The 43,633-nt window shown below is 71.3% G+C and carries 39 protein-coding genes, 1 tRNA gene, 1 pseudogene and 1 riboswitch; of the genes and pseudogenes, 16 read left to right on the forward strand and 25 right to left on the reverse strand.

Annotated elements, in window-relative coordinates:
* Window positions 1-349 precede the first annotated feature (349 nt).
* Window positions 350-1,300, forward strand: a complete 951-nt coding sequence (locus ABD747_RS24915; RefSeq protein ID WP_344809825.1) for a DUF559 domain-containing protein — start codon at window positions 350-352, stop codon at window positions 1,298-1,300.
* A 316-nt stretch (window positions 1,301-1,616) separates the two neighbouring features.
* Here the strand turns inward: ABD747_RS24915 and ABD747_RS24920 are convergent, their stop codons facing one another.
* Complete coding sequence (locus ABD747_RS24920) at window positions 1,617-2,183, reverse strand: NUDIX hydrolase (protein WP_344809827.1); 567 nt, start codon at window positions 2,181-2,183, stop codon at window positions 1,617-1,619.
* 47 nt (window positions 2,184-2,230) lie between these two features.
* Window positions 2,231-3,130, reverse strand: coding sequence for a universal stress protein (locus tag ABD747_RS24925; RefSeq protein ID WP_344809829.1), 900 nt, complete (start codon window positions 3,128-3,130; stop codon window positions 2,231-2,233).
* Between the two features lie 129 nt (window positions 3,131-3,259).
* Here ABD747_RS24925 and ABD747_RS24930 point away from each other — a divergent pair, with 129 nt between their 5' ends.
* On the forward strand, window positions 3,260-5,299 hold the full coding sequence (locus ABD747_RS24930) for a HelD family protein (protein WP_344809831.1): 2,040 nt from the start codon (window positions 3,260-3,262) through the stop codon (window positions 5,297-5,299).
* A 129-nt stretch (window positions 5,300-5,428) separates the two neighbouring features.
* Here ABD747_RS24930 and ABD747_RS24935 read toward each other — a convergent pair whose 3' ends face one another.
* The 8 genes from ABD747_RS24935 to ABD747_RS24970 form a co-directional block, all read right to left on the reverse strand.
* Window positions 5,429-6,319, reverse strand: a complete 891-nt coding sequence (locus ABD747_RS24935; protein WP_344809833.1) for a S66 peptidase family protein — start codon at window positions 6,317-6,319, stop codon at window positions 5,429-5,431.
* A 161-nt stretch (window positions 6,320-6,480) separates the two neighbouring features.
* Entirely contained in the window at window positions 6,481-7,926 is a 1,446-nt protein-coding gene (locus tag ABD747_RS24940; protein ID WP_344809835.1) for an ATP-binding protein, read from the reverse strand.
* A gap of 14 nt (window positions 7,927-7,940) precedes the next feature.
* Window positions 7,941-9,641 (reverse strand): NAD(P)/FAD-dependent oxidoreductase, encoded by a 1,701-nt coding sequence (locus ABD747_RS24945; RefSeq protein ID WP_344809837.1) that lies wholly within the window; start codon window positions 9,639-9,641, stop codon window positions 7,941-7,943.
* Window positions 9,642-9,699: 58 nt separating this feature from the next.
* A complete protein-coding gene (locus ABD747_RS24950) occupies window positions 9,700-9,963 on the reverse strand; it encodes a UBP-type zinc finger domain-containing protein (protein WP_344809839.1) in 264 nt (87 codons plus the stop codon).
* A gap of 371 nt (window positions 9,964-10,334) precedes the next feature.
* A complete protein-coding gene (locus ABD747_RS24955) occupies window positions 10,335-10,655 on the reverse strand; it encodes a DUF4031 domain-containing protein (protein WP_344809841.1) in 321 nt (106 codons plus the stop codon).
* Window position 10,656: 1 nt separating this feature from the next.
* The gene (locus ABD747_RS24960; protein WP_344809843.1) at window positions 10,657-11,382 is read right to left on the reverse strand and encodes a copper homeostasis protein CutC; all 726 of its coding nucleotides are present in this window, start codon (window positions 11,380-11,382) and stop codon (window positions 10,657-10,659) included.
* Between the two features lie 72 nt (window positions 11,383-11,454).
* Entirely contained in the window at window positions 11,455-12,168 is a 714-nt protein-coding gene (locus tag ABD747_RS24965; protein ID WP_344809845.1) for a permease prefix domain 1-containing protein, read from the reverse strand.
* A complete protein-coding gene (locus ABD747_RS24970) occupies window positions 12,165-12,488 on the reverse strand; it encodes a helix-turn-helix transcriptional regulator (RefSeq protein WP_344809847.1) in 324 nt (107 codons plus the stop codon). Before ABD747_RS24970 ends, ABD747_RS24965 begins: the two co-directional genes overlap by 4 nt.
* Window positions 12,489-12,603: 115 nt before the next feature.
* Here ABD747_RS24970 and ABD747_RS24975 point away from each other — a divergent pair, with 115 nt between their 5' ends.
* From ABD747_RS24975 to ABD747_RS24985, 3 genes are read left to right on the forward strand one after another with little or no spacing between them, the layout of a single operon-like run.
* Complete coding sequence (locus tag ABD747_RS24975; RefSeq protein ID WP_344809849.1) at window positions 12,604-13,056, forward strand: hypothetical protein; 453 nt, start codon at window positions 12,604-12,606, stop codon at window positions 13,054-13,056.
* Window positions 13,053-14,630, forward strand: a complete 1,578-nt coding sequence (locus ABD747_RS24980; protein ID WP_344809851.1) for a multicopper oxidase family protein — start codon at window positions 13,053-13,055, stop codon at window positions 14,628-14,630. The genes ABD747_RS24975 and ABD747_RS24980 overlap by 4 nt, the downstream gene beginning before the upstream one ends.
* 44 nt (window positions 14,631-14,674) lie before the next feature.
* Entirely contained in the window at window positions 14,675-15,451 is a 777-nt protein-coding gene (locus ABD747_RS24985) for a DUF427 domain-containing protein (RefSeq protein WP_344809853.1), read from the forward strand.
* A gap of 9 nt (window positions 15,452-15,460) precedes the next feature.
* Here ABD747_RS24985 and ABD747_RS24990 read toward each other — a convergent pair whose 3' ends face one another.
* Window positions 15,461-15,922: a hypothetical protein gene (locus ABD747_RS24990; protein WP_344809854.1), complete on the reverse strand. Its 462-nt coding sequence runs from the start codon at window positions 15,920-15,922 to the stop codon at window positions 15,461-15,463.
* 113 nt (window positions 15,923-16,035) lie between these two features.
* Between ABD747_RS24990 and ABD747_RS24995 the strand changes: the two genes are divergently transcribed.
* Window positions 16,036-17,391 carry a hypothetical protein gene (locus tag ABD747_RS24995; protein ID WP_344809856.1) on the forward strand — a complete coding sequence of 452 codons (1,356 nt, stop codon included), beginning with the start codon at window positions 16,036-16,038 and terminating at the stop codon, window positions 17,389-17,391.
* A 138-nt stretch (window positions 17,392-17,529) separates the two neighbouring features.
* Here ABD747_RS24995 and groL read toward each other — a convergent pair whose 3' ends face one another.
* On the reverse strand, window positions 17,530-19,158 hold the full coding sequence (groL, locus tag ABD747_RS25000; protein WP_344809857.1) for a chaperonin GroEL: 1,629 nt from the start codon (window positions 19,156-19,158) through the stop codon (window positions 17,530-17,532).
* A gap of 303 nt (window positions 19,159-19,461) precedes the next feature.
* Between groL and ABD747_RS25005 the strand changes: the two genes are divergently transcribed.
* Window positions 19,462-22,002, forward strand: coding sequence for a glycogen/starch/alpha-glucan phosphorylase (locus ABD747_RS25005; protein WP_344809859.1), 2,541 nt, complete (start codon window positions 19,462-19,464; stop codon window positions 22,000-22,002).
* 579 nt (window positions 22,003-22,581) lie between these two features.
* The gene (locus ABD747_RS25010; RefSeq protein ID WP_344809861.1) at window positions 22,582-24,018 is read left to right on the forward strand and encodes an MDR family MFS transporter; all 1,437 of its coding nucleotides are present in this window, start codon (window positions 22,582-22,584) and stop codon (window positions 24,016-24,018) included.
* 247 nt (window positions 24,019-24,265) lie between these two features.
* Here ABD747_RS25010 and ABD747_RS25015 read toward each other — a convergent pair whose 3' ends face one another.
* A complete protein-coding gene (locus ABD747_RS25015; RefSeq protein ID WP_344809863.1) occupies window positions 24,266-25,075 on the reverse strand; it encodes an HAD-IIA family hydrolase in 810 nt (269 codons plus the stop codon).
* A 30-nt stretch (window positions 25,076-25,105) separates the two neighbouring features.
* Here ABD747_RS25015 and ABD747_RS25020 point away from each other — a divergent pair, with 30 nt between their 5' ends.
* Window positions 25,106-25,345, forward strand: a complete 240-nt coding sequence (locus ABD747_RS25020) for a hypothetical protein (protein WP_344809865.1) — start codon at window positions 25,106-25,108, stop codon at window positions 25,343-25,345.
* 34 nt (window positions 25,346-25,379) lie between these two features.
* On the opposite strand, the gene ABD747_RS25025 is transcribed toward ABD747_RS25020, so the two are convergent.
* Complete coding sequence (locus ABD747_RS25025; protein WP_344809867.1) at window positions 25,380-26,135, reverse strand: DUF5995 family protein; 756 nt, start codon at window positions 26,133-26,135, stop codon at window positions 25,380-25,382.
* 100 nt (window positions 26,136-26,235) lie between these two features.
* On the opposite strand from ABD747_RS25025, the gene ABD747_RS25030 reads away from it, so the two are divergent.
* Both ABD747_RS25030 and ABD747_RS25035 read left to right on the forward strand, forming a co-directional pair.
* Window positions 26,236-27,090: a hypothetical protein gene (locus ABD747_RS25030; protein WP_344809868.1), complete on the forward strand. Its 855-nt coding sequence runs from the start codon at window positions 26,236-26,238 to the stop codon at window positions 27,088-27,090.
* 23 nt (window positions 27,091-27,113) lie between these two features.
* A complete protein-coding gene (locus tag ABD747_RS25035; protein ID WP_344809870.1) occupies window positions 27,114-28,571 on the forward strand; it encodes an LLM class flavin-dependent oxidoreductase in 1,458 nt (485 codons plus the stop codon).
* A gap of 69 nt (window positions 28,572-28,640) precedes the next feature.
* Here the strand turns inward: ABD747_RS25035 and ABD747_RS25040 are convergent, their stop codons facing one another.
* The 4 genes and pseudogenes from ABD747_RS25040 to ABD747_RS25055 all read right to left on the reverse strand — a co-directional run bounded on the left by ABD747_RS25040 (window position 28,641) and on the right by ABD747_RS25055 (window position 33,197).
* Window positions 28,641-30,482, reverse strand: coding sequence for a hypothetical protein (locus ABD747_RS25040; RefSeq protein WP_344809872.1), 1,842 nt, complete (start codon window positions 30,480-30,482; stop codon window positions 28,641-28,643).
* Between the two features lie 15 nt (window positions 30,483-30,497).
* The gene (locus ABD747_RS25045) at window positions 30,498-30,926 is read right to left on the reverse strand and encodes a hypothetical protein (RefSeq protein ID WP_344809874.1); all 429 of its coding nucleotides are present in this window, start codon (window positions 30,924-30,926) and stop codon (window positions 30,498-30,500) included.
* Window positions 30,923-31,306, reverse strand: a complete 384-nt coding sequence (locus ABD747_RS25050; protein ID WP_344809876.1) for a cupin domain-containing protein — start codon at window positions 31,304-31,306, stop codon at window positions 30,923-30,925. Before ABD747_RS25050 ends, ABD747_RS25045 begins: the two co-directional genes overlap by 4 nt.
* Window positions 31,307-31,334: 28 nt before the next feature.
* A pseudogene (locus tag ABD747_RS25055) lies at window positions 31,335-33,197 on the reverse strand (CocE/NonD family hydrolase).
* 124 nt (window positions 33,198-33,321) lie between these two features.
* Between ABD747_RS25055 and ABD747_RS25060 the strand changes: the two are divergent.
* Window positions 33,322-34,386 (forward strand): S8 family peptidase, encoded by a 1,065-nt coding sequence (locus ABD747_RS25060; RefSeq protein WP_344809878.1) that lies wholly within the window; start codon window positions 33,322-33,324, stop codon window positions 34,384-34,386.
* An 83-nt stretch (window positions 34,387-34,469) separates the two neighbouring features.
* On the opposite strand, the gene ABD747_RS25065 is transcribed toward ABD747_RS25060, so the two are convergent.
* The 6 genes from ABD747_RS25065 to thrC all read right to left on the reverse strand — a co-directional run bounded on the left by ABD747_RS25065 (window position 34,470) and on the right by thrC (window position 39,846).
* Window positions 34,470-34,868 (reverse strand): hypothetical protein, encoded by a 399-nt coding sequence (locus ABD747_RS25065; RefSeq protein ID WP_344809880.1) that lies wholly within the window; start codon window positions 34,866-34,868, stop codon window positions 34,470-34,472.
* A 135-nt stretch (window positions 34,869-35,003) separates the two neighbouring features.
* Window positions 35,004-35,480 carry a GyrI-like domain-containing protein gene (locus ABD747_RS25070; protein ID WP_344809882.1) on the reverse strand — a complete coding sequence of 159 codons (477 nt, stop codon included), beginning with the start codon at window positions 35,478-35,480 and terminating at the stop codon, window positions 35,004-35,006.
* Between the two features lie 79 nt (window positions 35,481-35,559).
* Entirely contained in the window at window positions 35,560-37,617 is a 2,058-nt protein-coding gene (locus ABD747_RS25075) for a RecQ family ATP-dependent DNA helicase (protein WP_344809884.1), read from the reverse strand.
* A 124-nt stretch (window positions 37,618-37,741) separates the two neighbouring features.
* Window positions 37,742-38,242, reverse strand: a complete 501-nt coding sequence (locus ABD747_RS25080) for a gamma carbonic anhydrase family protein (RefSeq protein WP_344809886.1) — start codon at window positions 38,240-38,242, stop codon at window positions 37,742-37,744.
* A 13-nt stretch (window positions 38,243-38,255) separates the two neighbouring features.
* Window positions 38,256-38,534 carry a MoaD/ThiS family protein gene (locus tag ABD747_RS25085; RefSeq protein WP_344809888.1) on the reverse strand — a complete coding sequence of 93 codons (279 nt, stop codon included), beginning with the start codon at window positions 38,532-38,534 and terminating at the stop codon, window positions 38,256-38,258.
* 28 nt (window positions 38,535-38,562) lie between these two features.
* The gene (gene thrC / locus ABD747_RS25090) at window positions 38,563-39,846 is read right to left on the reverse strand and encodes a threonine synthase (protein ID WP_344809890.1); all 1,284 of its coding nucleotides are present in this window, start codon (window positions 39,844-39,846) and stop codon (window positions 38,563-38,565) included.
* A gap of 12 nt (window positions 39,847-39,858) precedes the next feature.
* A riboswitch (SAM riboswitch) is annotated at window positions 39,859-39,973 on the reverse strand.
* A gap of 162 nt (window positions 39,974-40,135) precedes the next feature.
* Here thrC and ABD747_RS25095 point away from each other — a divergent pair.
* Window positions 40,136-40,669: a hypothetical protein gene (locus ABD747_RS25095; RefSeq protein WP_344809892.1), complete on the forward strand. Its 534-nt coding sequence runs from the start codon at window positions 40,136-40,138 to the stop codon at window positions 40,667-40,669.
* A 64-nt stretch (window positions 40,670-40,733) separates the two neighbouring features.
* On the opposite strand, the gene ABD747_RS25100 is transcribed toward ABD747_RS25095, so the two are convergent.
* Complete coding sequence (locus tag ABD747_RS25100; protein WP_344809893.1) at window positions 40,734-41,039, reverse strand: DUF3263 domain-containing protein; 306 nt, start codon at window positions 41,037-41,039, stop codon at window positions 40,734-40,736.
* A 118-nt stretch (window positions 41,040-41,157) separates the two neighbouring features.
* Here ABD747_RS25100 and ABD747_RS25105 point away from each other — a divergent pair, with 118 nt between their 5' ends.
* From ABD747_RS25105 to ABD747_RS25115, 3 genes are all read left to right on the forward strand, one after another.
* Window positions 41,158-42,159 carry a Gfo/Idh/MocA family protein gene (locus tag ABD747_RS25105; protein WP_344809894.1) on the forward strand — a complete coding sequence of 334 codons (1,002 nt, stop codon included), beginning with the start codon at window positions 41,158-41,160 and terminating at the stop codon, window positions 42,157-42,159.
* Window positions 42,126-43,343: a mannose-6-phosphate isomerase, class I gene (gene manA, locus ABD747_RS25110; protein ID WP_344809895.1), complete on the forward strand. Its 1,218-nt coding sequence runs from the start codon at window positions 42,126-42,128 to the stop codon at window positions 43,341-43,343. Before ABD747_RS25105 ends, manA begins: the two co-directional genes overlap by 34 nt.
* Window positions 43,344-43,391: 48 nt before the next feature.
* Window positions 43,392-43,464 (forward strand) — tRNA-Thr (locus ABD747_RS25115).
* Window positions 43,465-43,633: the final 169 nt, after the last annotated feature.

Here is a 43,633-nt window from a genome sequence, read left to right on the forward strand (position 1 = left end):
GATTCCCGCCGGGGCGGGAATCTGCGGGCCCGGACGGCCGATTCCGCCCCGAGTTTCCAGCCGCGGCCGGAGTTTGCCTAGCCGCAGTCGGCTTCCGTCCGGCGGGCCCGCGACGACACATCCCCGCCACGCGTACCGTCTCGCGACAGCACCTCGCGCCCAGCCGGACTTTCCAGCCACGGCCGGCGTATCGGGCCGCGACACACGATCTCCGCCCCGAATTTCCAGCCGCGGCCGGAGTTTGCCTTGCCGCCAGCAAGCGACGCGCAGACGTACGCGCTGTCAAGCCCGCAAAACTGCCCTGTGGATAACTCCTGGAACGAGGCGAAATGGGCCCAAGATGCGGTTCATGACAGCCCCACTGAGCGGGTCCTTCGACCCCAACCGTCCCTTTCGCCGGCGCGACGGCCTCGCCGCCGGCATCACTCCCGACGAGCTGACCGGACCGCGGTTCCAGCGGCTCTTCCACGGCCTGTACGTCAGCGCCGAGGTCCCCGCCGACACCTGGCAACGCGCGAGGGCCGCCCTGGCGGTCTGCCCGAGCGGTTCGTACGTCAGCCACGAGACTGCGGCGATCTTGCGCGGCGGCTGCGTGCCGGGCGGGCGCGAGGTCCATGTCAGCGTGCCGGACGGTGGTTACCGGCCGCAACGGCGCGGGATCGTGGCTCACCGAGCGCCCGCAGGCGTCGAACCGGTACGTCATCGGCGGCTTCCGATGTCGACGGCGACCCGGTCGTTCCTCGAGGTCGCGAGCGGGTGTCGCGACCTCGTCGAGCTCGTCGTCCTGGGTGACTCCCTGGTCCGCGCCGGCGCGACGACACCGGACGCCCTGGTCGTCGCAGCCGCCCGACACCGCGGGCCCGGCGCGCGGATCGCCCGAGCCGCCGCGCGCTGCGTCCGCCTTGGCGTCGACTCACCGACCGAGAGCCGGTTGCGGATGCTGATCGTGCTCGCCCGGCTCCCCGAGCCCGTGGTCAACCATGTGCTCCGCGACGCCGCCGGCGAATGGATCTACCGGCTCGACCTCAGCTATCCAGCTCTCCGCCTGATCATCGAGTACGACGGCCGCCAGCACCGTGACGTGCGGGCTCAATGGGTGCAGGATCTCCGCCGCCGCGAGGCGCTGGAGCGGGATGGCTGGCGGATCGTGGTGCTGACCGCCGACGACCTGTACGGCGATCCGATCGGCACGCTCGGCCGGATCCGTCAGGCGCTGACCGATCGTGGCGTCCGCTCGAGCTCGCGCCTCCCCCTGGACTGGCAGCGCGCGTTCACAGCTCCGGCCACCCGCGCCGCGTGACAGACCGGTGCCGCCTCCCGCGACCCCAGCCCACGACCCCCAGCCCACGACCCCCAGCCCACGACCCCAGCCCAGACCCCAGGCCACGACCGCAGCCCACGACCCCGACACAGATTCCGGCCGTGGCGGGATTTTCGGGCCGGGCAGCGACCGAAACGCCCCGATTTTCCCGCCGCGGCCGGAAAATGCGTTCGACGACGGCCGGAGAGTGACGGCGGGCCGCTCGAGCACGAGGAGTCGCGCGATCACAGCGCGCCAGCACGGCGCGCGAGCACGAGGAGCCGCGCGAGCACGGCGCGCGAGGGCAGGGGCCGGGTCAGTGGGTGTCGAGGACGGTCGACTCTTCCTGGACGCCCAGGTTCACCGGCCAGCGGCCGGGCTCGCCGGCCAGCGACCACAGCTCGACCAGCTCGTGCGGCCAGATCCAGTCGTCGGTGTGGCGCAGGTCGTCGTGCGACCACCACCGGTGCGACAAGATCGTGAACTGCTCGTCGGCGGTGTGGGCGGACGTGTCGACGGCGAACTGGTCGAGGAAGGCCACATAGAACGCCTCGTCCTGCTCGATCACCTGGTCGGAGTAGCCGTGCACGACGTGCCGGTTCGCGATCGGCCCGATCAGCCGGTCCGGGGCGAGCACACAGCCCGTCTCCTCGGCGACCTCCCGGACCGCCGCAGCTCGCTCCGACTCGCCGGGGTCGATCCCGCCGCCGGGGGTGACCCACCAGCGGCTGCCCTCGACGCCCGGGTCGCTGTCCTCGAACAGCAGCGTCCGGCCGGCCTTCGGATCGATCAGGATCACGCGCACCGTCGAGCGGTTCTTGCGCGGGCGATCGGCGGGATCGTCGACGGGGACGTACGTGCGCTCCAGCTCTGGATCTGACACCCGATCACCATACGAGCGCCGCCGTCGCGGCCTGCGACCACCCAGCCTCAGCCGTGGTCGGCATCCCGCTTGGCATGGACGACCGCCAGCGGCCGGGCCGTCTCCTGCATCACCGAGCGGCTGACCGAGCCGAGCAGGGCACGCGCGATGCCCCCGCGGCCGCGCGAGCCGAGCACCGTGATCAGCGCGTTCCGGCCCGCCTCCACCAGCGCGTCGGCCGGCTTCCCCTCGACCACGTGGATCTCCACCCGGGGTGCGCCATCGCCGGTCAGCCCCGCCCGTTCCAGCGAGCGCTCGACGGTCCGCCGCGCCATCGCCTTCTCCGACGCGTCGTACTGCGCGATCAGCTCCGGCTCGATCGGCTTGGAGAACCGGCCCACGTGATAGGCGATCACGGCCTTGAGCGGTGAGTCGCAGAGCCGGCACTCCTCGATCGCGAGTCGCAGCGCGGCCTCGGAGTGGTCCGAGCCGTCGACGCCGACCACCACCGGGTCACCCGCGCAGGCGACCGGGTTCCACTCCGGCGGGATGACGTACACCGGGCAGGCGGCCTTGACCGCCACCCGCACGCTGACCGAACCGAGCAGCTTGCCCGAGATCGCGCCCAGACCACGGGTGCCGACCACCAGCCCGAGCGCGCTCCGCGACTCGTCCAGCAACACCGCAGCCGGCGGGCCCTCCCGCAGCGTGGTCTCGACCGCGATGTCCGGATCGAGCCGGTGCACGACCTCGGCGGCGGCGCCGAGCAGCCCCTTCGAGTACGCGGCCAGCTCGTCCACGTCCGGCCGGGTCATCACCATTCCGTACGCGTCGGAAACGACCGGGATCAACAGCGCATAGACGAGCTTCACCGAGCAGCCGCGCCGCCGCGCCTGGTCGACCGCCCAGCGCAGCGCGACCGCACTCTCGTCCGAGCCGTCGATCCCGACGACCAGGTGATCGGTCATCGCAGTCCCTCCTGATCCTCCGCTGACCCCATCCTGCCGGAAAAACCCGGTGGTGCGGAGGTGCGGGCGGCGGTACGGTGTCCTGCCGCGTTTCGCGGATCCACCCGAACCCACCTCGGAGGATCACCGGTGCCCGCACCCAGCCAGGAGACCGACCCGACCATCGACCACGAACGTACGCACCTGCGCGAGTCCCGCGACGCGCTCCGCCGGATGCGTGAGCACACCGCCGGCCTGACCGCGATCGGCGGCGACCACGTTTCTACCGAGCACCTCAAGCAGGTGCTCTTCCGCCGGATGAAGGCGCTCGAGGACGACCCGACCGTGCCGCTGTTCTTCGGCCGGCTCGACTACGACACCGCCCTCGGTGCCGACGCCGACGAGATCCTCTACATCGGCCGCCGGCACGTCACCGGCGAGGCGGGCGGCGAGCCGCTGGTGATCGACTGGCGGGCCGGGATGTCACTGCCGTTCTACCGAGCGAGCCCTACCGACCCGATGCGGGTCCGGTTGCGCCGGCGGTTCGGGTTCTCGCACGGAAGGCTGACGGCGTACGAGGACGAGGACCTGGCCCGGGGCGAGCCGGCAGGCGCCTCGGAGATCTTGGAGTCCGAGATCGAACGGCCGCGAACTGGTCCGATGCGCGACATCGTCGCCACCATCCAGCCCGAGCAGGACGTGATCGTCCGGGCCGACCTCGGCCGATCACTCTGCATCCAGGGTGCGCCGGGCACCGGCAAGACCGCGGTCGGTCTGCACCGCGCCGCTTACCTGCTATACGCGTACCGTGATCAACTCGCCCGGTCGGGTGTGCTGGTGGTCGGGCCGAACGACAGCTTCCTGTCCTACATCGCCGACGTGCTGCCGGCGCTCGGCGAGATCGACGCGACCCAGGCGACCGTCGAATCCCTGGTGAGCAAGGCGACCGGGGCGAGCGTACGCGGTCTCGACACCGTGCCGGCCGCGTTGATCAAGGGCGACCCGCGGATGGCCCACGTGATCAAGAACGCGGTCTGGGGCCACTTGAGCATCCCGAGCGAGTCGCTGGTCGTGCCGCGCGGGTCGTACCAGTGGCGGGTCGCGGCCTATCTGGTCGAGGAGATGATCACCGAGCTCCGCGCCCGCGGGGTGCGGTACGAGGCCGGCCGGGCCATGCTGCCGCAACGGCTGGCCCATCAGGTGCTGCTGCGGATGGAGGCGTCCGGCGACTCGCCGGACGACCGGGTGCAGAACGCGGTAGCCCGGAGCAAGCCGGTGCGGACGTACGCGGAGGCCTGCTGGCCGACCCTCGACGCGGCGAAGTTGATCTTGCGCCTGCTGACCGACGCGGAGTTCCTGGCCGCTGCCGCCGACGGGATCCTCGAACCCGCGGAGCAGGCCACGATCTTGATGCCGAAGCCGGCCCGCAGTGTCGGCACCGCTCGCTGGACCCTGGCCGACGTGATCTTGATCGACGAGGCAACCGACGTCCTGTCGCGGACCCACAGCCTGGGCCACGTGATCGTGGACGAGGCCCAAGACCTCTCCCCGATGCAGCTCCGCGCGGTCGGCCGCCGCGCCAGCACGGGCTCGGTCACCGTGCTCGGCGACCTCGCCCAGGCGACCACGCCGTGGGCCACCCGCTCCTGGCAGGAGTCGCTGTCCCACCTCGGCCAGCCCACGGCGGCGATCGAGGAGCTGGTGGCCGGCTTCCGGGTGCCCGGTGCGGTGATCGACTTCGCGGCCCGGCTACTGCCGCACATCGCACCGGCGCTGACCCCGCCGCACTCGGTCCGCCGGCACCGCGGCGAGCTGGACCTGCGAACCCGCGGCGCCGAGACCGTGATCGCCGCGGTATCGGAGGCGATGCAGAACGAGGGCACGATCGGGGTGATCGTCGCCGACGCGGCGGTGCCGTCGGTGCGCAAGCAGCTGGAGCGGGCCGGCATCCGCTACGACCTGCTCGGCGAGGACGCGCAGATCTTCGACGCCCGGGTGGACCTGGTCCCCGCCACGCTGGCGAAGGGCCTGGAGTTCGACCACGTGGTGCTGCTGGAGCCGACCGAGATCGTCGCCGGCGAGCCGGACGAGACCACCGGCCTGCGCCGGCTCTATGTCTGCCTGACCCGGGCCGTCACCTCGCTGATCGTGGTGCACGGCGAGCCGCTCCCGGCCGCCCTGGCCGCCTGACCCTTCCTCGCCACCCCCCGCCCCCGCCAGATCTTCGGATCCGCCGGCACGGTTCGGATCCCGTGCAACGGATCCAATACGCTCCAGGGGATCCGGACCGCAGCAGGGGATCCGACGTCACCAGGCGGTTCAGGCCAGCGTGAGGCTGGCCTCGTCCGGCCCCGCCTCCAGGCGTACGTCGGCGCCGAGCGGGACGGCGATGTTCCGGGCCGCGTGGCCGATCGCCGCCCCGGTCAGGATCGGCACCCCGAACCCGCCCAGCCGGTCGAGTACGAGTGTGTCGTCGGGCAGTCCCAGGTCGCCGACCACCACGCCGGCGAGCCGGTCCAGCCAGCCGGACCGGATCAGCTGGGTGAGCATCCGGTCGACCCGGTACGCCGGTTCGTTCACCTCCTCCAGCACCAGGACCACGGGGACCTCGGGGGCCGGCTCGGTGCCCACGCCGGAGGCGAGCAGGCTGAGGTTGCCGCCGACGAGCATGCCGGCCGCTCGGCCGTGGACCAGCGGGCGGCCGGTCAGCAGGAGCTGTCTGGTGACGGGGCGGCCGAGCAGCAGGTTGCGCAACGCCGCGGCATTGGCCCGATCGGTGAGCTGCTGGTCACTGGCCAGGCCGGGGCCGTGAATGGTGACCGCGCCGAGCTCACGGCCGACCCGCGCGTGCAGCGCGGTGACGTCGGAGAAGCCGATCAGGTGCTTCGGGCCGGCCGCGCCCAGCACGCCGACGTCCAGCCGGTCGATGATCCGCTGGGCGCCGTACCCGCCTCGGGCCGCCCAGACCGCGCGCACTGCCGGATCGCACCATGCCTGGGTCAGGTCGTCCGCACGGTCCTCGTCGGCGGCGGCGAGGTAGGGCAGCCGGCCGTGCCCGTCGAACGCGTGCGGGGCGATCCGGACCCGCAGGCCCCAGGACTCGACCATGGTGACGCCCCGCGCCAGCCGGCCCGGGTCGACCGGCCCGCTCGGCGCGACCACGGCGACCAGGTCCCTGGCCTGCAGCGGCGCCGGCCACACTCGACCCACCTCAGCTCCTCTCCCCCACCCACTCCGGCGCCCTCACAGCCCTCCCACCCTCCCGGCCACCTCTGGGGAAACTGTGCAGCTGTTGCAGCGACACGCCGGTCGACCCTGCAACATCTGCACAGTTTCCGCGGTGGGACCGGGTGATTCGGGGGCGACCGGAGTCAGCTGCGCGGACCGGCGACCGGCAGCCGCACCTGGAAACGTGTGTCGCCCGGCTTGGACACGACCCGCAGGTCGCCACCGTGGCGCTGGGTGATCACCCGGTAGCAGATGTCCAGGCCCAGCCCGGTGCCCTCACCGACCGGCTTGGTGGTGAAGAACGGCTCGAAGATCTTGCCGGTCAGCTCGGGCGGGATGCCGACGCCGGTGTCCCCGATCTCGACCAGCACGCAGTCCCCGTCGAGCGCGGTCCTGATGCTGAGCGTGCCGCCGTCCGGCATCGCCTGCAAGGCGTTGTCGATCAGGTTGGTCCACACCTGGTTGAGCTCGGCCGGATGCGCCGGGATCAGCGGCAGGTCCTTGGCGAAGTCCTTCACCACGGTGATCCCCGGCCCGATCTTGATCTTGTGCCCGAGCATGATCAGGGTGCTGTGGATGCCTTCCTTGACGTTGATGTCCTGGAGCTCGGCGCGGTCGACCTGGGAATACGTCTTGGCCGCGCCCACCAGGGTCGAGATGCGGATGGTGGAGTCCTCGATCTCACCCATCAGCTGCTCGGTCTCCAGCGCGTACGCCACCCAGTGGATGCCGTCCGCGATCAGGTCCCGCGGCACGCGGGCCGAGACCTCGTCCAGCCAGTCCGGGTCGACCCCACCGGCCACCAGCGCGGGCGCGAGATCCCAGCTGTTCGGCACGTCGTGATCGTCCAGCCACTCCCCGATCGCGTCCTCGGCGTCGGCCACCTCCAGCGGCGACATCTCCTCGACCTTCGCCATCCGCTCCAGCGCCGCCTCCTGCACCTCGAACAGCACCATCAGCGACTCGCCGCTGACCTTGCCCGAGGCCAGGTGCGCGAGCTTGCCCCTCATCCGGCTGACCCGCTCACGCAGCGCCGCGGTGGCCCGGACGGCGGCCGCGGCCGGATTGTTCAGCTCGTGGGTGAGCCCGGCGGACAGCCGGCCGAGGGAAAGCAGCCGTTCCCGCTGACCGACGGCCGCCTGGCTGGATCGCATCCCGATCATCAGACCCTCCAGCAGGTGGGTCGCCATCGGGAACCAGGTCCGGATCTTCGGCCCGAACTCGTCGGACGCGATCACCCAGAACCGGCAGTCGGTGACAGCCATCACCGTGTTGGCGTAGAGCGGGTTGTCGCCGGGCATGAACGCCTGCGTCGCGCCCGAATAGACCCCGACCTGATCGGTCCGGTTGATCTCGACGTTCGTGCTCTCCACCCGGCGCTGCATCGAGATCGTGCCCTCCAGCAGCACGAAGAAGCACGTCGCCGGGTCCCCCTCGCTGAACACGGGTCCGCCGCGCCTGCGCTCCTCGACCCGCCCCTGCTCGCTCAGCCAATCGAGCTGGTCGGGGTCCAACGACTCGAACAAGAACAGCTCCCGGAGCTCGTCCGGGCTCAGCCGACGGACCTCGCTCGTGATCGGCTCACTCATGATCGACAGACTCCTCACTCCGCCAGATAGCGGTGCACCAACGTCACGGCCAGGGCGCCCTCGCCGACCGCGGAGGCCACCCGTTTGACCGACTGCGAGCGGACGTCCCCCGCCACGAAGACGCCGGGAATGCTCGCCTCCAGCAGATACGGATCGCGGTCCAGGTCCCAACCGGGCGGTCGTTCCCCGTCGACGACCAGGTCCGGACCGGTCCGGACGAAACCGGCCTGGTCGCGGAGCAGCTCGGCCGGCAGCCAGTCGGTCAGCGGCGCAGCTCCGATGAACACGAACAGATGCCCGGCGTCGACGACCTCCACCGAGTCGTCTCGGGTGTCGATCAACGTCACGCACTGCAGATGATCGAGTCCCTCGCACTTCTCCACCCGGGTATTGGTGCGGACCACGATGTTGTCGATGGCTTCGATCTGCTCGATCAGGTACGCCGACATCGACCGTTCCAACGAGTCACCCCGGACGGCCATCGTGACCTTCGCGGCGTGCGCGGAGAAGAACACCGCGGCCTGGCCGGCCGAGTTCGCTCCGCCGACGATGATCACGTGGTCGCCGGCGCAGGCGGCCGCCTGGGTGGACGCCGAGCCGTAGTAGACGCCGCGGCCGACCAGCTCGTCCGCACCGGACGCTGCGAGCTGGCGATAGCTCACCCCGCTGGCCAGCACCACGGCATGGCTGAGCACGCTGCTGTCGTCGTCGAACACGATCCGGCGGGCCGGGCCCTTGATCTCGAGACCGACCGCACTCCTGGCCATGATCAGCTCCGCCCCGAACCGGAGGGCCTGCCGGCGGGCCCGATCGGTCAGCTGGCCTCCCGAGACCCCGTCGGGAAAGCCGAGGTAGTTCTCGATCCGCGAGCTCTGCCCGGCCTGACCACCGGCTGCCGCTCGCTCGACGATCAGCGTCTTCAGACCCTCCGAGGCCGCGTACACCGCAGCGCCGAGGCCCGCCGGGCCACCGCCGACGATCACCACGTCGTAGAACTCCTCCGCCGCCGCGGTGGTCAGGCCGACCGCGTCGGCGACCTGGGACAGCGACGGCTGCACCAGCGGCGCGCCGCCGGACGTGACCACCACCGGAATCTGTTCGGCCTCCACGCCGACCGCGGCCAGCAGCCGCTGGCCCTCGGGCTCGTCCACGTTGTACCAGCGGTACGGCACCAGGTTGCGAGCCAGGAAGTCGCGCACCTCGTACGAGGCCACCGACCACGGGTGGCCGAGGATCTTGATCTTGTGCTCGGGCGTCCGGCCCTCCCGCTGCCAGGCGGCGAGCAGGTCGTCGACCACCGGATAGAGCTTCTCCTCCGGCGGCTCCCACGGCTTCAGCAGGTAGTGGTCGACATCGACCACGTTGATCGCGGCGATGGCGGCGTCGGTGTCGGCGTACGCGGTCAGCAGCGCACGCCGGGCGTGCGGCACCAGGTCCATCGCGCGCTCGAGGAAGTCGATGCCGTTCATCCCCGGCATCCGATAGTCGGCCAGGATTGCCGCGACGTGCTCGCCGCGGAGCACCACCTCACGAATGGCCGCCAGCGCGTCCGACCCGGAGTCCGCCCGCAGGATCCGATACTCGTTGCCATAGCGGCGGCGCAGATCGCGCGCCACCGCACGAGAGACCGACTGGTCGTCGTCGACGGTCAGCAGCACCGGACGCCCCTGCCGCGGCTCGGCCTCGCGGGCCCGCGGCTGGGCTGACTCGGTCACGAGCGAACCCCTGCGTCGCAGATCACTGCCGAGCGCGGAGCGCGACCATGAAACGCCGTCACGCACCGACCTCGTCGAGATAGCACCATCGCCAGCGCTCACCCGGCTCTGCGGAGGTGATCACCGGGTGGTCGGTGGCGTGGAAGTGGGCGGTTGCGTGCCGGGCCGGCGAGGAGTCGCAGCAGGCGACGTGGTTGCAGGTCAGGCAGCGGCGCAGGTGCACCCACTGGCCGCCGTTCTCGATGCAGTCGAGACAGATCGGTTCGAAGCCGTCCGGCACCTGCGTCAGCGGCGATGCCTCGAGATGGTCACAGGTAGCCACGTCGGTGGCCTCCTTTCAGATGCGCAGGCCCCATCTTGCTCCGGGGCGCAAGCAGGGCTCGCTTCGGCCACCTTCCACCGGCCGCGGGCCCGAACCGAGCCTGCGCTCAGCCCTCGCCATGTGAGCGCCTCGGTCCCAGCCGAAATTCCAGCCGCGGCCGGAAACTTGGGCCCGCAGCGCCCGAATCGACCCGTGAAATCCACCCGCGGCGGGATTTTCGCGGCCGCAGGTGTGGGAAAGCGACGCACAAGCCGCCCGTGGCGGGATTTTGCGGCGGCAGGTGCGGGAAAGCGACGCACAAGCCGCCCGTGGCCGGAGTCTGGCGCGCCGGTTGCGGGAACGGCGACGCAGGCAGCCGCTCAGGTGCGGGCTCAGCCCGGGGAGCCGGGTGCCCCCGTTGTCCCCGAGGCCCGCGGCGCGGCGGGGCTCAGCCGGGACACCTTCCGGCGGCGCAGTCCGGAGGCGTGCAGCAGGGCGACGATCTCGCGGGAGCTGACCGGCAGCGCGCCCGCCCTGACCGCGGACTCATAGCGCTCGGCGATCACGTCGTAATGGTCCCGTTCGAACGCGCGCGGCGGGATGCCGAGCCCGGCGGCGAAGACATGTAGTTCGTCGTACGAGACGTTGCTGATCAGGTGCGACCAGAGCCGGCCGTGACCCGGCCAGGTCGGCGGGTCGATGTAGACCGCCATCTCAGCCGCTCCGGACGGCCCGCGCGACGGCGTCGTCGAGCAGCTTGCGCCAGCTGCGGACCAGCTCGGGATCGACGTACGCCTTCCACGACCCGAGCGGTCGGGCCGAGGATCCGATGTGGAACGACCGCACGCCCGCGCGCACCAGCCACGGCACGTGCTCCGGCAGCAGCCCGCCACCGGCCAGCACCACCCGTCTGGCGAACTCGTCGGTGCGCGCCCGCGCGACCAGGTCGTCCAACCCGTCGCCGACGCCGCGGGCCGAGCCGGCGGTCAGCACCTGGTCCAGGCCGGGCAGCGTCCGCAGCGTGCGCCAGTTCCGGTCGGCCTCCAGGCACGAGTCGATCGCCCGGTGGAAGGTCCAGCCGAAGTCCGGCGCATCGCCGACGATCTCGTGCACGACGCCTGTGTCGACGTCGGTGTGCCCGTTCAGGAAGCCCAGCACCACACCGTCCGCGCCGGTCGCCCGGTAGTCCGCCAGCAGCCCGCGCAGCCGGGTCACCTCGCCGCCGTCGGTGCCGAAGCCGTCGCGCAGCCGCAGCATCACCCGGATCGGGAGACTCGTGGCGCGCCGGACCTCACCGACCAGCGCCGGCTCCGGCGCCAGACCGCCGTGCTGCATCGTGCCGACCAGCTCGATCCGGTCGGCGCCGCCCGCCTCGGCTCGTTCGGCATCGGCGGCGTGCAGGGCAATGACCTCGAGCAGGCCCCGCGGCGACGCGTCCACGCGGACCTCCTCCCAGCCGACCCGGCTCAGACTTCCGCCGGCTCCGACGGCTCGGGCCGACCAGGCGCAGACTCAGCGCGGGCCCAGCTTAAGAGATCGGGCATCGCCGCCGGTGGATCGACAGGCCCGCGCCGACAGCAGAGCGCGGACGGAGGCGGTCAGCATCGCCGCCGCCATCAGCCCGCTGAACAGTTCGGTGCACTGATGCCAGGACAGCGCGCCGCCGGCCAGCCGGAGTGACCAGGGCGAGATCGCGTACGACACGAGCAGAGCGGTCGTCCCGGCCAGCAGACCGGAGATCCCGAGCAGCGCGGTCCACCGCCGCGGCGATCCGTTGCGCACGGCTTGGACCCGCAGACCGATCGCGCCGGCCGCGGACGTCGCGACCGCGGCGATCCCCAGCCAGGTGTAGACGGTCGCGAGCGGGTTGGCCGGAGCCGAGCGACCGTCGGGCCCGGCGAGCATCAGGACCGTCCAGACCGCCAGCACCAGGACGTATCCCGGTCCGAGGAACAGCGCCGCCAGCGTCCCCGAACGAACCGCCCGGACGGCGACGAAGTCCGCCGCCACGCGGTCGAGGTCGCCGAAGTCGGAGACGGCCCGTCGCTCGGCGTCGAACCGATCCAGCCCGGTGGCCCGGTAGGCCTCCGCCGCATCCTCCAGCCCGTGCCGGACCTCCAGCAGGATGCCGCGCCGTCCGGCCGTCGGCCGCGGCAGCCGCGCGTCCAGCCCGGCCACGGTTGCCTCGATCGGCGAGGTGCCGGACCGCCGCAGCGCCGTCCTCATGACGCACCGCCCAGCACGCCGGCGATGCTGCCGGAGAACTGGCGCCACTCGGAACGCTCCTTCGCCAGCGCGCGGCGACCGGCCGCCGTCAGTGTGTACGTCCGCCGCTTCCGCCCGTTCACCGTCGACCACGATCCCCGGACCCGGCCGGCGTCCTCGAGCCGGCGCAGCGCCGGGTAGACCGTCCCGGTCGGCAAATCCAGCGAGCCACCGGACCGGCGCTGGATCGCCTCGATCACGGCATAGCCGTGCAGCGGATCGGTTTCCAGCACCGCCAGGATCAGCCCGTCCAGGTGACCCTTGACCCGATCGACCGCCATGGGTAGGCAGTCTACCCTTGCCGCCCTGGATCGCCACCCTGACAGGGGATCCCAGGGGTCGCTCAGGGTGTCACGGGCTTTATATGTAGACAGCCTACGTATAGCGTCAGCGACCGTGACAGAAACCTCGCAGGCGGCCACCGAGCCGCACCGGCCACCCATCGGCCCACGCCGCGCCTTCGCGGTCTGGCTGGCCGTTGTCCGGGTCCTCGCGGTGCTGCAGGCGGCGGTGACGATCGGTCAGCCGCTGTCGATCGGGCAGTACCTGGCCGGCCTGTACGACTGGCTCGGTGTGCACAGTGCCGGTGCGACGCTGGTCGAGCTCCTCGGCCTGCTGCTCGCGGTCGCGGCGCTCGGCTACGCCGTGACCGGAGGGCGGGTCTGGCTGCCGATCGCCTGCTGGGCGATGCTGGTCGCGGAGACCGTGCAGACCGGGATGGGGTACGCCCGCATCCTCGCCGTGCACGTCCCGCTGGGTGTCCTCGTCGTCACCGGCGCGGTGCTGCTGGCGATCGGCGTCTTCTCTCGCGGGGCCGGCCGGGCCCGGCCGCGGCGGTCGGGACGATGAGCGGCCCGGGCCGGATCAGCCGGCGGACTCTGCTGGCGGGTGTGCTCGGCGCCACCGGGGCCGCGACTCTCGGGATCGTCGCCGGCTGCGGACGTACGGCCTCGACGGACCAAACCGCCGTCCTGCTGCCGAGCGCGACACCGCTGCCGGAGCGTTTCACCGTCCCGTTCGCCGTGCCGCCGGTCAAGCGACCGATTGCCAGAGAAGCGGGGCTGACGACGTACGACATCGTGCAGCGCACGGCGTGGGCGGAGATCCTGCCGGGGCTGAGCACGGAGATCATGGGCTACGACGGGCTGCTGCCGGGTCCGACGATCCGGGCGCGTCGCGGCGAACGGGTGCGGATCACCCACCGCAACCGGCTGACCGTGCCGACCGTCGTCCACCTGCACGGCGGGCACACTCCGGCCGACAGCGATGGCTACCCGATCGACCTGGTGCTGCCCGAGATCGAGGGTGGCGCCCACCATGGTGGCCTGCACACCGACGAGACCGGGGTGATCACCAAAGGCAGCCGGACCTACGACTATCCGAACGACCAGCCGGCGGCCACGCTGTGGTACCACGACCATCGGATGGACTTCACCGGTCCGCAGGTGTGGCGCGGCCTGGCCGGCCTGCACCTGATCACCGACGAGGTCGAGGAGGCGCTCGACCTGCCCGGCGGCGACCGCGACATCCCGCTGATGATCATGGACCGCTCGTTCGGAGCCGACGGCTCGCTGCGCTATCCGGCCCTCGATCCGGAGCTGGCGGATCCGCCCGGCGTCTACGGCGACTACGTCGCGGGGGTGCTCGGGGACGTGATCTTGGTGAACGGCCGGCCGTGGCCCGAGCTGGAGGTCGACGCGGTCCGCTATCGCTTCCGGATCGTGAACGCCTCCAACGCGCGCCGCTATCGGCTCGCGCTCGACCCGCCGCCGCCATCGGGGCCGTCGTTCGTCCAGATCGGGTCGGACGGCGGGCTGCTGGACGCGCCGGTCGGCCACGACACGATCCAGCTCGCCGCGGCCGAGCGGTTCGACGTGGTGGTCGACTTCGGCGCATACCCGGTCGGCACCGCGATCACCGTGACCAACGCGCTCGGGGTCGGTTCGACTGATGCGGTGCTGCGCTTCCGGGTCGTGCGCGCGGCCCGGGAGACGAGCCGGGTGCCGGCCCGACTGGCCGAGATCGAGCCGCTGGTGCCGGCCCCGGGCGCGACGGTCCGCGAGTGGAGGTTCAGCCGCGGCGGCGCCGGCGGGCCGGCCCACTGGGTGATCAACGGGCTGGCGTTCGACCCGAGCCGGATGGACGCGCGACCGCGGCTCGGCGAGGTCGAGATCTGGCGGTTCCAGACCGACCTGCACCATCCCGTGCACGTGCACCTGTCCCCCTTCCAGGTCCGCCGCCGCGGCAATCGCGGGCCCGGCGAATGGGATCGCGGCTGGAAGGACACCATCGACCTGGCGCCGCTGGAAACCGCCGAGGTGGCGATCCGCTTCGACGACCACGCCGGACGGTTCCTGCTGCACTGCCACAACCTCGAGCACGAGGACATGATGATGATGTCCGCGTTCGAGACGGTCCGCTGAGCGCGGAGCACCCCGCGCCTTGACAGCCGTGTCACGCTCGGAAGGTGCGGACAGAACTGATCGACAAGTGGGTACGCGCCTTTGTCGGCGACACCGCGGTAGTGGACACCCGGCGACCGCTGCTGTTCTGGGAGGACGCGTTCCCGGTGCCGAACTACGCGTACGATCCCGCCGACGTCCGGACCGACCTGCTGGTGCCGAGCCGCAGCGAGCCACCGAGCGGGTTCGATTTCTTCGAGCCGCGCGGTCCGGTCTCCCAGATGTACGACCTCGTGCTCGGCGACCGGACGTTGCCGCGGGCCGCCTGGCAACGCGACGACCCCGCCTTGGCCGACAGGCTCGTCGTGTCCTGGCGCCCCGGCCTGCTGGATCGCTGGCTGGAGGAGTCGGAGGAGGTAGGTGGGCATCCCCGCGACCCGTACAAGCGGGTCGAGGCGCTGGCGAGCACCCGCCACGTCGTGGTCTCGCTGGACGGCGTCACGCTGGCCGACACCACCCGACCGGTGCTGCTGTTCGAGACGGGACTGCCGACGCGCTTCTATGTACCCGAGGAGGATCTGGTCGCGGAGGCGCTCGAGCCGAGCGGGGCGCACAGCTTCTGTCCCTACAAGGGCCGGGCGGATCGCTACTGGAGCGTCCGCGGCCGTCCGGACGCCACCGACATCGCCTGGTCGTACGCCCAGCCGTTCCCGGCCGTCGGCAAGGTGGCCGGTCGGGTCGCGTTCTACAACGAACTGGTCGACATCAGCGTGGACGACGTACCCCTGCAGCGCCCCGACTCGGTGTTCCGCCGCCGCGAGCACCGGCCGGCGGCCGACTGAGCGGGAGCGTCAAGCGCGACGACCGCGGACGATCTCGACCGTGCGAGCGCCGGCAAGCACACCGACGACGGCGGTGATGGCCAGCAGGAACAGCTGGAAGCCGAACAGAGCTGGCGACAAGGCCGAGTTTCGCAGCCCCCCGTCGAAGAAGCCCGAGAGAATGCTGGCAGCGCAGGCCACGGCGAGCAGCCCGGCCGCCCAGGCGGCCCATCGGCGGTCGGTGCGCACACTCAGCCAGGTCAGCAGGATCTGCCCGAGCATCATCGGCATCGGGGCCGCCAGCAGCGCAGCGCTGCTCCAGGCCGTCTCCCAGGCCTTCAACCCGGCGGCGATGCTGAGGAGTCCGCCGGCCAGATCGGTACTGATCAGCGCGCCGACGGCGATGACGAGACGCCGGCTGACTGGCGACAGTCGGCGACGGCGCTGACGGTCTCGATCCACGACGGCGCGAGCGGGTTCGGTCTGGGTCATGGTCCACTCCTTCGCGAGGGCTTGCCTTCGTTCCCACTCTCGTCCTCACCACTTGGCGGGCCCTTGGCCCCGGCTTGGGCCCACGGCCCGGCGGGCTCGCCTAGCCTGGACCGGTGAGGACCGGACGGGTCCGCGCCGAGTGCGGTCGACGCGACGCGCTGCTGTGGGTGGTGCTGGCGGCGGCCCTACTGCTCGGCGGCTGCACGTACTCGCGGCAGGAACCTGGACTGTTCCGTCCCCGGCCGTCGGACCCGGTCAGCATGGTCTCGGTCGGGCCGGAGAACCTACCTCCGGAGCCGACCAACCGGCAGCTACCGGTGCTCGGCGAGCAGATCTGGACGACCGCCGACGAGCTTCCGATCACCGTCCGTTTCGCGGTGCACGCCGTCCGGCGGGTGCCCGGAGCAACCGTGCTCGACTGGTCGGTGACGCCGCTGCCGTCGGCCGGCCTGCGAACCGGCGATCGCACTCCCCGCTCGATCGACCTCGGGCTCGACCGCGACGACAACGGCGATCAGCGGATCTATCTGGTCGACTCGGCCGGACGGGTGTATCGACCGCTGGCGCACAAGGGCGACGAGGACTTCCACCACTGTCTGTGCACACCGTTGTGGGTGGCCCAGCTCGATTTGCGGATCGGCGAGACCAGGCTGCTCCAGCTGGCGCTGGCACCCCTGCCCGCCGGGGTCGATCAGGTCGACGTCGTGCTGGCCAATTCCATCCCGTTCTGGCACGTCCCGGTGACGGCCGACGGGATGGTTCCGCTCGCCGCGCGGTCGGTGGACCTGACCCGCCCGCCGGAGCGTACGGCCGCCGTGTCGTCTGTGCTGCCGTTCACCGAGTCCGACCGGCCGCTCGGCCGGCGCCGGTCCATCGAGCTTCTCCGGGTCGAGTCCGGGCCGTCCGGCACCGCCCTCAGCTGGCAGATCGGCTCCCGGCAGGACCAGGTGTTCCCCGCGTTCTCGTTCGGCTCGCCGCCGGTCGCCGCCTCCTTCGGAGCGACCCCGCGGCTGCGCACCACCAATGTCGCCAGCGGGCCCGTGCTGCGAGTCGGCTCGCGGAGTGCGGTCCTGCACGCGCGATGGATCACCAGCGACCAGCCCGCGCCGGGGTATCGCGAGTGCCTGTGCAGCCACTTCGGTCTGTGGGCCGCCGGGTTACGCAACGCCGGCGGCGTGGCCACGGTCGTCACGGTCTATCCGCCGCTGCCGACCGGCACCCGCCACGTCGAGGTCGAGCTGCCGGGCCTGACGACCGTCGACGTACCCGTCGCTCCGCCGGGCCTGGACCCCGATCGCGCGATGCTCGGCGTCGGCCGGGTGATCGTGCCGACCTGGACGTACGACACCGCGAACCCGCCCGCCGGCTGGCAGACCAGCGACTGGCCGACCCCGCTGCCGGATCCGGCCCAGCTGCGCGACTACATGGCCAGCGTGGACCGGCTGGTCGATCAGCCCCACACCGGCTGACCCGCCCGCCCCGGAAAGTTCGGCCGGGACGAGCCGGACTCCGGGCGGGGACGTACGCGCTCGGCAAGAAACGCGAAACAGGGGGCGACCCCGAAGGGGCGCCCCCTGTTCAGGGCGTTTCAGCGAGCGAGCCTGGACTCAGAAGTCCATGCCGCCCATGCCACCGTCGCCACCGGCCGGCATGGCCGGAGCCTTCTCCGGCTTGTCGGCGATGACGGCCTCGGTGGTGAGGAACAGCGCGGCGATCGACGCGGCGTTCTGCAGCGCCGAGCGGGTCACCTTGGTCGGGTCCGGCACGCCGGCGGCGAGCAGGTCCTCGTACTCACCGGTCGCGGCGTTCAGCCCGTGACCGGCCGGCAGGCCCTTCACCTTCTCCGCCACGACGCCGCCCTCGAGGCCGGCGTTGATGGCGATCTGCTTCAGCGGAGCCTCCGCCGCGACCTTGACGATCTGCGCGCCGATGGCCTCGTCGCCGGTCAGCGACAGGTTCTCGAACGCCAGCTTGGTCGCCTGCACCAGAGCCACGCCGCCACCGGCGACGATGCCCTCCTCGACGGCCGCCTTCGCGTTGCGAACGGCGTCCTCGATCCGGTGCTTGCGCTCCTTGAGCTCGACCTCGGTGGCCGCGCCGACCTTGATCACGGCGACGCCGCCGGCCAGCTTGGCCAGCCGCTCCTGGAGCTTCTCGCGGTCGTAGTCGGAGTCGCTGTTCTCGATCTCGGTGCGGATCTGGTTGACCCGGCCGGCGATCTGGTCGGAGTCGCCGCCACCCTCGATGATGGTGGTCTCGTCCTTGGTCACCACGACCGAGCGAGCGGAGCCGAGCAGCTCCAGCCCGACGCCGTCGAGCTTGAGGCCGACCTCCTCGGAGATGACCTGGCCGCCGGTCAGGATGGCGATGTCGGTCAGCATGGCCTTGCGGCGGTCGCCGAAGCCCGGCGCCTTGACCGCGACGGACTTGAAGGTGCCGCGGATCTTGTTCACGATCAGCGCGGCCAGGGCCTCGCCGTCGACGTCCTCGGCGATCACGACGAGCGGCTTGCCGCTCTGCATGACCTTCTCCAGCACCGGCAGGACGTCCTTCAGGTTGCTGATCTTGGAGTTGACGATCAGCACGTACGGGTCGTCGAGCACGGTCTCCATGCGCTCGGTGTCGGTCACGAAGTAGGGCGAGATGTAGCCCTTGTCGAACCGCATGCCCTCGGTGAGCTCGAGCTCCAGACCGAAGGTGTTGGACTCGTCGACGGTGATGACGCCTTCCTTGCCGACCTTGTCCATCGCCTCGGCGATGATCTCGCCGACGCTCGGGTCACCGGCGGAGATGGAGGCGGTGGCAGCGATCTGCTCCTTGGTCTCCACGTCCTTGGCGGCGGCGGCCAGCTGCTCGACGACGGCGGCGACGGCCTTCTCGATGCCGCGCTTCAGGCTCATCGGGTTGGCGCCGGCGGTCACGTTGCGCAGGCCCTCACGGACCATGGCCTGGGCCAGCACGGTCGCGGTGGTGGTGCCGTCACCCGCGACGTCGTCGGTCTTCTTGGCGACCTCCTTGACGAGCTCGGCGCCGATCTTCTCGTACGGGTCCTCGAGCTCGATCTCCTTGGCGATGCTCACACCGTCGTTGGTGATGGTGGGCGCACCCCACTTCTTCTCGAGCACGACGTTGCGGCCCTTCGGGCCGAGGGTCACCTTGACGGCGTCGGCGAGCTGGTTCATGCCCCGCTCGAGGCCGCGTCGCGCCTCGGTGTTGAACTGAATGAGTTTCGACATTGTCCTCCGCGAGTCCTCCCGCGTTCAGGCGGCTCGGGAGCCGCCAGCTGGTTGACATGATGGTCTCGGATAACCCCACCGGCAGTGCCCGCGACGGTCGCCCCGGAACCGGGACTCACTACCCACGAGGTGGCACTCTCACCTGGAGAGTGCTAATCCTGTTTTAGCACTCTACCCCATCGAGTGCAAAGGCCCTGGGCGCGGGTTCGGGGGCTCGTACGGCCTCGGCAGCCGCCCCGGGACGTGGTGACCACTCCCAGCCGTCATCACACGAGTGTTACCCGACGCCGCTACGGTGTGCACGTGTCCGTGAACGATCAGTCCGCCACGCCCGTCTCGCCGAACGCCGCCGGCGAGGCCGCCGTGAAGTTGAAGGCCAGCCACCCGCTCGCCCTGGCTCCGGTCACGTCGCCGGCGAGCTCGGTGGACGGGTTCATCCGCGAGTTCCTCCGCGAGCTCAACTTCGGCCAGGGCGTCGCACTGTCATTCTCCTCCATCAACGACCAGTACCTCGCGCTCGCCCGCACGGTCCGGCACTACCTGATGGCGCGGTGGTTGGGCACGCTGCGCCGCCAGTTCGAGACCCAGGCCAAGGGCGTCGCGTACCTCTCGGCGGAGTATCTGCTCGGCCGGCAGCTGGGCAATGCGCTGCTGGCCACCGGCCTGACTGACATCGTCGAGGAGGGCCTGGCGAAGTGCGGGATCGACCTCGCCACGCTGCGCGCGCAGGAGGTCGAGCCGGGCCTCGGCAACGGCGGTCTCGGCCGGCTGGCGGCCTGCTTCATCGACTCCCTGGCCACGATGAGCGTGCCCTGCGTCGGATATGGCATTCGATACGAGTACGGGATCTTCCGCCAGACCTTCGAGGACGGCCGCCAGGTCGAGCAGCCCGACAACTGGCTGGCCCTGGGCTCGCCGTGGGAGTTCCCGCACCCGGAGGCCGCCCAGATCGTCAACTTCGCCGGCCATACCGAGACGTATGAGGAGGACGGCACCGTCCGGAGCCGCTGGATCCCGGGCTGGAGCGTCCAGGCGATCCCCTACAACTACATGGTGCCGGGCTACCAGAACGGCCGGGTGAACACGCTCCGGCTCTGGTCAGCGGTCGCCACCAACGCCTTCGACCTGCGCATCTTCAACTCCGGCGACTACGCCGAGGCCGTCCGCGCCCAGACCTTCGCCGAGAACATCTCCAAGGTGCTCTATCCGGAGGACTCCACTCCGCAGGGCAAGGAGCTGCGGCTGCAGCAGCAGTACTTCTTCGTCTCCGCCTCCATCCACGACTTCATCGACAACGTGCTGCCGGCTGACTTCGACCTGACCCACCTCCCGGATCGAGTCATCTTCCAGCTCAACGACACCCACCCGGTGATCGGCGTGCCGGAGCTGATGCGGGTCCTGGTGGACGAGAAGGACTTCGACTGGGACGACGCCTGGGAGATCACCAAGAAGTGCTTCGCCTACACCTGTCACACCCTGCTCCCCGAGGCGCTCGAGGTCTGGTCGGTCGATCTGCTCGGCCGGCTGCTGCCGCGGCACCTGGAGATCATCTACCGGATCAACGACGAGTTCCTGGACGAGGTCCGCGAGCGGTTCGGTGACGACGAGCTGCGGATCCGCCGGATGTCCATCATCGCCGAGCACCCCGAGCGGTCGGTCCGGATGGCGTACCTGGCGACCGTCGCCGGCTCCAAGGTCAACGGGGTCGCCGAGCTGCACTCCCAGCTGCTCCGCGACAAGGTGCTGCCGGACTTCGACGAGTTCTATCCGGGCAAGTTCATCAACGTCACCAACGGCGTCACCCCGCGGCGCTTCATCCGGCTGGCCAACCCGGCGCTGTCGGAGCTGATCACCGACGCCCTCGGGGTGGGCTGGCTGACCGATCTCGAGCGGCTGCGCGAGCTGGAGCCGTACGCCGAGGACGAGGAGTTCAAGGAGCGCTTCCGCGCGGTCAAGGCGCACAACAAGCGTCGGCTCAGCCGAGTCCTCGTCGATCGTGACGGGACGTCGGTCGACGACGACCACCTGCTGGACGTGATGGTCAAGCGGCTGCACGAGTACAAGCGGCAGACCCTGAAGCTGCTGCACATCGTGACGCTGTACGACCGGATCACCTCCGGCGAGGTGAAGCCGGCCGACATCGTGCCGCGGACGTTCATCTTCGGCGCCAAGGCCGCCCCCGGCTACCGGATGGCGAAGGAGATCATCCACCTGATCAACGCGGTCGGCTCGGTGGTGAACGCCGACCCGGCGGTCGAGGGCCGGCTCAAGGTGCTCTTCCCGCCGAACTACAACGTCACGCTGGCCGAGAAGGTCATTCCGGCTGCCGACCTGTCCGAGCAGATCTCGCTGGCCGGCAAGGAGGCGTCCGGCACCGGCAACATGAAGTTCGCCCTGAACGGCGCGCTGACCATCGGCACCGACGACGGCGCCAACATCGAGATCCGCGAGCTGGTCGGCGACGACAACTTCTTCCTGTTCGGTCTGCTGGAGCCCGAGGTCGAGGCGCTCTATGCCAAGGGGTACGTCCCCAGCTCCTTCTACGAGTCCGACGAGGGCCTGCACCGGGCGATCGACATGATCGCTCGCGGCACCTTCTCCGGCGGTGACCGGGGCGTCTTCGACGGGCTGGTCTCCAACCTGCTCTACGACGACCGGTTCATGGCACTGGCCGACTACCGCGCCTACATCGACGCGCAGGACGAGGTCGACAAGGCCTATCTGGACGAGGACCGCTGGACCCGCTCGGCGATCCTGAACGTCGCCCGGACCGGCTTCTTCTCCTCGGACCGGTCGATGCGGAACTACATCGACCGGATCTGGCACACGCCGCCGTCGTTCTGAACTGCTCCGCTCGGGCAAGCCCTCGCTCCGCGCTCCGCTGCGCTCGAGGCCCGCTCGTTCGTCGTGTTTCGTGATGGAACGGAAAAGCGTGTTCCATCACGAAACACTCCTGCACTCGCGGGCGCGCAGCGTCGGTGTGGGGCGGGATGTGCGCTGAGCCTGTCGAAGGGCACCCCTGCGACCTCAACACGTGCCCTGAGCCTGTCGAAGGGCACACCCGCCACCCCCCACACGTGCCCTGAGCCTGTCGAAGGGCACACCCGCCACCACACACGTGCCCTGAGCCTGTCGAAGGGCACACCCGCCATGACGGAAGCGGACACTCGGACTCGTCTGGTGCGTGACGGCCGGCGTGTCGGGCTCATATCCGGACACTCGGGCCCGTCTGGTGCGTGACGGCCGGCGTGTCGGGCTCATATCCGGACACTCGGGCTCGTCTGGTGCGTGACGGCCGGCGTGTCGGGCTCATATCCGGACACTCGGGCCGAAATGTGATCCTCGGCCGGCCGGCTGGGCCCCGTACGCGCCGAATTGCATATGCGGGGAATGCAATCGGGCGACGGTGAGTTGTCGCCTGTCGTGGCGGAGACCGAGGTGCGACGAGCCGACGTAGGGCTGCGATCCGAGCGCGGTCCGGTGCTGCTCAGCATCATGCTGGGCGTCGGGCTGGTCGCGATCGACTCGACCATTCTCGCCACCGCGGTCCCCTCGATCGTCCGCGACCTGGGCGGGTTCGCCCAGTTCCCCTGGCTGTTCTCGATCTATCTGCTCACCGCCGCTGTGTCGACGCCGATCTTCGCCAAGTTCTCCGACATCCACGGGCGCAAGCCGGTGATGCTCATCGGTGTCGCCCTGTTCGTACTCGGCTCGATCCTGTGTGGGTTCGCCTGGAACATGACCGCGCTGATCGTGTTCCGCGGGCTGCAGGGGCTCGGCGCCGGTGCGATCCAGCCGACCAGTATGACGATCATCGGCGACCTCTACAGCCTCGCGGAGCGGGCCAAAGTGCAGGGGTACGTCGCCAGCGTCTGGGCGATGTCGGCCGTCGTCGGCCCGACCCTCGGCGGTGTCTTCTCCGACTTCCTCACCTGGCGCTGGATCTTCTTCGTCAACGTCCCGCTCGGGGCGCTCGCGGCGTGGATGCTGTTCCGGCACTTCCACGAGGACGTCAACCGCGGTCGGCACACCATCGACGTGGCGGGCGCGGTGTTGCTCACCTTGGCCAGCACGATGCTGATCTTCGGGCTGCTCGAGGGCGGCGTGCTGTGGTCCTGGCTGTCACCCTGGAGCATCGGCGTGCTCGGCGTGGGTGTGCTGCTGCTCGCCGCCTTCGTCGGCGTGGAGCGGAAGGCGGCCGAACCGATCGTGCCGGGCTGGGTGTTCCGCCGCCGGCTGTTGGTCGGTGCGAACCTGACCAACCTGGCGGTCGGCGTGATGCTGATCGGCCTGACCTCCTACGTCCCGCTGTACGTCCAGGACGTCCTCGGCACGAGTGCGCTGGTGGCTGGCTCCGCCCTGGCGGCGCTGACCATCGGCTGGCCCATCTCCGCCTCGCTGTCGGGCCGGATCTATCTGAAGATCGGCTTCCGCAACACCTCGTTGATCGGGTCGGTGATCGCCGGCGCCGGCGCGGTGCTGCTGATCCTGTTGAACGCCGGCAGCAGCGTGTGGTGGGTGGCGCTGACTTGCTTCGTCATCGGTCTCGGGATGGGCCTGGTCGCCAGCCCGACGCTGGTCGCCGCGCAGTCGTCGGTGGACTGGAGCAGCCGCGGCGTGGTGACCGGCACCAGCATGTTCGCCCGCTCGATGGGCAGCGCGGTCGGCATCGCCATCTTCGGCGCGATCGCGAACGCGGCGATCGGGACCCAGTCCCACGGCAGCACGAGCAACGGCGTGCCACCCGCCATCTTGGAGCCAGCCCTGCACCAGGTCTTCGTGGCCGCCGCGCTGGTGGCCGTGCTGATGCTGGTGGCGGTGGCGATCATGCCGCGCCGCGCCCCCGGCGCCCTCGCGTGACTGTGCTCTGCCGGCGGGCGCCGGTCACCTGACCCCGCCGCTTCCCCCATCCCGCCCCACCCCGGAAACTGTGCAGCTGTTGCAGCGACACGCCGGTGAAGACTGCAACAGCCGCACACTTTCCGAGCTCGGGCGGAGCGGAGCAGCCCGCGGCGAGGTGGCGTCACAGGCAGCAGAAGGGGGCGCCGAGGACCGCGAGGCGGCGGCGCAGAAGCGGGGCGCGCGGAGCGGGCGCGGGCCCACATCATTAGCCGGCGAGTTCGGCGACGATCGGTACGACGTCGGCGATCGAGTCGACGATCCGGGTCGGGCGATAGGGGAACCGGGCGACGTCGTCTCGCCGGGTCGACCCGGTGAGCACGAGCACCGTCCGCAGGCCGGCCTCGATCCCGGCGATCACGTCGGTGTCCATCCGGTCCCCCACCATCACGGTGGACTCCGAGTGCGCCTCGAGCTGGTTCAGCGCCGAGCGCATCATCAGCGGGTTGGGCTTGCCGACGTAGTACGGCTCGATCCCGGTGGCCCGGGTGATCAGCGCCGCCACCGACCCGGTCGCCGGCAGCGTGCCGAACGGGGAAGGTCCGGTCGCGTCCGGATTGGTGGCGATGAAGCGGGCGCCACCCTCGATCAGCCGGATGGCACGCGTGATCGACTCGAACGAGTACGTCCGCGTCTCCCCCAGCACGACGTACTCAGGATCGCGGTCGGTCAGCACGAAACCGGAGTCGTGCAGGGCCGAGGTCATGCCGGCCTCGCCGATCACGTACGCCGAACCCCCCGGGCTCTGGTCCGCCAGGAACTTCGCGGTCGCCAGCGCGGACGTCCAGATCGCACTCTCCGGCACGTCGATGCCGCTGGATCGCAGTCTCGCCCGCAGATCGCGGGCGGTGAAGATGGAGTTGTTGGTCAGCAGCAGGAACCGGCGGTCATGCTGTTGCAGGGTCCGGACGAAATCGGCGGCACCGGGGATGGCGGACTCCTCGCGGACCAGCACGCCGTCCATGTCGCTGAGCCAGCAGGCGACCGGCGGCCGCGGGTGCGGTTCAGGATCAGTCATGGCTTCACCCTGCCAGGTAGCCTCGACGCCGTGCGAGAGGGACTGCTGAGGACCGCGGCCGTGGCCGCCGTCGCGCTGGTGGCCTCGACCGGATGCACCGGCGCCACGGCACCGAGCCCGCGCGACCCGGCGTCGCCCAGCCCGTCCGCCGGCTCGGGCGCGACGTTCGGCACCGGACTCGGCCATCCCGGCTCCGACGGCCTGATCGTGCGTCACCTCGACCGGAGCGGAGGAATCAGCACGCTCCGGGTCGAGGACTTCCCGCGCTGACCGAGCGGTCGCCGGACCGGGCGGAGGAACCGGGTCAGCCGGGTGGCGGCAGCGTCACCCCGAAGCCGGCGACGGCGAGCCGCAGCAGCACCTGACCGGGCGCCTGTAGATCGGCGATCTTCGCGGCGCTGAGCACCTCCAGCTCGGCGAGCCGGCGATCGTATGCCTCCGGACCGGCCAGCCGCGCCGACTGCAGCTCGACGGTATTGTGCCACACCTTCAGCCGCGCCTCGCGCAGGAACCGGCGGGACGCCTGCCGGTTGGCGGGCGTGAGCAGCCGGTCGAGAAGCCGCCGCCGGCCGCCCAGCTCGGCGTCCTCCGCCGAAACCCGGGAGGCGAGCACGGTGTCGATTCGTTCGTGGTCTCGCCGCCGGCTCGCCATCAGGGCAGGATCGGCGAACTCCGCGTCGGTGATCGTGGCCAGCAGCGACTGCGGCAGGTCGTAGTTCACGTGCGCGTTGATCCCGAACAACAGCTGGCGCAGCGCCGGCGTCTCCGGCGGCGCCGCGAAGGCCACCCGCCACGGCCGCGACGGCCGCCCGTCGGCGAGCTCGGCCCGCAACGCGGCCAGGTACAGCCCGGCGAACGCCACGTCCCAACGCTCGACCCAGCCGCGGTCCTCGAACATCCCGTCGGCCGCCGCCGCACCGACGGCCGCCGTGGTCCGCCGGTAGGTCGCCACGAAGACGCGGTGATGTTCCAGCCGCGGCGGCAGCGCGTCCAGGCAGGCCTGTAGCTCCGCCATCACCTCCTCGATCGGATCTCTGCCGTGCGCACTCGGGTCCTTCACAGCGGAGATCTTCCTCCTGTCGGCGCCCCGGGACAGCCGGTTCGCGACTATCCTGCGGGGCAGGGGCAGGGGCAGGGGCGGGCGGCGGAACGGCGGCCTGATGGCGAGGAACGGACCAGGCGAGCGGGTCGGTGACGACCGGATATTGCCGTACGTGCGGGTGCTGTCCGCGATCATCGTCCCGTTCCTGGTGCTGGCCTTCGTCGTGCTGTATGTCTTTCCCGGCGAGACCGGACGACTGTTCGCCTGGCCGATCAAGGCGACGATGACGTCGATGACGCTCGCGTCGGCCTACCTCGGCGGCGTCTACTTCTTCACCCGGGTCGCGCTGCCGTCCGGTCCGAGGGGTTGGCATCAGGTCAGCACCGGATTCGTCGCGGTCGCGGTGTTCGCGACCTTGCTCGGCATCGCCACCGTCGCGCACTGGCAGCTGTTCAGCCACGACAAGCTCGCGTTCTGGCTGTGGGCGGGGCTGTATCTGACCACGCCGTTCCTGGTCGTCGGCGGTTGGCTGGCGAACCGGCGCAGCGCCGGACCCGGACCCGCCGACGGCCAGCTCCTGGACGTCCGCGCCGCTCGGGCGATCGGGGTCGTCGGGGGCCTGGCGCTGCTGCAGGGGATCGTGCTGTTCGTGGCGCCGGCGATCATGATCCCGCACTGGCCGTGGCCGCTCACCCCGCTCACCGCACGGGTGGTCGGGGCGATCTTCTGCCTCGGCTGCGCCGGCCTGAGGACCTGGCGCGACCGGCGCTGGTCCTCGATCGCCCTGCTGCTCGACGTCAGCGTGATCATGATCGCTGCGATCCTGCTCGCGGCGATCCGGGCGCGGCACGAGTTCGACCCGACCCGGCCGCTGACCTGGCTGCTGGCGGCCGGCTTCGTCGCCGTACTAGCCGGGGCCCTCGGACTCCGCTCGGTGATGCGCCGGCGGGGCCGGGTCGGCGCGGCGCGCTGACCGGAGCCGGGCAGACTCGCGCCATGGACCCGCTGCCCGACCCGGCGCTCGTCGTTCTCGTCGGTGCGGCGGGGTCGGGCAAGTCGACCTGGGCGACCCGGCACTATGCCGCTCCCGAGATCGTGTCGTCCGATGCCCTGCGGGCCGTTGTCGGCAGCGGCCCCGCGGATCTCGACGCCTCGTCGGAGGCGTTCGCGCTGCTCGACCAGATCGTCTCGGGTCGCACCCGGCGCGGCCTGACCACGGTGATCGACACCCTGGGCCTGGATCGCGACCGGCGGCTGCGCTATCTGGCGCGGGCCCGCGAAACAGGTTTGCCGGCCGTCGCGGTTGTGTTCGCCATCGAGGACCGGCTGTGCCGGCAGCGCAACTCCGCCCGCGACCGCCCGGTGCCGGCGCCGGTGCTGACCACTCAGCTCAAGGCGGCCCGGGCGACGCTGGATCTGGTCGCGGAGGAGGGCTGGGACCGGGTCGTCGTGGTGGACCAGGGTGTCGCGGAGGTCACGATTGCCACGCCGGCATCGACCCGGCCGGAGCCCGCGGCACCCGGTGCCGGCCCGGAACTGATCTTGCAGCTGTCCCGGTTCCCGTGGGGCGAGGACCCGCAGGGCTGGCTGACCGCGATCGCCCGCCGCGCGGACGAGATCGGCCTCGCCGGGATCGCGCTGATGGACCACCTGATCCAGATCCCGCAGGTGGGGCGCGCCTGGGACCCGATCCCGGAGCCGTGGGTGACGCTCGGCGCTCTGGCCGGCCTCGGCACCCGGCTGAGACTCGGCACGCTGGTCAGCCCGGTGACCTTCCGGCCGGCAGGTGTCACGGCGAAGGCGGCGGCGACGTTGGACGTGCTGAGCGGGGGCCGCGCCTTCCTCGGACTCGGCGCCGGCTGGTGGGACCGCGAGCACGCCGCGTTCGGGCTGCCGTTCCCACCAGCCGGCGATCGGCTGGACCGGCTCGAGTCGACGATCGAGACCTGCCGGGCCCTGTGGTACAGCGGCACGAAGGCGTACGTCGGTGAGCGGGTCAGCCTGCCCGAGACGACCTGCTATCCCCGACCGGCCGGCGCGCTGCCGATCATCGTCGGTGGAACCGGCCAACGTCGCACGCTGCAGATCGCGGCACGTCGGGCCGACGGCTGCAACCTGCCGTCGGCGGACAGCGAGCGCCTCGATCAGCTGCTCTCCGTGCTGCGCCGGCACTGCGCGGAGGTCGGCCGCGATCCAGCGACGCTGTCGGTCACGGTGCTGGACCTGCCCGTCGTCGGCGTCGACCGAGCGGACGTGGCCCGCCGGGTGGAACGGCTGCGGGGACGCACGTCCGCGGCCGCCTTCGCCGCCCGCCACCACGCCGGCACCGCCGACACCCATCGGCGCCGGTATGCCGACCTCGCCGATCGCGGAGTCTCGACCGTCTTCCTGGCCCCGGCCGACCTCACCGGTCCGGACGACCTGGACCGGCTTGCGCCTCTGGTCCCACGCTGACCGGCGCCGAGCACGTGCCGGTGGAGGCTACCCGGCAACGGCTCGACGGGGTCCACCGGCGCCGAGACCTCACGGCTTCTCGGCGGCGCCAGCCAGGATCCAGTGCACGGGGTGGTCGCGGTCGGACTCGTAGCGACACTGCAGGCCGGTCCGCACCCGGTCGCGGAGGTGCCGGCCGAGCCACGGATCCGCCTCGGCGATCCTGGCCAGCGCAGCCACGATCGCCTTCCGGACCGCGACCCGGGCTCGCTCGTCCACCGAGCCGGTGCTCCGGTGGCGGCCGCCCAGACCGCTGCCGCCGGCGAGATACGTCTCGATCGCCGAGCGCTCCTCGCGGAGATCGGCCCGGTCGTCCTCCGCGAGCTCGGCATCCAGTTCCGCCAGCCTGGCGGCCAGGAATCGCCGCGACTCGTCGTCGAGCACCTCCAGCGAGCCCTGCCGGATCTCGGCCGCACCGCCGAGTCTGATCGCCGGCACATCGGTGTCGGGCCGCCCGACCAGGGTGTGCAGGTGGGCCAGCCCCCGCAGCTGCGGCAGGACGAACGTGGCACCCTCCCGCCCGACGAGCCACAGCCCGCCCGGCTGTCGATGCAGGTGCACGGTGACGGCGCCGGCCCCCACCCGTCCGACCCCCCGCGGTCCGACCCCACCCGTCCGGCCCCGGGCCCGATCGCCCGACGCCGGCTCACCGCGCAGCCGGTCTCGCCACCAGACCGCGCCGATCCGCTCGTACGTCGCCAGCGCCGCGTCGCGATGCCGTTCGGCGGCGTCCGCGTCACCGAGGACGGCGTACCCGCGGGCCAGCGTGTCGTCGGTGACCCCGTGCCAGGCGACCGCGCCGGCGTTCACCACGGAGCGGCCCGCGTACGGCTCGAGCAGCGCGACCACGCTGGTGATCACCTCGCGGTCACCGACGGCCAGCGCGGCCTCCAACAGGCACTGCAGCACCAGGAACCAGTCACTGTCCCGGGGCAGGTCGGCCAGCACCGCGGGGGTGAACACGCCGATCATCTCGGCGGCCTTGTCCAGCCGGCCGGCGCCGAGCCAGACGACCGCCGCCTCGGCCCGCACGGTCGCGACACCGAAGTCGGCGGCGTACTGCTCGTAGACCGGTCCCTCGGCCGCGCACTCGGCCCGGTCGCCGGCGGCGACGGCGCTGAAGGCGCGCATGGCGTGCAGCACCGCCGCTGCGTCCGGGATCACCGCCCGCTCGGCGGCGGCGACGGCTCGCTCGATCAGCGCCGGCACCACCTCGAGATTCATCCGCAGCAGCTCCAGCGGCAGTCGCCGGCTAGCGGCGAAGAACTCCGCCCGCGACGATTCCTCGGCCAGTTGCTCGATGACCCGGATCGAGCGGTGCATGCGGGGCAGGTCGAGCACCTCCCAGGCCACCGTGAGCGACCACAGCTCCGCCTGCAGCCGGGCGTCGGGATCGGCCAGGTACGCGGCCGCGTCGCCGAGCCGGATCGCCCAGTCCCGGCGCAGCGCCAGGTCGTCGGGACCCCAGTGCGAGGCGAGCGACGCGTCGAGCGCACCGGCCAGCAGTGCCGGCTCGTCCAGCTGCTCGGCCAGCTGCAGGGCCTCGGCCGCCAGCGGGCTGGCCCGCCGCGACTCGTTCGCGTAGGCCCAGCAGCGGGCCAGCGCGGCCGCCAACCGAGCACGCAGTGCACGATCGTCGACCACGTCGTAGAGGGCACGCAGCCGGATCGGCAGCGTGCCCGGCGACAGGTTGTACGGCTGGCTCCGCGCCAGGCCGAGGACGGCGGCGACCCGGCCGCGCAGGTCGTCACCATCGGAGGCGACGGCGTCCGCGCGCTCCCACAGCGCCATCGCGGCCGGACCGTCGCCGCCGGCCCAGGCCAGCTCGGCCCGGGCCAGCAACGACTCCAGCGACGACAGGTCGGTGGCCACGATCGGAGGCTACTGTCAGGGCCGGATCAACCGCACCTGCTCGGCGTGCCGGCGCTGGACGGTCTCGTCCCAGTCGCCCGTGCAATAGACCGTCAGCTCGGTGATCCGGCCCTCGCCCACCGCGCAGTGGATCAGCTCGCGGCAGTACCAGTCCTGGTCCTCGGCCCGCCAGCGCTCCTCGAACTGGATCAGGAACCCGCGCGACGTGCGGTCGAGCGCCTCCACCCGGACCGCACCCGGGAACGGGTGCTCGTCCCGGCGCAGCCGGTACGTCGCGTCCGCGCCGTCGGTCTGCAGCCTCCAGTGCGGCAGGCTGAGGTCGGCGAGCACGTCGGGGGCGAACAGGGAGTGCTGCTGCTCGCCGGTCTCCAACCAGCGCACCAGTGCCGCCGCCACGGCGCTCAGCTGCTCGTCGAGCACCGGCTGCTCTCGCACCGCGGTCATCGCCCGGCCTCCGCCATCGCCTCGATGTTGCGGCCGATCACCCGCTGGACCGGCTCCAGGTCGGCGGTGCGGCTGAACTCGACCACCGAGGTGCCGCCGGCGATCAGCGGTTGGTGGCCGGGCGCGGCGACGTACGCGTCGCCCTCGACGTAGGTCTCCTCGTGGTCCGGCCAGCGGAAGGTGAGCTGTCCGGACGTGACGTAGCCGACGTGCTCGCACGGGCAGGCATCGCCGGGCAGCCCGCGGAAATACGGCGCCACGTCGAGATCGGTCTTGAAGGTCTCGAACGCGACCGTGTAGTCGCCGAGCTCGGCGTACCGGCCCTCGACGACGTCGAGATCGATGCCGACCGGTGTGGTCTGGCGGGATGCGCTGGGCATCTGGTCCTCCTCGGGGTTGGTTGTTCGCTCACCCCTGAGGCGTGACCTCCGGCGTCACATCGTGACCCGGCTGATGGCACGGCAGGATGATCCGGGACGCGCCGCCGGCGCCGTGGTGGAGGGTCCGCCGCGACGGTACGAGGTCGGTCGCGGTTGCCGGGTCGTCGCCGGTGCCCAGGTTCCTCGCATAACGGGGATGCGCACCGCCGCTGACCTGGAGCCGGAGCCGGCTGCCGGCGGCCAGCCGGTGGGCGAGGGCGTCCAGCGGCAGCCGTACGGTCGGGTCCAGATTCTCCACGGGCAGCCGGCAGAAGCCGTCGGCGAGGTTCAGCGACGTGCCGTTCGCACGGACCTCGCAGAGCCGGACGAACAGGTCGGCGTACGGGTTGTCGCTGGTGTGCACGATCTCGGCGACCGGGCTGCCGACGATCTCCAGCGGCTCGGTCAGCACGGACGTGGTGAAGACCAGCACGTCCGACCGGCGCTCCAGCTCGCGGTTGTCGCGGGGGCCGGCGATCGAGGGATTGATCACGCGTCCGCCGACGGCCGGGGTCGGGTCGGCCGGGTCGAAGCTGAACCTCGACGGTTCTGCGGCCTGGTTCGGCTCCTGTTCGGCGAGCCCGCCACCCGGCTGCAGATAGAACGACCTCGCCCGGGCGGGAGGCGGCCAGTCCGGGAGCTCGCGCCACCGCTCGGCACCGGTGACGAAGATCCGCACACGAGCCGAGCGCTCGCTCGCGCCGACCCGATCGGCATCGCCGGCGAGGTGCACCGCCAGCCAGTCCAGCGTCTCGCGCATGGTCACCGGCGCGGCCTTGGTCGCCACCTGGACGTGGTTCCAGGGACCGATGGTCAGCGCCACCTCGACGCCGCGCGCCCGCAAGCGGGCGTACTGATCCAGGGTCTGGTCGACGAACCGGTCCTGCCAACCCTCGTGCAGCAGGACGGGCACGTCGACCCGTTCGAGCGCCGCCAGCAGCCGCTGATCCCGCCAGACGGGGTCGTCGGCGGTGGTGGCGTGCAGCCAACGGGTGTAGGGCATCGAGTTGCCGGCGAGCATCGTGTCCTGGGCCCGGACCAGGGGCAGCTCCTGATAGGCGCGGCGCAGCCGGCGCGCCGCCGTCGGGAACCGGGCGAGCCCGCGGACGAAGCCGTCCTCGAGGTGGTCGAGCCCGTCCAGCAGGGTCAGGGTTCCTTCCAGCGCGAAAGCACCGCCGGGATACATGACCCGGAAGTTGTCGTGCGCGCTGATCGCCACTGCGGCGCAGGCCAGCTACGGCGGCGGATCCACCATCACCGCCCAGGCGGTGTAGCCGAGATACGAAGCGCCGCAGAGGGCCAACCGGCCGCCGAACCACGGCTGCCGGCGAAGCCACGCCACCGTGTCCGCGCCGTCGTCGACCTCGTGCACGAACGGGCTCCAGGTGCCGCCGGACCCGAAGGTGCCCCTGCAGTCTGGTTGACCACCTGAAAGCCGTGGGTCGCCAGATAGCCGGCGGTGAGCAGGGCGATCGGAGTCGTCCGGCCGTACGGGGTGCGGATCAGGATGGTCCCGCGGGAGGACGTCAGCGGCTGGTAGACGCTCGCGAGCAGCACGGCCCCGTCTCGCATCGGGACGGCGACGTTCTCGGTCAGCGTGTAGTCCGCCCTCCCGGGCGGCATCTTCAGCGCCCGCGCCGTGACAGCATCGAGCAGCCGCCGGCGACGGGTCCGCGGCCGCGGCCCGGCCGAGGCGGCTGGGCCGGCCGACCGATCCCGGGCCATCCGCAATCCCTTCCGGGGCCCCTCGCCGAGTCCGGGCCCTCGAGCGATCCTCCCGCGCTCGCGGCGGCGATGTCGATGACGCATTTCGGGCGCTCGATCGCCAGGTTGGGGCCGATTCCGGCGCCACGGCGGTTCGAGCGCCCGAAATACGACATCGGCGTCACCACCCGAGGAAATCAGCTGGCGTTGCGTGGACGCGGCTCCGCACACTGAGCGGGCCGGCCGCGGAGCCGGGACGAGGAACGGGATCAGTGAGTGCTGGTCGGGAACGTCGGACGGCTCGCCGGACGGGTCGGCTCACTGCCGTCGTCTGGGCGATCTTGCTGATCGCCATCGCCGCCTGCACGGCGATCGGTCCGAACCCGGGCCCGGCTCGGACGAGCGAGCCCTCGACGACCCCCGCATCCAGCTCGCCGGCCGGCCCATCCGGACCGGCCCCGGTCACCCAGCGGCGCCCCGGCTGGGCGTTGGACCGGATCGACCAGCGGCACCTGCCGCTGGACCAGCGCTTCACCGCCGCGGACGGCGGTCGAGGCGTCACGGTCTACGTCGTCGACGGGCTGTTCGACGTGACGAACCCCGAGTTCGGCGGCCGGGCGTCGGTCGGGCTGAAGCTCGGCCGGGCCTGCGACCTGGACGACGGCACCGATCACGGGCTGTTCGTGGCCGGCCTCGTCGGTGGCCGGCGGACCGGGGTCGCGAAGCGGGCCACGATCGTGTCGGTCGGTTCGTCCTACGGCTGCGAGGGCGGCACCGGTGGCGCGACCCAGGCGCAGGTCATCGCCCGGGTCGTGCGGGCGCTGGGCTGGGTGGCCGAGCACGCGCGACGGCCCGCCGTGGTCAACCTGTCGCTCAACGGCGACGGCCCCTCGCCCGAGCTCGCCGCCGCGGTCCGACGTCTGACCGATGCCGGGCTGACCGTGATCGCATCCGCGGGCAACGACGGCGACAATGCCTGCCGCCACCCGCCGGCCGGGCTGCCGCTGGTGATCACGGTAAGCGGCTCGACGCGGTCCGACACCGATGCCGGACTGAACCACGGCCGGTGTGTGGATCTGTACGCACCCGCGGACGGCGTCCGCTCGGTGGTGGACGCCGACCTCGTCCCCGAGGGCCTGGTGACGAGTGAGATCGCGGCCACCTCCTGGGCCGCGCCGCTGGTCAGCGGCGCGGCGGCGCTGTATCTGGCCGCGCACCCGGACGCGTCCCCGGCCGAGGTCCGCGGCTGGCTCATCGACAACGCCACCACCGGAGCGCTGCACGGAAACCTGCACGGGTCACCGAACCGGCTGCTGTTCACCGGTGGCCCGCTGTAGCCCGGGGCCCGCTGTAGCCGGGGCCCGCTGTAGCCGGGGCCCGCCGCCCGGTCCGACTGCGATCACTGGTGCCACCGGGCCGCTCAGAGGTGGTCGGGGACGATCAGCGCATCGGGGTCGGCCCGAGGCGGCACGTGAGACAGGGCCAGCTGCACCAACGTGACCCGGGCCTTGAGCAGCACCTTGCCGCGGACCCCACGGGCGCTCGTCCCCAGCTGCTCCTCGACCGCCGCGCTGACCTGCTCCTCGGTGAAGGACGGCCGGCTGCCGGCCCGCACCTCGACATCGGGCAGCGCCACCAGCGCAGCCAGGATCTGGCCACCGATCCCGTCGAGCATCTGATAGCGCTGATACGGAGTCAGTGCGGCCCACGCCTCATCCGCGCTACGTCGTCCCTTGCGTACGCCCTTGTCCTGAGTCGCCAGCACGCTCTTGGCCGCGCCCTCCATGGCCGAGGTCAGCTCCCGCTCGGTGAACCGCATGGACCCAGTGTTCCGGCCGGCGGCGCCTTTCGGCGCACAACCGGCCGAGCGAGCCTCGATGCGGGGCCCGCAGCCCGTCCCCGAGCCGCTGCATCGGAGCCGGGCGGTGGTCTCGCGCCCGATCCCGCGCGCCGATCACGAACCCGCGGAGCCGCCGGTGTCCTCGGCCACCAACCAGCAGACCCGTGTCCACACCAGTGCCGGCTCGGCCGCGTGCGGTCCGTAGAGCTCCCAACGGATGTCGCTCAGCGCAATCCCCTGCTCACGGCACCAGTCGACCACGGCCCGGTGCGCGTCCGCCAGGCCCGCGTAGCTGCCGTGATGAGTCGTCGTGGCCACCGTTCCGGCGGGCAGCGACGAGACGACCACCCGACCCGCCGGCTCCAGCTCTCCGTCGTGAAGCACGCCCACCTCGACCCGGGGACGGTCGCCCCGATACAGCATCACGTTCGGACAGCCGCGATCGATGCCGGCGGCGCGCAGGAGCGACCACACCTCGTCGAGCAGCACCGGCCACAGGCTCGGATACGCAGCCCAGGTCGTCGTAGCGGGGACCACCAGGGTGCGCTGCCTCGGATGGGCTTCCAACGCCACCTGATAGCGGGCGGTCACGCCCAGAGTGTCCTCACTCGCGACCGGCGGCGTCAATGCGGCGGCGACCGCCACGGCATCGCGCCGGCCACCGCCACGCTCATGGCAGCTGGTGCAGGACCAGCGGGAGCACCGAGGTGGCGCCCGCCTCCGCCAGCAGCGCCGAGGCGACGGTGATCGTCCACCGGGTCCGGACCAGGTCGTCGACCAGCAGCACCGGACCGTCGAACCGGACGCCGTCCCGCAGCGTGGTGCGGGACAGCAGGTCGCGAGCGCGAACGGCGGACGCGGCCTCGGCGGTCGGCGCCGGGCCGGTCACCTCCAGCGCCTCGACCAGCGGCAGCCGGCCGATCCGGGCGACATGGGCGGCGACCGATCCGACCAGCCGGGGGAACCGACGAGACGGCATGGCGACCACCGCGACCGGGCGCTCCCAGGTCCGCGACCACCGCTTCAGCACCTCCACCATGCCCTCGAGCACCTCCGGCGGCGCCGGCTCGTCGGAGCGCCACAGACCGCCGATCGTCTCGGCCCAGGCCGGGTCGTCGGCGAACGCGAGCGCCCGCCCGGGCGCCACTGCGGCGATCTTGCCCTTCCGGCCGGGCAGACCACTCGCCCAGAGCTTGCGCGGCTCGATCACCACGTCCTGGCCGCGGAAGAACCGCTGGGCCGCCAGCACCGTGTCGGCGGCCGGCACCGGCCCCGGCGCGGGCAGGACGCCGGTGCACACCGAGCATCGGCCGCACGGTCGCGGGTCCGGATCATCCAGCGACTGCTGCAGGAACTCCATCAGGCAGCCCTCGCCGTGTGCATAGCGCCGCATCAGGTCGGCCTCGGCAGAACGGACCTTGCGCAGCGCGGTCCACTTGGCCTCGTCGTAGTACCACTTCGTGCCGGTCGCCTCCCAGCCGTCGCGGCCACGCCGGACGATGTCGTCGACCGCCAGGATCTTCAACAGCGTCTCCAGCCGTCCACGGCGGATCCCGGTCGCCGCCTCGATCCCGGGCAGGCTCAGCGGTCCGTCGGCGAGCGCGTCGAGGATGCGCTCGACCTGGTCGTCGGTGGGGATGCCGGCCGTGGCGAAATAGTCCCAGATCCGCTCGTCCGACGAGCCGGGCACCAGCACCGCAACCGCGCTGTCCAGCGCCCGACCGGCCCGGCCGACCTGCTGGTAGTAGGCCACCGGCGACGACGGCGAGCCCAGATGGAGGCAGAACGCCAGATCGGGCTTGTCGTAGCCCATGCCCAGCGCGGAAGTCGCGACCAGTGCCTTGATCTCGTTGCGGCGCAGCCGGTCCTCCAGCTGTTCGCGGTTCTCCGTCTGCCCCGAGTACGCGGCGACATCGTGGCCGCGTTCGGCCAGGAACGCCGCCAACCGCTCGGTCTCGGCGACGGTGAGGACGTACACGATGCCGGAGCCGGGCATCGCCGCAAGCGCATCGGCTACCCAGGCATAGCCCTGCAGGGTGCTCAGGCCCGGCACCACCGACAGCTGCAGGGACGCCCGGGCGAGCGATCCGCGGAGCGTCACCGTGTCGGGCCCGAGCTGGGCCGCGACATCGGCCGTGACCCGCTCGTTCGCGGTCGCCGTGGTCGCCAGCACGGGCGTGTCCGGCGAGAGCTGGAGCAGGGTGCGGGTCAGCCGCTGGTAGTCGGGCCGGAAGTCGAAACCCCAGTCGGAGACGCAGTGGGCCTCGTCCACCACCAGCAGGCCGCAGCTCGCCAGCAGCTCGGGCAACTCGGCCGCGAACCGCGGATTGGCCAGGCGTTCCGGCGAGACGAGCAGCAGGTCCAGCCGGCCGGACCGGAGCTCGGCCAGCACGGCCGACCAGTCGTCGACATTGGTCGAGTTGATCGTCGCCGCCCGCAGCCCGGCCCGCTCGGCGGCGGCGATCTGGTCGCGCATCAGGGCCAGCAGCGGCGAGACCACCAGCGTCGGCCCCGATCCGCGCTCGCGCAGGGCCGCGGTCGCGCCCCAGTAGACCGCGGACTTGCCCCAGCCGGTGGCCTGCACGACGAGCACGCGCCGGCGGTGCTCGACCAGCTCCTCGACCGCGCGGACCTGGTCGTCCCGCGGCCGGGCCTCCGGTCCGGCGACGGTGGCGATCACTCGGGCAAGGACGTCGGAGGCGGAGGTCACGGCGCTGGCGGCAGACATGCCGGCCATCATGCCTCGTCGCTCCGACACTGCGGCCCCGATCGCGAACTCGGATCCCCTGTCCCGGTTCGGATCCCCTGCACGAGATCCAGAGCGACAGGAGGGATCCGAGATCGGGACGGGGTCAGCGGGCGTGCGCGTCACGGAGCAGTGCGTACGCCTCGGCGTTGGCCCGGATGTGCGCCCGCTCGTCCTCGGTGGTCTCCCGCCGGACCTTCCCCGGCACGCCGGCGACCAGCGAGTTCGGTGGGATCACCGTGCCCTCCAGCACGACCGTGCCGGCGGCGACCAGCGACCCGGTGCCGACCACCGCGCCGTTCAGGATCACCGCACCCATCCCGATCAGCGCGTCGTCCTCGACGGTGCACCCGTGCAGCACCGCCCGGTGCCCTACCGAGACGCCGCGTCCGACCGTCACCGGGAAGCCCGGATCGGTGTGCGCGACGGAGCCGTCCTGGAAGTTGCTGTTCTCCCCGAACGTGATGGTGTCCAGGTCCGCGCGGAGCACCGCGGTGTACCAGATCGAGACCCCGGCACCCAGCCGTACGTCGGCGATCACGTGCGCCCCGGGTGCGACCCAGGCGCTGTCGGCGATCTGCGGCGCCTTGCCGTTGACCGTGGTCACGACCCGCGCCCGGTCAGCAGCCGCCGGCGACCGCCGGGATGATGGAGACCTTCGCGCCGTCCGCGACCGCCGCCTCCAGTCCGCCGACGAAGCGGACGTCCTCGTCGCCGACGTAGATGTTGACGAACCGGCGCAGCGCCCCGTTCTCGTCCAGCACCCGGCCCTTCAGACCGGGGTGCGCGGCGTCCAGGGACTCCAGCAGCTGGGCCAGCGTCGACCCGTCGGCCTCGACCTCCTTGGCGCCGCCGGTGTAGCTGCGCAAGATGGTGGGGATCCGGACGGATGCGGTCATCGCGAGAGCCTTTCGAGACGGGTGTCGATCACGCGTTCGTGGTCCAGAAGTCGGTGAACGCGTCGTAGTGCGGCGGCAGCGTAACCCGTGGTCCGACCAGGCCACTCACCGCGTCCAGCGTCTTGAGACCCTCGCCGGAGTTGATCACGACCGTCTCCGCGGCCGGGTCCAGCACGCCGTCGGCGATCAGCTTCGCGGTCACCCCGATGGTCACCCCGCCCGCGGTCTCGGCGAAGATGCCCTCGGTCCGGGCAAGGCGACGGATGTTGTCGACCACCACATCGTCGCCCACGTCGGCGACCACTCCACCGGTGCGGCGGACGGCGTCGAGGACGTACGGGCCGTCGGCGGGGTTGCCGATCGCGAGCGACTTGGCGATCGTGCTCGGCTTGACCGGCGCGACCACGTCGTGTCCCGCCCGGTAGGCCTGGGCGACCGGCGAGCAGCCGGTGGCCTGGGCACCGAAGATCTTCACCGGCTTGTCCTCGACCAGACCCAGCTTGATCAGCTCGCCGATGCCCTTGTCGATCTTGGTCAGCTGCGAGCCGGAGGCCACCGGCACGACGATCTGGTCGGGCAGCCGCCAGCCGAGCTGCTCGGCGATCTCGAACGCGAGCGTCTTGGAGCCCTCCGCGTAGTACGGCCGGACGTTCACGTTGACGAACGCCCAGCCCTCCTCCTCACCGGCGATCTCGCTGGCCAGCTTGTTCACGTCGTCGTAGTTGCCCTCGATCGCGATCAGCGTGGTGTCGTAGATCGCCGACGCGGTGATCTTCTGCGGCTCGAGATCGGACGGGATGAACACGACCGAACGGATCCCGGCCCGGGCCGCCGCCGCGGCGACCGCGTTCGCCAGGTTGCCGGTCGAGGGACAGGCCAGCACCTGCAGCCCGAGCTCGCGGGCGGCCGATAGCGCCACGGCGACCACCCGGTCCTTGAAGGAGTGCGTCGGGTTGCCGGAGTCGTCCTTCACCCAGAGCTGCTTCAGGCCGAGCTCGTCGGCCAGCTGGCGGGCGTCGACCAGCCGGGTGAAGCCGGGATCGGTGGACCGGAAGGTCGCGATGTCGGCGGGCACCGGCAGCAGCGGCTGGTAGCGCCAGATGGACTTGGGACCGGCCTCGATCTGCGCCCGGGTGACGGTCGGGTAGGCGTAGCCCACCTCGAGCGGACCGAAGCACTCCATACATGCGTAGAACGGGCCGAGCGGGCTTGTCGCGCCGCAGGCCCGACAGATCAGGTGGGTCGCGTTGCCGAACGCACCCGAACGGACGCCGGCAGGGGCAGGAAACTCGGTGTCGACCACGGTGGTCATCGCAATTCCTTCACGTCATCTGTCCCGACCGGCCTTCGGTCGAGTCGGAGTTGGCACCGTGTCCTAGGCGAAGGCCGGTTGCCGGGGAGTCATCGGGCCGAATCCCTCGTCCCCCTCTTGATGAGATGCCGACCAGCCTATGCGGGGATACGCTTTCCGCGCACCTCGGGTCCGGATCGTGGATGCGATGACCACGCCTCGAGACGGCGGTGGCACCGGCCCGGATCGTCCGTCGTCAGCAGCAGGACTCTTGCGTATCCGGAGCCGGGCGGCTGTACTCATTCCCAGCATGAGCCCGCGCGCCGCCGACACGCCGACCGGCGGGTCGATATCGACCCTGGCCCCGTCACGCCCGCAGACGGCCGGGCAGTGGGTCCGACTGGTCGGCAATCTGCTGAATCTGACCACGCTGCTCGGCCTCGCCGTCGGTGCGATCGGCGGTGCCACCTTCCGCCGCGGACCGCGCGGCCTGATCCTCGGCGAGGGCTACCGGTACGCCTTCCCGGCGGCCGGCGCGTTCACCATCGGCAACGTGTCGACCACCGCCCGCAGCTGGAACGACCTGCTGCGGGAGCTGCCGACCCTGCTGACCCACGAGGAACGGCACACCTGGCAGTACCTGTACTGCCTGGGACTGCCCTTCTACGTCCTCTACACCATCTGCATGGGCTGGTCCTGGCTCCGAACCGGAGACCGCGCCGCGCGCAACCTCTTCGAACGTCTCGCTGGACTGTCCGACGGCGGCTACCGAGATCTCCCGACCCGGTCCGTCGGCGCGGGCTTCCGCGCGCTGTTCGCGCTGCTCCGGCCACGCCGGCACTGAGCCACCAGCGTGCCCTGACCCAACAGACTGGGCCGCGCCGGTCGAAGTGTGTTCTTCCCGAACCTCAGGCGTCGAGATTGAGGTCGATGCCCAGCCGTTTGGCCGAGCGCTGACGCTGCCGGCTGGCCCGCAACCGGCGCAGCCGCTTGACCAGCAGCGGGTCGTGCGCCAGCGCCTCGGGCTGGTCGATCAGCGCGTTCAGCACCTGGTAGTAACGGGTGGCCGACATCGCGAACTTGTCCCGGATCGCCTGCTCCTTGGCGCCGGCGAACTTCCACCACTGGCGCTCGAAGGCCAGGATCTCCGCGTCGCGAGCACTGAGCTCGCCGACGGGACCGGTGCCGTGCTCCGGGCTCGAAGCTGTCGCCATGAGCGCCATCCTAGGCCGCGAACCACACCGATGTCATTTGCACCGCCGGGTGATGCGATCTTCGTCTCAACCGTGCAACGAGGCCGCGGAGGACGTACGCATCGGCTTGAATAGGGCGATGACCGTTGCCGAACGTACCCGCTGGGGCATCGTCAGCACCGGCCATATTGCCTCCGTCTTCGCTCGCGACCTCGCCCTGTTGACCGACGAGGCCGAACTGGCCGCCGTCAGTTCGCGAACCCGGGCGAAGGCCGAGTCGTTCGCCGCCGAGTACGGCTTCGCCCGGGCGTACGGGTCGGTCGAGGAACTCGCCGCCGATCCCGAGATCGACGCCGTGTACGTCGGCTCGGTGCACAACGATCACTACCTCTCGGCGCGCGCCTGTCTCGCGGCCGGCAAGGCCGTGCTGGTCGAGAAGCCGCTGACCGTGACCGCTGCGGAGGCCGAGGCCCTGGTCGATCTCGCCCGTGAGCGAGGCGCCTTCTTGATGGAGGCCGTCTGGAACCGCACCAATCCGCTGCTGCGCAAGGCCGCCGAACTTGTCGCCGCGGGCGAGATCGGCGACGTCCGGCACGTCCAGTCCAGCTTCGGCTTCGCCTTCGACGGCGGCCCGTCGCACCGGCTGCTCGACCCGGCGCAGGCCGGCGGCGCCATCCTCGATCTCGGCGTCTACCCGGTGCACGGCGTCGACCTGTTCCTCGGCGAGCCGGACGGGATGGAGGGCTTCGGCGCCATCGGCGAAACGGGGGTGGACACCCACGCCGCCGCCGTGCTGACCTTCGCGGCACGCGAGGATCGCCCCGCGGCTACGGCCACCGTCGCCTGCTCGTTGCTGACCGATCTGCCGACCCGGCTGGAGGTGTTCGGTAGCCGCGGCTCGCTGGTGCTGGACAACTTCATCAAGCCCGACGAGCTCCGGCTGGTGCGCGAGCGCGACGGCGAGCCGGAGGTGTTCCTCACCCAACTGCCGGGACAGGGCTACACCTTCGAGGCCCAGGAAGTGATGCGCTGCCTGCGGGCGGGCGCGCTGGAGTCGCCGCTAGTTCCCTGGGCGAGCACGCTGGGCGCGATGCGGACCCTGGACCGATGGCTCGCCGCGGTCGCGGCCAGGCGCGGGTGAGCCCGATGCGTCGTCTGACCGGGACCATCCAGCCGTACGCCTGGGGCTCGACCACCACGATCCCCGAGCTGCTCGGCGTCGAGCCGACCGGGGAGCCCCAGGCCGAGCTGTGGCTGGGCGCCCATCCCCTGCACCCGTCGACGGTCGACGGAGCGCCGCTGACCGAGCTGATCGCCGCCGAGCCGAAGCGGGTGATCGGTGCCGCGTCGGTCGATCGGTACGGCCCGCGGCTGCCGTACCTGATGAAGGTGCTGGCCGCGGCACAGCCGCTCTCGCTGCAGGCACACCCGTCGCGGGCTCAGGCCGAGGCGGGATACGAGCGCGAGCAGCTGCTGGACGTCCCACGTGACGCGCCCTACCGCAACTACCGCGACGGCTGGCCCAAACCCGAGGTGCTCTGCGCGTTGGAACCGACCGAGGCGCTGTGCGGGTTTCGGGAGCCGAAGGAGACCTACGACCTCTTCGCACGCCTGGGCGTGGTGTCCGCCCTCCGGCTGATCGAACCGCTCCGAGACGGCACCGACGACGTTCTTGCCGTGGTGTTCCGCCGGCTGCTCCAGCTCGGCCGGACGACCTTCGTCCAGACCGTCGTCGACGACGTCGTCGAGGCCGCCCAGGGCAACGTCGACCCCGAGCTGGCCGACTTCACCGCGACTGCGGTCGAGGTCGCCCGCTTCTATCCCGGCGATCCCGGCGTGCTGGCCGCGCTGATGATGAACCGGATCGAGTTCGGCCCCTACGACGCGATCTATCTGCCGCCGGGCGATCTGCACGCCTACCTCAGCGGTGGTGGCATCGAGATCATGGCCAACTCCGACAACGTGCTGCGCGGAGGGCTGACCCCCAAGCACATCGACATCGACGAGCTGATCGCCGTGCTCGAGTTCACACCCTCCTCCCCCACCCCCATCCCGGTGGTCGAGGAGGCGCCGGGGGTGTTCGGCTACCAGGCCCCGGCCGAGGAGTTCGCCCTCTGGCGGATCGCCCAGTCGGGCGTCCCCGGCTCGCTGCCGGGGTCCCGCTCGGGCCGTGTCGTGCTCGTGGTCGAGGGCTCGACCCGGCTGCAGACGCCCGCCGGCACACTCAGCCTGCGCCGCGGCGAGTCCGCTTTCGTCTACGCCGACGAGGACGTGACGTACGTCGGCGACGGCATGCTCTTCGTCGGCGGTCCCGGTCTGCGCTGAAATTCCAGGCTCCTGCCGGCGCCCTTCGGTACGCTGGCCGCTGCACTCGCTGGCGTGGCGCAATCGGTAGCGCACCTGTCTTGTAAACAGGTGGTTAGGGGTTCGAGTCCCCTCGCCAGCTCTCCTGGTCAGACGCTGTTTGACCTTGTCAAGGCCACATTCTGGAACGTGCTGGCTAGTGGTATCTAGCGGTCCTGAGTGGCTCCGAGAAGGCGCATTCGGGCGCCCTAGCCTCGATGTTTCGTCGAGGCCGTTGTTGATCTTGGTTCCGGGATTTGGTTGTTGATGGT

Source organism: Microlunatus ginsengisoli (genome assembly GCF_039537205.1).
In the GTDB taxonomy this organism is placed as follows: domain Bacteria; phylum Actinomycetota; class Actinomycetes; order Propionibacteriales; family Propionibacteriaceae; genus Microlunatus; species Microlunatus ginsengisoli.

What these genes read in the sequence shown, in the direction of transcription:
- ABD747_RS24915 (WP_344809825.1), top strand. Translation starts at nt 350, where the DNA reads ATGACAGCCCCACTGAGCGGGTCCTTCGACCCCAACCGTCCCTTTCGC.
- ABD747_RS24925 (WP_344809829.1), bottom strand. Translation starts at nt 3,130, where the DNA reads ATGACCGATCACCTGGTCGTCGGGATCGACGGCTCGGACGAGAGTGCG.
- ABD747_RS24940 (WP_344809835.1), bottom strand. Translation starts at nt 7,926, where the DNA reads ATGAGTGAGCCGATCACGAGCGAGGTCCGTCGGCTGAGCCCGGACGAG.
- ABD747_RS24955 (WP_344809841.1), bottom strand. Translation starts at nt 10,655, where the DNA reads ATGGCGGTCTACATCGACCCGCCGACCTGGCCGGGTCACGGCCGGCTC.
- ABD747_RS24965 (WP_344809845.1), bottom strand. Translation starts at nt 12,168, where the DNA reads ATGAGGACGGCGCTGCGGCGGTCCGGCACCTCGCCGATCGAGGCAACC.
- ABD747_RS24970 (WP_344809847.1), bottom strand. Translation starts at nt 12,488, where the DNA reads ATGGCGGTCGATCGGGTCAAGGGTCACCTGGACGGGCTGATCCTGGCG.
- ABD747_RS24980 (WP_344809851.1), top strand. Translation starts at nt 13,053, where the DNA reads ATGAGCGGCCCGGGCCGGATCAGCCGGCGGACTCTGCTGGCGGGTGTG.
- ABD747_RS24990 (WP_344809854.1), bottom strand. Translation starts at nt 15,922, where the DNA reads ATGACCCAGACCGAACCCGCTCGCGCCGTCGTGGATCGAGACCGTCAG.
- groL (WP_344809857.1), bottom strand. Translation starts at nt 19,158, where the DNA reads ATGTCGAAACTCATTCAGTTCAACACCGAGGCGCGACGCGGCCTCGAG.
- ABD747_RS25015 (WP_344809863.1), bottom strand. Translation starts at nt 25,075, where the DNA reads ATGACTGATCCTGAACCGCACCCGCGGCCGCCGGTCGCCTGCTGGCTC.
- ABD747_RS25030 (WP_344809868.1), top strand. Translation starts at nt 26,236, where the DNA reads ATGGCGAGGAACGGACCAGGCGAGCGGGTCGGTGACGACCGGATATTG.
- ABD747_RS25035 (WP_344809870.1), top strand. Translation starts at nt 27,114, where the DNA reads ATGGACCCGCTGCCCGACCCGGCGCTCGTCGTTCTCGTCGGTGCGGCG.
- ABD747_RS25045 (WP_344809874.1), bottom strand. Translation starts at nt 30,926, where the DNA reads ATGACCGCGGTGCGAGAGCAGCCGGTGCTCGACGAGCAGCTGAGCGCC.
- ABD747_RS25050 (WP_344809876.1), bottom strand. Translation starts at nt 31,306, where the DNA reads ATGCCCAGCGCATCCCGCCAGACCACACCGGTCGGCATCGATCTCGAC.
- ABD747_RS25065 (WP_344809880.1), bottom strand. Translation starts at nt 34,868, where the DNA reads ATGCGGTTCACCGAGCGGGAGCTGACCTCGGCCATGGAGGGCGCGGCC.
- ABD747_RS25075 (WP_344809884.1), bottom strand. Translation starts at nt 37,617, where the DNA reads ATGTCTGCCGCCAGCGCCGTGACCTCCGCCTCCGACGTCCTTGCCCGA.
- ABD747_RS25085 (WP_344809888.1), bottom strand. Translation starts at nt 38,534, where the DNA reads ATGACCGCATCCGTCCGGATCCCCACCATCTTGCGCAGCTACACCGGC.
- thrC (WP_344809890.1), bottom strand. Translation starts at nt 39,846, where the DNA reads ATGACCACCGTGGTCGACACCGAGTTTCCTGCCCCTGCCGGCGTCCGT.
- ABD747_RS25095 (WP_344809892.1), top strand. Translation starts at nt 40,136, where the DNA reads ATGAGCCCGCGCGCCGCCGACACGCCGACCGGCGGGTCGATATCGACC.
- ABD747_RS25100 (WP_344809893.1), bottom strand. Translation starts at nt 41,039, where the DNA reads ATGGCGACAGCTTCGAGCCCGGAGCACGGCACCGGTCCCGTCGGCGAG.
- ABD747_RS25105 (WP_344809894.1), top strand. Translation starts at nt 41,158, where the DNA reads ATGACCGTTGCCGAACGTACCCGCTGGGGCATCGTCAGCACCGGCCAT.
- manA (WP_344809895.1), top strand. Translation starts at nt 42,126, where the DNA reads ATGGCTCGCCGCGGTCGCGGCCAGGCGCGGGTGAGCCCGATGCGTCGT.